The organism is Streptomyces antnestii, assembly GCF_004005495.1.
GTDB lineage: Bacteria > Actinomycetota > Actinomycetes > Streptomycetales > Streptomycetaceae > Streptomyces > Streptomyces antnestii.
In genome coordinates this window covers 399,139-455,221 of sequence record NZ_RZYA01000004.1, presented here as the reverse complement: position 1 = coordinate 455,221, position 56,083 = coordinate 399,139, and the positions used below count along the sequence as shown (strand labels likewise).

Below are 56,083 nucleotides of genomic sequence, written 5' to 3'. Positions count from 1 at the left end.
TGGTGTGGGGGGAGGGGCGCGGTCATGAGTGGAGGCGCTCGGCTGGCGGTGTGTGCGACGACGGCCACGTTCATGGCGGCATGCGCTCTGCTGCCGCTGGTGGACCTGGCGACCTGGATCTTCCAGGCCGCGTTCCTGCTGGTCGTCCAGGCCGGGGTGGGGGCACTGGCCCGGCGGGTGCCGCTCGCGCGGCCGCTCACCGTGGCCGTACAGGCGGTCGTGACGATGCTGCTGCTGACCCTGCTGTTCGCGAATCAGCAGGCGATCGGCGGCATGCTGCCGGGGCCGGACGCGATCCGTCACCTCGGGGACCTGCTCCGGGCGGGCGCCGACGACGTGAGCCGCTTCGCGATCCCGGCGCCGCTGACCGACGGGATCCGGCTGATGCTGGTGGGCGGCGTCGTGGTGATCGGCCTCGCCGTGGACGCGCTCGCGGTGACGTTCCGCAGCGCGGCCCCCGCGGGACTGCCCCTGCTCGCCCTGTACTCGGTCGCCGCGGGCCTGTCCCAGGGAGCCACGGACTGGCTGTGGTTCCTGCTCGCCGCCGGCGGCTATCTGCTGCTCCTGCTCGCGGAGGGCCGGGACCGGCTCTCGCAGTGGGGTCGTGTCTTCGGCGGTACGGCCCGCTCGCCGGGCGGCGCACCCGGTGCGACACAGAGCACGGCCGGTGCCGTCGCCCCGGTCCGCACGGGCCGCCGCATCGGCGCGCTGTCGCTTGGCATCGCCCTGTTCGTGCCGCTCGCCCTGCCGACGCTCGACGGCGGCCTGCTCGGCCCGACGGGCGTGGGGGCGGGCGTGGGCTCTGGGGGCGGCGGCACCATCTCCGCGGTGAACCCGCTGGTCTCCCTACAGAACAGCCTGAACCAGCCCGAGGACCGTGAGGTGATGTCGTACCGCACGAACTCGAAGGACACCCAGGACCTGTATCTGCGGATCGTCTCCCTCGACGAGTTCGACGGGACGACGTGGCGGCCCGCCAAACGCAGCATCATCGACGTCCCCTCCCCGTTCCCGAACCCGCGCGGCCTCGGCGCGGACGTCCGCAGGACCGAGATCCGCACGAACATCGCAGCGGCCGGCTGGTACGCCCAGGACTGGCTGCCGCTCCCCTACCCGGCGACGAAGGTCGACATCTCGGGGCGCTGGCGGTACGAGCCGGTGGGCCGGACCCTCGTCGGCGACCACAACCAGAACACGAGCGGCAAGAAGTACGGCGTCGAGAGCCTGATCGTGCAGCCGACGGCGGAGCAGCTGGCCAACGCGCCGGCCGCGCCGTCCGATCTGCGGCAGGAGTTCACGAGGGTGCCGCCGTCGCTCCCGGCGGTCGTGAGGAAGACCGCGCTGAAGGTCACCGAGGGCGCGACGAACGACTACCAGCGGGCCGTGAAGCTCCAGGACTACTTCGCGGTGAGCGGCGGCTTCACGTACAACACCGAGGTCCGGGCCGGCAGCGGCTCCGCCGCGATCGCCCGTTTCCTGAAGGACAAGGAAGGGTTCTGCGTCCACTTCTCCTTCTCGATGGCCGCGATGGCCAGGACGCTGGGGATTCCGGCCCGGGTGGCGGTCGGCTTCACACCGGGCTCGCCGCAGTCGGACGGCCGTATGTCGGTCGGCCTGCGGGACGCGCACGCGTGGCCGGAGCTGTACTTCGAGGGCGTGGGCTGGACCCGTTTCGAGCCGACGCCGAACCGCGGCACGGCGCCCGACTACACCCGTGACAGCACCCCGGCGGGCAATCCGACCAACCCGGCGGCGCCCAGCGAGGACGCCTCGTCGCAGCCGTCGGCGGGGCAGCCGTCCGCGTCGGACAACTGTCCGGCGGCCGAGCGGAAGCTGGGCGGCTGCGCGAACACGGCGCCCGCGGTCATCGGCGCGGCCGGCGACGGCGGCCCGCCCTTCGGGGCGATCGCGCTCGTGGTGCTGGGCGCCGCACTGGTGGTGCTGGTGCCGCTCCTGCCGATGCTGTGGCGGCGCCGGGTACGGGCCCTGCGGCTCGGGTCGGCCGGCCGCACGGACGAGGACGCGGCGGCACGCACCCTCGCGGCGTGGCTGGAAGTGACCGACACGGCGTGGGACCACGGCCTCGCGCCGGACGAGTCGCTGACGCCCCGCAAGGCGGCGGCGCGGATCGTGCGCGCAGGACGGCTCGAACAGCCCGCGGCGGATTCCGTCCATCGGGTGGCGGCCGCGGTGGAGCAGGTCCTCTACGCGCCGAGGCCGCAACCGACGGCGGGCCTCGGGGACGACGTGCGCCGGCTTCGGCAGGGTCTGCGCGCCGGGGCGAGCCGCTCCGCCCGGCTCCGGGCGGAGTTCGCACCGCGCTCGACCGTTCGAGTGGCGTGGAGCTTCTCGCAGTGGTGGGCGACGCTCGGCTCCCGCTGGACGGCCCGGAAGTCAGCACTCCTGCGACGGGCCTCCGGCCAACAGAGCTGAGAGTCCCCTCCGGGGGGGGCCGCTGTCCGGGAGCCCGGTGGCCGGGATCCGGTGGCCGGGATCCGGAAGCCGGAAGCTGGCGGCAGGGAGTCGGGGGCCAGGATCGGGTGGCCCGGGCCGGGAGCCGGGAGCAGGGATCGGGTGGCCGGTGGCAGGGAGCCGGGGCCGGAAGGCCGTGCCGGGTCCGGTGGCAGGAAGCCGAGGCCCCCGGGGCCGACGTCCGGACATGCCTGAGGGGTGACCACGTGTGGGTGGTCACCCCTCAGTTACGTATGTTCCGGTGTGGGGCGGAGCCTCAGCGCCCGCCCTGTTCGTCCCGGCGTCGCTGCCAGCGCTGCTCGATCCGGTCCATCATCGACCGGCGCTGCTTGCCCTGACGCCGGCCGTGGGGCGCTCCGGGCGCCGCGCCTGCCGCGGGCTGTTCACCGGGCTTGGGCGCTTTGCGCCATCCGGTCACGGCGAGGGCCGCACAGGCCAGCATGATGAGGAAACCCACCACGCTGACCCAGATCTGCGTGAGGACCATTCCGGTCATGAGGAGCGCGATACCCACCAGGAAGCCCGCGACTGCCTGGTAGACCCGACGTCGGGTGTACGTACGCAGCCCGCTTCCCTCAAGCGCTGTCGCGAACTTGGGATCTTCGGCGTACAGCGCTCGCTCCATCTGCTCGAGCATTCGCTGCTCGTGCTCCGAGAGCGGCACGGAGTCCTCCTCATCGTGCAGTCGCCTGGGCGACCGGGGGTCCCCTTCAGGATAGGCAGGGAATCGCCCCCGTGAAACCCGCCCCTCTGCGCCAACTTCGCCAACCAGGACGACCACGCCGCTCCGGTTCGCTGAAGCGTTCATGCCCCAACGACCGTCCCGTCATGCCGGGCCGTCTCCCTCGATCATACGGCGCCCGGCGCCGGAGCGGGGGGCCTGTGGCGTACTCCATCCGCCGCTGCGCCGCTGATCAGGGGGGCGTCACCGGGGCGATCAGGCCGCCGGGTCCGCGGACGGCGCCCGCTTCTCGCCGAGGACGTGCAGCTGTGTGGCGACGGAATGGAAGGCGGGCAGCTCCGCCGCGGCGGCCTCCAGCTTGAGGAGCTCCTGGAGGGCGCCGGGCTCGGTGTCCACGAGAACACCCGGCACCAGGTCGGCGAACACCCGTACGCCGTGCACGGCGCCGACCTCGACGCCCGCGGCCGCGACAAGGTCGGTGAGCTGCTCGGCGCTGAAGCGGCGCGGCACCGGGTCGCCGTCGCCCCAGCGGCCGGCCGGGTCGTCGAGGGCCTGCCGGGCCTCCTTGAAGTGCCCGGCGAGGGCGCGGGCGAGCACGGCGCCGCCGACGCCCGCGGCGAGCAGGCTGAGAACGCCGGAGGAGCGCAGGGCGCCCACCGCGTTGCGCACGCCCTCGGCCGGGTCATCGACGTACTCCAGGACGCCGTGGCACAGGACCGCGTCGTAGCCGTCGCGCTCGACGACGTCGAAGAGGCCTGAGACATCGCCCTGCACGCCGCGCACGCGGTCGGCCACGCCGGCCTCGGCCGCGCGGCGCTCGAGCGCGAAGAGCGCGTTCGGGCTGGGGTCGACGACGGTGACGCGGTGGCCGAGGCCGGCCACGGGCACGGCGAAGTTGCCGCTGCCGCCTCCGGTGTCGAGCACGTCGAGCGACTCGCGCCCCGTGGCCTTGACGCGGCGGTCGAGGGCGTCCTTCAGAACGTCCCAGACCACGGCGGTACGGAGAGAAGCGCGGGGGCGCATCGGGTCCGACACGACAGGTGACTCCTCGGCGCGGCTCCGGCTCTTGGCTGCGGAGCGATGGGGGTCCCTCCCGCCCCGGCACGGAGACGGGTGGAGGGTTCGGGCGCCTCCACCCTATTGCCTCGTGAGAGCTGCCCGGTCACCGCGCGGCCGGGGCGTCCCGGCCGGTCACCCCGCGTCCGGGGCCCCTTCCTCCGTCCTCGGCTGGGGCAGTGCGGGCTGGAGCACCAGCATCCGCTCGACGAGGCGCAGGAACATCGCGACGTCGCGGAGCAGGTCGTCCGCGTCGCGGATGCTCGCCGCGCCCCGGATGCCCGCTTCGGCGCGCGCCCTGCGCGTGGCGCCGGAGGCGAACAGGGCGCTCCACTCGGTCAGTTCGGGCGCTATCTCGGGGAGGACTTCCCAGGCGCTCCGTATCCGCGCGCGGCGCCGGGGTGTGGGTTCGGGGCGGCCGCGGGCGGCGAGCACGGCGGCCGCGGTGCGCAGGGCGGCGAGATGGGCCGTGGCGTACCGCTCGTTGGGGGTGTCGAGAAGGGCCGCCTCGTCGAGTCCCGTGCGCGCCTGGGCGAGCAGGTCGAGTGCGGCGGGCGGGGCGCTCGCGCGGCGGAGCACGGGGTGGACGTCGCTCGCGGGGCCTTTGAGTGAGGGGGCGGGGCCAGTGGCGCGGGGGCGGCGGGCGGCTGCTGCCGATGACGCCGGGTGTCCAGCCATGACGAACCTCCTGTCGTCTGCGTGACGGCACTGTGGCCGTATGTGTCCATCGTGGAGGACGCCACTGACAATCGACCCTGACCTGCACCTTTGCTTCGAGCGGGAGTTCGGGCTAGTTTTTGCACTGACCAGTCAGTTCAAAAAAATGCGGGCGAGAGATCTAGGGGGGGCCTGACCATGGACGGTCCGGGCGGGGTGGCCGTAGGAGCCGAGGGGTTCGGGCTCGAGGGGCCGCGCGGCTGGGCGTTCCGCGGGGTGGACATCGACGCAGGCCCCGGGGAACTCGTCGCGATCGAGGGGCCGTCCGGATCGGGCCGCACCTGCCTGCTGCTCGCCCTCACCGGACGCATGCGGCCCACGGAGGGCACCGCGTCCGTCGGCCGCCTCCGGCTGCCGAAGCAGCTGTCCGCCGTACGCCGGATCAGCGCGCTCGCGCATGTGCCCGGGGTCACCGACCTCGATCCCGCCCTGACGGTCGGGGAACACCTGCGCGAACGGGCGCTGCTGCAGCGGCGGTTCGACGGCTCCGTACGCGCGCTGCTGCGACCGAGGGCCGAGCGGACGGCCGCGTCGCGGCTGCGCATCGACAGCGCGCTGGCTGCCGCGGGCCTCGACCTCGAAGCACTGCCGAAGGGCTCCCGCACGGCCGTACGCGACCTGGAGCGGACCGAGGCGCTCCGCCTGTCCGTGGCCCTCGCCCTGATCGGCGGGCCCCGGCTGCTCGGCGTGGACGACACCGACCTGAAGCTCTCGGACGCCGAACGGGCCGAGGTCTGGGACCTGTTGAGGTCCGTCGCCGCGTCCGGCACGACGGTCGTGGCGGTGTGCAGCGAGGCGCCGGAGGGAGCCGTCGTCGTATCGACAGCCTCCAAGCCCACGGCCACCGCCGACGACGCCGGCCGGAACAAAGACGCCGACGGGAACAGCGGAAACAACGGGAACAACGGGAACAACGACAAGAAGGAGACGGCGGATGCGCTCGCCGAAGCTGGCCGCGCTTGAGCTCAGGCGCTTCGGCAGGGGGAAGCTGCCGCGCGCCGCGCTCGCCGCCCTCCTGCTGCTGCCCCTGCTGTACGGCGCCCTGTACCTGTGGTCGTTCTGGGACCCGTACGGGCGTCTCGACAAGATTCCCGTGGCGCTCGTCAACGACGACAAGGGGGCGCGGGCCGCCGGCAAGAAGGTCGCGGCGGGCGACGACATCACCGAGGGGCTGCGGGACAGCAAGACCTTCGAGTGGCACGAGGTGAGCGCGGCGCAGGCCCGCGCGGGGGTCGAGGACGGGACGTACTACCTGTCCCTGACGATGCCCGCGGACTTCAGTGAGCGCGTCGTGTCCAGCGCCGGTGACACCCCGGAGACCGGCGCCCTCCAGGTGCGGACGAACGACGCCAACAACTACATCGTCGGGCAGATCTCGCGGACGGTGTTCTCCGAGGTGCGCTCGGCCGCGTCCACCAACGCGTCGCGCTCGTTCCTCGACCGGATCTTCATCTCGTTCTCCGACATCCACGACGCCACGAAGAAGGCCGCCAAAGGGGCCGACCGGCTCAAGGGCGGTATAGGCAAGGCCGAGAAGGGGTCCAAGGACCTGGCGAACGGCCTGAAGGACGCCAAGAAGGGCAGTTCCGAACTGGCCGGCGGGATCAAGAGGCTCGACAAGGGCGCGGGCGATCTGGAGGACGGCTCGAAGCAGGTCTCCGAAGGCACGCAGTTGCTCGCCGACAAGGTCAACGGCGTCGACCGGCAGGTGCGCCCCTTCCTGAAGGACAACAAGAAGGCGATCGGTGACACGGCCCGCCTCGTCGCCGACTCCGCGAAGGGCATCCGCCACAACCTCGACGTCCTGGTGAAGACCGCTCCGACCGCGGCCAAGGGCGCACACGCCGGAGCCGACGCCCTGGACGGGGTCTACACCGCGCGCTGCGAGACGCTGCCCCTGCCGGACACGGCCTGCCCCGACCTGAAGAAGGCCAAGGTGGCGGCGGACGACGTGGCGAAGATCGCCGACGACCTGAACGTCCTGATCGCCGACGACCACGGCGACCTCGACACCCTCGACCGTCATCTGGCCACGCTCCAGCGGCAGTCCGAGGCTCTGGCCGAGCGCGCCCCGACGCTCGACCAGGACGTCGCCACCGCCGTCTCGAAGATCAACGCGCTCAACAAGGGCGCTGGCCGGGTGGCCAAGGGCGCCAGGCAGCTGCACACCGGGCTCGGCACGGCGAAGACCGGCTCCGCGGACCTCGACACGGGCGTCGGCAAGCTGAAGACGGGCGCGGGCGAACTGAGCGGCGGCATGTTCAAGCTGGCCGACGGCTCCGGGGAGCTGGCCGGCGGGCTGCACGACGGCGTGAAGCAGATCCCCGACTACGACAAGAAGGACCGTGACCAGCGGACGGACGTCATGTCCGACCCGGTCCAGCTCGCCTCGCAGTCCCTGCACAAGGCGCCCAACTACGGCACCGGGTTCGCCCCGTACTTCATCCCGCTGTCCCTGTGGGTCGGCGCGATGGTGGCCTACATGCTGATCCAGCCGCTCAACCGGCGCGCGCTCGCCGCGGGCGCCTCCGCCTGGCGGATCGCGCTGGCCGGCTGGCTTCCCGTGGCCGCGATCGGGGTGCTCCAGGTGGCCGCCCTGATGTCCGTGCTGCACTGGGCACTTGGCCTCCAGATGGTGCGGGCGGCCGGCACGGTCGGCTTCCTGTTCCTCGTCACGGCGTGCTTCGCCGCGATCGTGCAGTGGCTGAACGCGCGCTTCGGAGCGGCGGGCCGGATCCTCGTACTCGCCGTCCTGATGCTCCAGTTGACGTCGGCGGGCGGCACGTACCCCGTGCAGACGAGCCCGGGATTCTTCAACGCGATCCACCCCTTCCTGCCGATGACCTACGTCGTCGAGGCACTCCGGAGACTGATCTCCGGCGGCGGCCTCGGGCCCGTGTGGCAGGCGTGCGCCGTCCTGGCGGCGTTCACGGCCGGCGCGCTCGCTCTGACCGCGCTGAGCGCCCGCGGCAAGCAGGTGTGGACGCTCGACCGGCTGCACCCGGAGCTCAGCCTGTGAGCGCGCCCGCCGCGCAGCCTGTGAGAATCAGGGGCATGGAAAGCAGCACACGGCGCCAGGCCACCCGGCAGAAGCTGTACGAGGCCGCTGTCACGCTCATCGCGGAGCAGGGGTTCTCGGCCACCACGGTCGACGAGATCGCCGAGCGCGCCGGGGTCGCGAAAGGCACGGTCTACTACAACTTCGCCAGCAAATCGGTCCTCTTCGAAGAGCTGCTCCGGCACGGCGTCGGGCTGCTCACCGCCTCACTGCGGGAGGCGTCGGAGAAGACGGCTGCGAGCGGCGGCAGCAAGGTGGACGCCCTGGACGCGATGATCCGGGCCGGCCTCGTCTTCATCGACCGCTACCCGGCCTTCACCCAGCTGTACGTGGCCGAGCTGTGGCGCACGAACCGCGCCTGGCAGTCCACCCTCGCGGTGGTCCGGCAGGAGGCCGTCGCCGTCGTGGAGGACGTGCTGCGCGGCGCGGTCGAGGACGGTGAGCTGAGCGAGGAGATCGACATCCCGCTGACGGCGGCCGCGCTGGTCGGCATGGTCCTGGTGGCCGCCCTCGACTGGCAGGCCTTCCAGCCCGAGCGCTCCCTGGACGACGTCCACTCGGCGCTGTCGCGGCTGCTCCAGGGGCGCGTGAGCGGCGGGCGCTGACCCCACCGGGAGACACGCATCACCCGGAAGACATGCATGCACCCGGGAGACATGCCGGGAGACATGCATGACAGAACGCCGGTCCGGCGCGGCCTGAAATCTCTCAGGCCTCACCGGACCGGCGCGTCCCCCGTCGTACCCCCGTGTCCCCCCCGTGTCCCCCGTCCAAGGGGGCGCTGCGCTGTTCCGCCGCCCCGTGTCGGCGGTACCGGCGCCGCGCCCCCTTCCGTGACTCCACTCTCCCTTCCGCGCAGGTCGGGCCCCATCCGCGCGCCTACTCATCTCGCGTACTAGGTACGGGTACTCAGACATGGGTGCTCAGGCCCAGGACGGGGGCTGATCAGGCCCCCGGCCGGGTTGTCGGTGGCGGCGGATACAGTCCCTGACATGGCACGGATTGCGGTGATCGGCGCCGGGATGGGCGCGATGGCGACCGCTGCCCGGCTGGCCGTGGCAGGCCACCGGGTGGCGGTGTACGAGCGCGCGTCGACGTACGGCGGCGCGCTCGGCGGCTTCGCACGGGACGGCTTCTCGTTCGACACGGGCCCGGGGCTGCTCCAGCTGCCTGCGGTCTACCGGGACTTGTTCGTCAAGACGGGCAAGGAGCCGCTGGAGGACGCGGTCGAGCTGACCCAGGTGGAGCCCGCCGTGCGGCACGTCTTCGCGGACGGCGTGACCGTGGACCTGCCGAACGCGCGGCGCGCGGGCATCGCCGACGCCCTGGACGCGGCACTCGGCGAGGGGTCGGGGGCGCTCTGGTCGGCGTTCATGAACCGCGCGCGTGAGGCCTGGGACCGCACCCGCCGCCCCCTCCTCGAAGAGCCCCTGTGGCCGAACTGGCGGATCCTCGCGGACCGCGAGCCCTACCCCGCGGTGGTCCGCCGCCGGATGCTGCGCAAGGACCTGACGGCGACGACGCTCTCCGAGGTGGGAGCGTTCGAGCTGGGCGGGGACCCGCGCCTCGTGGCGCTCCTGGAGCAGTACGCCCTCGCGTCCGGCCTCGATCCGCGGACGGCGCCCGCGAGCGCGGCCGTGCTGCCGTACATGGAGCAGACGTTCGGCACGTGGGCGGTGCGCGGCGGGATGCGGGAGCTGGCGCGGGCCGTGTACGAGCGGTGCGTGCGACGGAAGGTCGAGTTCACGTTCGACGCCCCGGTCGCGCGGATCGTGGAGAAGGACGGCCGGGCGGCGGGCCTGGAGCTGGCCGACGGCAGCGTCGTGGAGGCCGACTTCGTGGTCGCCGGTGTGGCGCCCGGTGTGCTGGACGCGCTGCTCCCCGGTGGACCGCTGAGAGGCGAGGACGAGGTGCCGCCGCGGTCGGCGCTGCCGAGCCGTCTGACGGTGTTCCTCGCGCTGCGCGGGGCTCGCCCCGACGGCACGCCGCACCGGACGGTCGTCCACGCGGCGGACCGGGAGGCGGAGCTGGCCTCGCTGTTCGGCGGGGGCACGGCGTTGGCGGAGCGGCCGACGGTCACGGTCCTTCGTCCCGACGACGCGTCCGTGGTGCCCGACAGCGGTCATGAGGCGGTCACCCTGGTGGCCACGGTGGCGCACGGCGCGGACGTGACGGACGCGGACGTGGAGCGGGTGATCGAGGCCGCCGGGCGCGCGGTGCCCGAGCTGCGGGAGCGCCTGCTGTGGCACGAGGTCCGTACGCCGTCCGATGTCGCCGAGGCGACGGGGGCGGAGGGCGGTTCGGTGCCCGCGCCGGCGCTGGCCGCCGCGTCGGGCGCTTTCCTGCACCCGTCGAACGGCACGCGCGTGCCGGGCCTGTTCGCCGTCGGGGGCTGGTCGCATCCGGGCGGCGGGCTGCCGCACGCGGGCATGTCGGGCGCGCTGGCGGCCGGGCTGATCGTGGAGGGCCCGGACTTCCGCGGCTCCCAGTGACGCCCCGCACCCACCGGCTCCAGTAGCGGTACGGCTCCCGCACCCGCCGGGCTCAGTAGCAGTACGGGCTGCTGGCGCCCGCCGGGCTCAGTAGCGGTACTGCTGCTGCTCGTTGTAGCCGGCCCCGCCGTCATACCCGTGCTGGCCTTGCTGTCCGTGCTGGCCCGGCTGCCCGTGCTGGCCGTTCTGCTCGTACGGGTACGGCTGCTCCGGGGGCAGTTCGCCGCCGTAGCCCTGGTGCTGGTCGTCGCCGGTGCGCTGCTGGGGCACCCAGACCCCGCCGGGCGGCGTCTCCGTGCCGTAGCCGCCGGCGGCGTACGGGTCGCCGTACTGCTGGCCGGTGCCGTACGCGTCGTCGTACTGCGGCTGGGCGGGATAGGTCTGCGTGCCGATGTACGGATCGGAGTAGGCCGCGTACTGCTGCTGGCCGCCGTCGTAGCCGTAGGTCTGCTGGTCGTAGCCCGCGTACGTGTCATAGCCGTAGTCCGGCGAGGGGTCCGCGTGGGCGGCCGCCGGGGTGTAGACGCCGTACTGGCCGGTTTCGTCGGGCAGCGGCTCCGGGGCGTACACCGCGGTCGCCTCGGCCTGCGGCTCGGGGGCCAGCGGCTCGCGGGCCTGCGGCTGCGGCTCGTACTCCAGGTCGGAGACTTCGAGGGTCGGGTCCTGGCGGACCGGCTCCTTCTTGCGGCGCTTGCTCGCCCCGGGGTTCCCGCCGAGCGCCCAGCCCGTGGAGAAGCCCCTGCGGAACGAGAGCGTCACATACGTCTGTCCGACCGCGAACGTGATGGCGCCGATCCCGATGACGATCACCGACGGGATCAGCACACCGAGGACGACGCCCACGAAGCCGACGAAGGCGAGCAGCCGGAAGCGCAGCCGCGCCTTGTACTGGAGCAGTACTTCACCGAGCAGCCACAACGCGACGATTCCGAACGCGATGTAGAGGACCGTCCAGCCCATGTACGCCCCTCTCGTACGGCCGCCGCCCCTCGTGGAACACGGCCGGATCAGGCCCGCTGGTCGTGCAGGCCCAGATTCTCGTAGATCTCCAGTGTCGCCGTGGAGTTGTTGAGCGTGATGAAGTGCAGACCCGGAACGCCCTCGTCCAGCAGCTTCGCGCAGAACTCCGTCGCGAACTCGATGCCAATGGAGCGTACAGCCGCCGGATCGTCTTTGGCTGTGAGGATGCGCTCTTTCAGGGCGGGCGGGAACGAGGCGTTGCTGAGCTTGGGCAGTCGTTCGAGCATGCGCACGCTCGTGACCGGCATGATCTCGGGGATGACCGGGGTGTCGCAACCCGCGGCGGCGACCTTGTCACGCAGGCGCAGATACTCCTCCGGATAGAAGAACATCTGAGTGATGGCGTAATCGGCGCCCGCGCGGCACTTGTCCACGAAGTGCCGCACGTCCGAGTCCCAGTCCGCGGAGCGCGGGTGCATCGCCGGGAAGGCCGCGACGCCCACGCAGAAGTCGCCCGACTCCTTGATGAGCTGCACCAGTTCGGCCGCGTACGTGAGGCCCTCGGGGTGCGCGATCCACTCGGCCATCGGGTCGCCCGGCGGGTCTCCGCGCACGGCGAGCATGTTCCTGATGCCCGCGTCCGCGTACTGGCCGATGATGTTGCGCAGCTCGGCGACGGAGTGGTCGACGGCCGTGAGGTGGGCGACCGGGGTCAGGGTGGTGTCGGAGACGATCTGCTCCGTCTCGCGCACCGTGCCGGCCCGGGTGGAGCCGCCGGCGCCGTACGTCACGGAGACGAAGTCGGGCGCGACGGCCTCGACCCGGCGCAGCGCGTTCCAGAGGTTGCGCTCGCCCTTCGGGGTCTTCGGCGCCGAGAACTCGAACGAGAACGTCGTCTTGCCGGTGGCGAGCATGTCGCGCACGGTCCGTGCGCGATCAGTCCTGGTGGAAGGGGTCCCTAGGGCCATACCGGCAGGTTAGCCACGGGAGGGCGGTCTCCCTAATCACCGTCCACCCTGCGGACACTTCTCGGACAGGCCTCCGGACAAGCGATCGGACAGGCGACCGGACGGGAGCTCGCCGGGTGGACCGCGTGTCAGGCCGTGCGCAGCCGCTTCGCCAGGTCCGCCGCCGCGGCCCCCGGGTCCTCGGCCTCGGTGATCGCGCGTACGACGACGACGCGGCGGGCGCCCGCTTCGAGCACCTCGTCGAGGTTCCCCGCGTCGATGCCGCCGATCGCGAACCAGGGGCGGTCCGTGCCGAGCGAGGCCGTGTACCGCACCAGGTCGAGGCCGGGTGCGTGCCGGCCGGGCTTGGTGGGGGTCGGCCAGCAGGGACCGGTGCAGAAGTAGTCCACGCCGTCCTGGACGGCGGCCGCGGCGGCCTCCGTGTCGGCGTGGGTGGAGCGGCCGATGAGGACGTCCTCGCCGAGGACGGCGCGGGCGGCCGGTACGGGCAGGTCTCCCTGGCCCAGGTGCAGGACGTCGGCGCCGGCGGCGTGGGCGACGTCCGCCCGGTCGTTGACCGCGAACAGCTTGCCGTGGCGGGCGGCGGCGTCCGCGAAGACGGCCAGGTGCTCCAGCTCCTCGCCCGCCTCCATGCCCTTGTCGCGCAGCTGGACGATGTCCACGCCGTTCGCCAGGACGGCGTCGAGGAATGCGGGGAGGTCGCCCTGGCGCCTGCGGGCGTCCGTGCACAGGTACAGCCGGGCGTCGGCGAGCTGGGCGCGCTGGGTGGCGGCACTGGCCATGGGTGATCCCCCCTGGTCGGTGGCGTGCGGGCCGCGGTGAGCGCGGCCCGCACGCCGGACGGTTGTCAGGTCAGACGGCGAGCGCCTGGGCGCGGCGCTTCACCTCCGTGCCGCGATTCTCGCTCAGCGCCTGTGCGGGGGTACCCGGCAGGGTCGGGTCGGGGGTGAAGAGCCACTCCAGCATCTCTTCGTCGTTGAAGCCGTCGTCCCTCAGCAGCGTCAGGGTCCCGGTGAGGCCCTTGACGACCTTGTCGCCGTCGATGAAGGCGGCGGGCACGTGCAGCGCTCGGTTCTCACCGCGGCGTACGGCGATCACCTGGCCTTCCTTCACCAGCTGCCGCACGCGCGTCACCTCCACGCCGAACTGCTCGGCGATGTCGGGGAGGGTGAGCCACTCGGGGACGAGAGCATCGATCTTTGCGTCAATCTCGGTCACAGGACAAGCGTGCCATCCCGGACTGACAGTGGGAAACGCGGTCGCGCGAAAGGGCCTATGCGACGGCTGCCTTCAGGGGGCGGGCCGGGTCGGCGACGATCTCCGGGTCGAGCACGGCACCCGACTCGATGAGCTTGCGTCCCTGGGCCAGGTCGCGCGGGCGGCCCACGGCGAGGACGGCGACGAGACGGCTCTCGCGCAGCCAGCACACCGACCAGGACGCGCCCTGCGGGTCGCCGCGCCACACGGTGGTGTCGGCGGCGGCGTGATGCCCGGCGTACTGCACGAAGCGGCCGAACTGCTCCGACCAGAAGTACGGCACGGGGTCGTACGTGGCCGGGGTCTCGCCGATGATGTTGGCGGCGACGGTGCGGGGGCCATGGAGCGCGTTGTCCCAGTGGTGGACCATCAGGCGCTCGCCGTACCGGCCCGAGGGGAAGGACGAGCAGTCGCCGACCGCGTACACGTCGGGCTCGGACGTGCGCAGGTGATGGTCGGCCAGGACCTCGCGGTGCGTGCCGAGCGCGATGCCCGAGCCGGTGAGCCAGCCGGTGGCGGGGCGGGCACCGATGCCGACGACGACGGCGCCGGCGGGCACGCGGGTGCCGTCGTCGAGGACCACGGCCCCGGGTTCGATGTGCTCCACGCGCGCGTTGGTGCGCAGCTGTGCCCCGGCGTCCGCGTACCAGGCGGCCATGGGGGCGGCGACCTCGGCGGGCAGTGCCCCGGCGAGCGGGCGCCCGGCCGCCTCGACGACGGTGACCGCGCACCCTGCCTCGCGGGCGGCGGTGGCGAACTCGGCGCCGATCCAGCCCGCGCCCACGACGACGATGTCGTGCTGCGCGGCGAGGACGGGGCGCAGCCGCTCCGCGTCGTCGAGCGTGCGCAGCAGATGGACGCCGGGGACGCCCTCGGTGCGGGGCAGCGTGACGGGTTCGGCGCCGGTCGCGAGGACGAGGACGTCGTAGGGGGCGGGTCCGGTGGCGGTGTCGAGGGTGTGCTCGGCGGGACGTACGCCGGTGACCTCGCGGCCGAGTTCGAGGGTGATGCCTAGCGCTTCGAAGTCCACGTCGAAGGCGGACCCCTCGGCCTTGCCGAGCAGCACCGCCTTGGACAGCGGGGGCCTGTCGTAGGGCTGGTGGGGTTCCGCGCCGATCAGCGTGACGGCGCCGGTGAAGCCCTGTTCGCGCAGGGCCACGGCGGTCTGCACCCCCGCCATCCCGGCGCCGACGATGACGACGTGCCGCCCTGCCGGGCGCACCGGGGCCTGGTTCTGGGTCTGCTCGCTCACCGGATCACCTTAAGCACCTGACGTTCAGTCAGTCAGCGGGCCGGGGCACAACTCTCCCGTGACGTCTTCCACACGGAGGCACCGGTTTGGCCGCGGGGCCGCCCGGTCAGGGGGCGGGGAGTTCTTCGGCTCAGGGGACGGGGAGTTCTTCGACGACGCTCGTCCCGCTGCCGTCCTGCGACTCCCACTCCCATGTCTCGTCGAGGCGCACGCGCCCGTCGGGGAGGTCCACGACGAGCGAGACGCAGTGCCCGGAGGACGTCGTCCGGTCCGTCTTCAGCTGGACGTACCGGAAGTCGATCCGGTCGCCCTCGCGCGTGCCCACGAGATGGCCGCGCACGACGTCGCCGCCCGCGTACTCGGCCCAGATCCGGCCGTCCTCCTCGTGGTACGTGAAGCGTGTCCGCGTGCCCACCTGGCCGGGGGCCTGGTCGGCGACCGGGGAGAGGACGAGTCCGTCGAGCGAGCGGGCCATGCGGGCGGGCTCCCTTACTGAGGGTCGGGGTCACGGTTTAGGGTGGCCACCGTAAAGCACTCGCGGGAGCCCGGGCGTACCGGGCTGAGAGGGAGGCTGGGCGGCCTCCGACCGTACGAACCTGATCCGGGTCATGCCGGCGAAGGGAGGGGCTGGACGCCCATGTCGCGTACTTCAGAAGGCTCAGAGACTTCAGAAGGCTCAGCAGGCTCAGCAAGCTCACACGGCGCAGCACGAGCAGCAGGCTCAGCAGGCTCCGACGTCCTGGTTCTGGGCGGCGGGATCATCGGGCTCGTCACCGCGTGGCGCTCCGCGCAGCGCGGGCTGCGCACCGCGGTGGTGGACCCGGCGCCGGGCGGCGGGGCCGCGCGGGTGGCGGCCGGGATGCTCGCCGCGGTCACCGAGCTCCACTACGGCGAGCAGACCCTGCTCGGCCTCAACGTCGAGTCCGCGCGCCGCTATCCGGCGTTCGCGGCCGAGCTGTCCGAGGCCACCGGGCTCGATCTCGGCTACCGCGCCTGCGGCACGCTGGCCGTCGCGCTCGACGCGGACGACCGCGCGCATCTGCGGGAGCTGCACGACCTCCAGCTGCGCTCCGGCCTGGAGTCGGAGTGGCTGTCGGGCCGCGAGTGCAGGCGCCTCGAACCGATGCTGGCCCCGTCCGTGCGGGGCGGTCTGCGCGTCGACGGCGACCACCAGATCGACCCGAGGCGCCTCGCGAAGGCCCTTGTCGCGGCCTGCGAGCGGGCCGGGGTGGCATTCCACCGACAGTGGGCCGAGCGGCTGACTGTCGTCCGTGAGCGCGCCCGCGGCGTGGTCCTCGCCGACGGCACCGAGCTCGCCGCGGACCAGGTCGTCCTCGCCGCCGGCAGCCTCAGCGGCCGGCTCGCCGGGGTCCCGGACGACGTACTGCCACCTGTACGGCCGGTGAAGGGGCAGGTCCTGCGCCTGACCGTGCCGAGGACGTACGCGCCGTTCCTGAGCCGTACCGTGCGCGCCATCGTGCGCGGCGGCCACCTCTATCTGGTGCCCCGGGTCGACGGCGAGCTGGTCGTCGGCGCCACCAGCGAGGAGCTCGGCTGGGACACCACGGTGACCGCGGGCGGCGTCTACGAGCTGCTGCGCGACGCCCACGAGCTGGTGCCGGGCATCACGGAGCTGCCGCTGACGGAGACCATCGCGGGTCTGCGCCCCGGCTCCCCCGACAACGCGCCGATGCTCGGGCCGACCGCCCTGCCGGGCCTGCTGGTCGCCACCGGCCATTTCCGCAACGGCGTGCTGCTCACCCCGGTCACCGGCGACTGCATGGCCCATGTGCTCGCCACCGGTGAACTCCCCGAAGAGGCGCGCCCCTTCACCCCGCGGCGCTTCGACGCCGTTCCCGCACCCGTCTCCGTGGAGCAGTCCGTATGAACGTCTCTGTCAACGGTGAGGGCCGCGAGGTCACCTCGGGCACCACGCTCGACGCCCTCGTCTCGGCGCTGACCACCGCACCGTCCGGTGTCGCCGCCGCCCTCAACGAAACCGTCGTCCCGCGCGCGCAGTGGGCCGTCACCGCACTCACCGACGGGGACCGCGTCGAGGTCCTCACCGCCGTCCAGGGAGGCTGAACCCATGGCTGACGACTCTCTGGTCATCGGCGGCACGACCTTCTCGTCCCGCCTGATCATGGGCACGGGCGGTGCGCCGAGCCTCGACGTCCTGGAGCGCTCCCTCGTGGCGTCCGGCACGGAGCTGACGACCGTCGCGATGCGGCGGGTGGACGCGAGCGTGCAGGGCTCCGTGCTGTCCGTCCTGGAGAAGCTGGGCATCCAGGTGCTGCCCAACACGGCGGGGTGCTTCACCGCCGGCGAGGCCGTCCTGACCGCCCGCCTCGCGCGCGAGGCGCTCGGTACCGACCTGGTGAAGCTGGAGGTCATCGCGGACGAGCGCACCCTGCTGCCCGACCCGATCGAGCTCCTGGACGCGGCGGAGACCCTCGTCGACGACGGCTTCACGGTGCTGCCGTACACGAACGACGACCCGGTGCTCGCGCGGAAGCTGGAGGACGTGGGCTGCGCGGCGGTCATGCCGCTCGGCTCGCCCATCGGCTCCGGGCTCGGCATCCGCAACCCGCACAACTTCCAGCTGATCACCGAGCACGCGCGCGTGCCGGTGATCCTGGACGCGGGCGCGGGCACGGCGTCCGACGCGGCGCTCGCCATGGAGCTGGGGTGCGCGGGTGTGATGCTCGCCTCGGCGGTGACCCGGGCGCAGGAGCCGGTCCTCATGGCGGAGGGCATGCGGCACGCGGTGGAGGCGGGGCGGCTCGCGTTCCGGGCGGGCCGGATCCCCCGCAGGCACTTCGCCGAGGCCTCGTCGCCGGTGTCCGGGACGGCCAGGCTCGACCCGGAGCGCCCCGCCTTCTGACGGCCGTACGGCACGGTCACAGCTCTGCTGCAGTAAAGCTGCGCGCGGGCGACGGCGGGCCCGGTGTCGGCGGCGGCTCGTACACTCACCTGCGTGGACACGACCCTTCAGGACCCTCTCGTCGGGCAGGTGCTCGACGGCCGGTACCGCGTCGACGCGCGCATCGCGGTCGGCGGGATGGCCACGGTCTACCGGGCCGTGGACACCCGCCTCGACCGCGTGCTCGCGCTCAAGGTGATGCACCCGGCGCTCGCCGCCGACGTCTCGTTCGTCGAGCGCTTCATCCGCGAGGCCAAGTCCGTCGCCCGGCTCTCCCATCCGAACGTGGTGGGGGTCTTCGACCAGGGCGCGGACGGCCAGTACGTCTATCTGGCGATGGAGTACGTGGCGGGCTGCACCCTGCGGGACGTCCTGAGGGACCGCGGGGCGCTGCGGCCGCGCGCCGCGCTCGACATCCTGGAGCCGGTCCTCGCCGCGCTCGGCGCCGCCCACCGCGCGGGCTTCGTGCACCGCGACATGAAGCCGGAGAACGTCCTGATAGGGGACGACGGCCGGGTGAAGGTGGCGGACTTCGGTCTCGTACGGGCCGTGGACACGGTCACGAACACGACGGGCGCCGTCCTCGGCACCGTCTCCTATCTCGCCCCCGAGCAGATCGAGTCGGGCACCGCCGACCCGCGCGTCGACGTGTACGCGTGCGGGGTGGTGCTCTACGAGATGCTCACGGGCGCCAAGCCGCACTCGGGCGACTCCCCCGCACAGGTGCTGTACCAGCATCTGAACGAGGACGTGCCGCCGCCGTCCGCTTCGGTGCCGGGGCTCCCGGTGGAGCTGGACGAGGTCGTCGCGTCCGCGACCGCCCGCCACCCCGACGTGCGGCCGTACGACGCGGTGGCGCTGCTCGGCCAGGTCAGGGCCGCCAGGGCCGCCCTGACGGACGCGCAGCTGGACGCGGTGCCGCCGGGCGCGCGCCCCGAGGACGCCGGCGACCGTGACATCTCGGACGACCGTACGAGCGTGATCCCGCGCGCGCTGCGGACCCGGGGCGTGCAGCTCCCGCTGCCGGCCGACGACCGGGACCCGCAGGCCGAGCTGCACCGCACGAGCCGCTTCGAGACGCCGCCGCCCCCGCCCGCGCGCTCCCGTGGGCGCCGCCCGCGCCGCGGGATGCTCGCCGTCGCCGCCGCCGTGCTGCTCGTCCTCGGCCTCGGGGCGGGCGTCTGGTACATCAACTCGGGCCAGTTCACCAAGGTCCCGCCGCTGCTCGCCAAGACGCAGGCCCAGGCGAAGGAGCGGCTGAGCCGGGCCGGTCTCGACCTCGGCCACGTCAAGCGCGCGTACAGCGACACCGCGAAGCGGGGCACCGTCATCGACAGCGACCCCCGGTCGGGCGCCCGCATCCGGGACAACGGGAGCGTGGACCTGACGGTGTCCCTCGGCCCGGAGACCGTGCGGGTCCCCGCCGTGGAGGGCATGCCGCGCGCCAAGGCGGAGCGGACGCTGAAGGACGCGGGCCTGGAGCCGGGCATGGTCAGCCAGGACTTCAGCGACGACGTCCCCAGGGGCTCGGTGATCAGCACCGACCCGGAGTCCGGCACCACCCGCAGGTCGGGCTCGGCGATCGCGCTCACGGTCAGCAGGGGCAGCGCGGTGGACGTCCCGGACGTGACGGGCGAGACCGAGGAGCAGGCCATCGCCGACCTCCAGGACGCGGGCCTGAAGGCCGAGATCGCCACGGAGCAGGTGTTCTCGGACCAGGACAAGGGCAGCGTCGCCCAGCAGTCCCCCGTCGGGGGCAAGACCCTCGCCGAGGGCGACACGGTCGAGCTGACGATCTCCAAGGGCCCGGTCATGGTCGACGTCCCCGACGTCGTCGGCCTGAGCGTCGCCGACGCCCACCGGAAGCTGGAGGCGAAGGGCTTCCAGGTGGAGGACGACCGCGGCCTGCTCGGCCTCTTCGGCGACACCGTGAAGAAGCAGTCGGTCTCGGCCGGTGACCAGGCCCCGAAGGGGTCGACGATCACCATCCAGATCCGCTGACAATCCGCTGACAATCCGCTGACGGGAGGCACGCCCGCGCGTGCCACCCTGGACAGGTGAGCACCATCGACACCACCTGCCGCAATCCGGTCGGCGGCCATGTTCCGGTCGCCGGCGGCCTGGCCTCCGTAGGACTTCCGTACGCGCGCGAGCTCGGCGCCGAGACCGTCCAGGTCTTCGTCGCCAACCCGCGCGGCTGGGCGACGCCTCCCGGCAACCCGAAACAGGACGAGGCGTTCCGTGCGGCCTGCGCGGCCGAGGGGATCCCGGCGTACGTCCACGCGCCGTATCTGATCAATTTCGGCTCGCACACCGAGGCGACCGTGGAGAAGTCCGTCGAGTCGCTGCGGCACTCGCTGCGCCGGGCCCGGGAGATCGGCGCGCTGGGCGTCGTCGTGCACACGGGTTCGGCGACCGGCGGCCGTGAGCGGGCCGTGGCGCTCGCGCAGGTGCGGGAGCACATGCTGCCGCTTCTCGACGAGCTGACCCATGACGACGACCCGTACCTCCTCCTGGAGTCGACGGCCGGCCAGGGTTCCTCGCTGTGCTCGCGGACCTGGGACTTCGGGCCGTACTTCGACGCACTGGACGCGCACCCGATGCTGGGGGTCTGCCTGGACACGTGCCACATATTCGCGGCGGGGCACGACCTGGCGGGGCCCTCCGGCATGGACCGGACCCTGGACCTGCTCGTGGACACCGTGGGCGAGGGCCGCCTCAAGCTGATCCACGCGAACGACTCCAAGGACGTCGCCGGGGCGCACAAGGACCGCCACGAGAACATCGGCTCCGGTCACATCGGGGCGGAGCCGTTCCGGGCAATGATGGCCCACCCGGCGACGGCGGGCGTGCCACTGATCATCGAGACGCCCGGCGGCAAGGAGGGGCACGCGATGGACGTGGCCCGCCTGAAGGAGCTGCGCAAGGCGTAGCGGGTAGCGGACAGCGGGTAGCGGACAGCGGAGATCGCTTGAGGAATACCCCCAGGGGGTATACGGTTCTTGTCAGCGACAGGAACCGTTACTGACGTTGGGGGAACCATGCGGCACGACACGCACGCGGAGCACGCCGGGCACGAGGGCCACACCGGACACGGCAGCCACGAAGGGCACACCGGAGACGGCGGTCACGAGGGGCACACCCACACCGGTCACCACCCCGGCCTCGGCAAGGTCAGCTGGTCCATGGCCGCGCAGGCGACCCTCCACTGCCTCACCGGGTGCGCCATCGGCGAGATCCTCGGCATGGTGGTCGGCACGGCCCTCGGCTGGGGAAACATGCCGACGATGATCCTGGCGATCGTGCTCGCGTTCGCCTTCGGCTACTCGCTCACGCTGCGCGGCGTCCTGAAGGCGGGCGTCGACTTCAGGACCGCGTTCCGGGTCGCGCTCGCCGCGGACACCCTGTCGATCGCCGTGATGGAGCTGATCGACAACGGCGTGATCGTCCTCTGGCCGGCCGCAATGGACGCCCAGCTGGCGGACGCCCTGTTCTGGGGCACGCTGGCCGCCTCCCTGGCGATCGCCTTCGTGGTGACGACCCCGGTCAACAAGTGGATGATCGGCCGCGGCAAGGGCCACGCGGTGGTGCACCAGTACCACCACTGACCAGTACCACACTGACGTACCACCACCGACCGTTCGTGAGAACGGACGCCAGGACTCAGAGCTCGGGGCCGTCCCCGGGCTCTTCCTGGTACGAGTAGCGCTGCTCCCGCCAGGGGTCGCCGACGTTGTGATAGCCGCGCTCCTCCCAGAAGCCGCGGCGGTCGGCGGTCATGTACTCGATGCCACGGACCCACTTCGGGCCCTTCCACGCGTACAGGTGCGGCACGACGAGGCGGAGCGGGAACCCGTGTTCGGCGGTGAGGAGTTCACCGTCCTTGTGCGTGGCGAAGATCGTGCGCTCGGCGGCGAAGTCCTCGAGGCGCAGATTGGCGCTGAAGCCGTACTCGGCCCAGACCATCACGTGGGTGACGGCGGGCGCGGGCGGCGCCAGTTCGAGGATCGTGCGGGCCAGTACGCCGCCCCACTCGGCGCCGAGCATGCTGAACTTCGTGACGCAGTGCAGGTCGCCCACGACCGTGCCGTACGGCAGCGCCGAGAACTCATCGTGCGTCCAGCAGCGCTTCTCCCCGTCGGCGGTGGCGCCGAAGACCCTGAACTCCCAGCGCTCGGGGCGGAACTTGGGCACAGGCCCGTAGTGCGTGACCGGCCAGCCGCGCTGCAGACGCTGCCCCGGTGGAAGCTCCGGCTGCACTGCTCCCCCAGACTCGCGACCCACCGGATGACCCATGCCTCCATCCTGACAGACCCCGGGCAGTGGACGTGACCAGCAGGACCCTGACCAGGACCGAATCGGGCAACTCCTACTAAGCATGCACTTACTGGACGACTTTCGGCGCCGGTGCGAGGATGCGCGAAACCTGCCGAGTCCACCACGTGGAAGGAGCCTCTGCGATGCAGGGCGACCCCGAGGTCATCGAATTCCTCAACGAGCAGCTCACGGGCGAGTTGACGGCCATCAACCAGTACTGGCTCCACTACCGGATCCAGGACAACAACGGCTGGACCAAGCTCGCGAAATACACCCGTGCCGAGTCCATCGACGAGATGAAGCACGCGGACACGCTGACGGAACGGATTCTCTTCCTCGACGCCCTGCCGAACTACCAGCGACTCTTCCACGTACGGGTCGGACAGACCGTCACGGAGATGTTCGAGGCCGACCGGCAGGTCGAGGTGGAGGCGATCGACCGCCTCAAGCGCGGCATCGATGTCATGCGGGCGAAGGGCGACGTCACGTCGGCGCGGATCTTCGAGGACATCCTGGAGGACGAGGAGCACCACATCGACTACCTCGACACCCAGCTGGAACTGATCGAGAAGCTCGGCGAGCCGCTGTATCTGGCGCAGCAGATCGAGCAGCCCGACAGCTAGCGGAAGCGAAGCCGGCGAGGTCTGCGAAGGCGGCGAAGGCCGCACACGCTCAGGCGGCGTCCGACAGCCGTACGACGGCGTTCGGATCGGCCGTGAGGGCCCGACTGCCCTGCTCGACCAGGTCGCGGCGGGGGCAGGCCCCACGGCCGAGCAGCGCCTGGATGCGGCGCACGCACGAACCGCAGTCCGTGCCCGCCTTGCAGGCCGACGCTATCTGGCGGGGAGTGCACGCACCGTCGTCCGCGTGCTTCTTGACCTGGTCCTCGGTCACACCGAAGCAGTTGCAGACGTACACGCGGTTCACCTCCCAGCGATCAGGACCGACAAAAGCTAGCGCCCGCCCCGACTACTCGGTGAGGCTAACCTAACCTTACCCGCCGGGCCGGAAGCACAAAAGTGCCGTGGGGCGCGGATCGATGTGATCCGCGCCCCACGGCACTTTGCTGATCTTTGCTGTCTTTACCGCAAGATCACTGGTCGCGGTACATCTCGGCGACCAGGAACGCCAGGTCGAGGGACTGGCTGCGGTTCAGGCGGGGGTCGCAGGCCGTCTCGTAGCGCTGGTGCAGGTCGTCGACGAAGATCTCGTCGCCGCCGCCCACGCACTCGGTGACGTCGTCACCGGTGAGCTCGACGTGGATGCCGCCCGGGTGCGTGCCGAGCTCCTTGTGGACCTCGAAGAAGCCCTTGACCTCGTCGAGCACGTCGTCGAAGCGGCGGGTCTTGTGGCCCGAGGCCGCCTCGTAGGTGTTGCCGTGCATCGGGTCGGTGATCCAGGCGACGGTCGCGCCGGACGCGGTGACCTTCTCGACCAGCTCCGGGAGCTTGTCGCGGACCTTGTCGGCGCCCATGCGGACGATGAAGGTCAGACGGCCGGGCTCGCGGTCCGGGTCGAGACGCTCGATGTACTGCAGCGCCTCCTCGGCCGTCGTCGACGGGCCGAGCTTGATGCCGATCGGGTTGCGGATCTTCGAGGCGAACTCGATGTGCGCGTGGTCGAGCTGACGCGTGCGCTCACCGATCCACACCATGTGGCCGGACACGTCGTACAGGTTGCCCGTACGCGAGTCCACCCGGGTCAGCGCCGACTCGTAGTCGAGGAGCAGCGCTTCGTGGGAGGCGTAGAACTCGACCGTCTGGAACTCGGCCGGGTCGGTGCCGCAGGCGCGCATGAAGTTCAGCGCGTTGTCGATCTCGCGGGCGAGCTGCTCGTAGCGCTGGCCGGACGGGGACGACTTCACGAAGTCCTGGTTCCAGGCGTGCACCTGGCGCAGGTCGGCGTAGCCGCCGGTGGTGAAGGCGCGCACCAGGTTGAGCGTGGAGGCGGACGCGTTGTACATCCGCTTCAGGCGCTCGGGGTCCGGGATGCGGTCCGCTTCGGTGAAGGCGAAGCCGTTGACGGAGTCGCCCCGGTAGGTCGGGAGCGTCACCCCGTCACGGGTCTCGGTCGGCTTGGAGCGCGGCTTGGAGTACTGGCCGGCGATGCGGCCGACCTTCACGACCGGCACCGAGGCGGCGTAGGTGAGGACGGCGCCCATCTGGAGCAGCGTCTTGAGCTTGTTGCGGATGTGGTCGGCCGACACGCCGTCGAAGGCTTCGGCGCAGTCGCCGCCCTGGAGGAGGAACGCCTCTCCCTTGGCGACGGCCGCCAGTCGGGCGCGCAGCTGGTCACACTCGCCCGCGAAGACGAGCGGCGGATACGACTCGAGGTCCGCGATCACTGCGCGCAGAGCCTCGGTGTCGGGGTACTCGGGCTGCTGCGCCGCGGGCAGGTCTCGCCAGGTGTTGCCAGCGCTCGCGCTGGTCTTAGCGTTCACGGTCACATCGCCAACATTACGGGGTCGTGTCGGCGTCCCAGCCGACCGCTCACCCTTTGAGACACGTCGTCCACAGATGAGTGGGCCTTCGGGTAGGGTGCGGCACATGTTCGCGCACACGACCCGTAACTGGTGGTGGACCGCTCCCCCGGCGGCCCACTGACTGCGCGTACAGCGAAGCGAAGGCCGCCCCGAGGGCGGCCTTCAGTGTTTTCCGGGACCTGGCCGTTCCTCTCCGCACCGGAGTCTGGAATGAGGATCACCCGCCATGGACCTGTCCGAACTGCTGCAAGACGACCGCCCCTTCGCCCTGCTGCGCCGCCGCGCGCCCGGCCGCGACCACGACACCGTGGAACTCCTCGTCGGCCCCGTGAGCACCTACGAGCGTCTCGCCGACATCCCGGAGGGCCTGGCCCTCGTGCCGTTCCGGCAGATCAGGGAGCGCGGCTTCGACGTCCGTGACGACGGCACCCCGCTCGCGGTCCTCACCCCCGAGGAGACGTACGAGCTGCCGCTGGCCGAGGTCCTGGCGCAGCTGCCCGCCCATGACGTGCGCGTGGCGGACGGCGGCTTCGACGTGGACGACGACGCGTACGGGGACATCGTGGGCCGGGTCCTGCGGGACGAGATCGGGCGGGGCGAGGGCGCGAACTTCGTGATCCGGCGGACGTACGAGGGGGAGATCGCGGGCTTCGGGCGGGCCGACGCGCTGGCGCTGTTCCGGCGGCTGCTCGCCGGGGAGCGGGGCGCGTACTGGACGTTCGTGGTGCACACCGGTGAGAGGACGCTGGTCGGGGCGAGTCCCGAGGTGCATGTGCGGATGAGCGGCGGCACCGTCGTCATGAACCCGATCAGCGGGACCTACCGCTACCCGGCCGCCGGGCCGACCCCCGAGGACCTGCTCGGCTTCCTGTCCGACGGGAAGGAGATCGAGGAGCTGTCGATGGTCGTCGACGAGGAGCTCAAGATGATGTGCACCGTCGGCGACATGGGCGGGGTGGTCGTCGGTCCGCGGCTGAAGGAGATGGCCCATCTCGCGCACACGGAGTACGAGTTGCGGGGGAAGTCGACTCTGGATGTGCGCGAGGTGCTGAAGGAGACCATGTTCGCGGCGACCGTCACGGGGTCGCCGGTGCAGAACGCGTGCCGGGTCATCGAGCGCCATGAGGTGGGTGGACGCGGGTACTACGCGGGGGCGCTCGCGCTGATCGGCCGGGACGCGGGCGGGGCGCAGACCCTGGACTCGCCGATCCTGATCCGGACGGCCGACATCGACGCGGCCGGGAAGCTGCGGGTGCCGGTCGGGGCGACGCTCGTGCGCGGCTCCGACCCGGCGAGCGAGGTGCAGGAGACGCACGCGAAGGCGGCCGGGGTCCTCGCGGCGCTCGGGGTGCGTCCCGGGCGGCCGCGCGGCGAGGGCGTGCGGCCCGCGCTCGCCGACGATCCGCGCGTGCAGGCGGCGCTCGACGGGCGGCGCTCGGCGCTCGCGCCGTTCTGGCTGCGGATGCAGGAGCGGGCGGCGGCCCTCGAGGGGCACGCCCTCGTGGTGGACGCCGAGGACACGTTCACGGCGATGCTGGCGCACCTGCTGCGGTCGTCGGGCCTGACGGTGACCGTGCGGCGCTACGACGAGCCGGGACTGCGGGACGCCGTGCTCGCGCATGAGGGGCCCGTCGTGCTCGGCCCGGGCCCCGGCGACCCCTCGGACGCGGACGACCCGAAGATGCGCTTCCTGCGCGCGCTGACCGCCGAGGTGCTGCGCGGTCACCGGCACGGCGTGCTCGGCGTGTGCCTCGGCCATGAGCTGATCGCGGCCGAGCTGGGCCTCGACATCGTGCGCAAGGACGTCCCGTACCAGGGCGCGCAGACGGACATCGACCTGTTCGGGCGGACCGAGACCGTCGGCTTCTACAACAGCTTCGTGGCCCGCTGCGACGACGACGCGGCGGCGGAGCTGGCCGCGCACGAGGTCGAGGTGAGCCGGGACGCGGTGAACGGCGAGGTGCACGCGCTGCGCGGGCCCGGCTTCGCGGGGGTGCAGTTCCACCCGGAGTCCGTGCTGTCGCTGCGCGGGGCCGAGGTCGTGCGGGAGCTGGTGGCTCAGGTCCTGGGCAGGGCGGGCACCAGCACGTTCTCGGAGCGCCGGCCCGCCTGATAGTCGAGGACGTTGCGCACCGTGGTCTCGATGATCTGGCTCACCGCGTCCACGGTGTAGTACGCCTGGTGGGACGTGACCAGGACGTTCGGGAAGGTGACGAGGCGGGCCAGGATGTCGTCCTCGACGGCGTCGAGCGACCGGTCGACGAAGAAGAGCCCGGCCTCGGCCTCGTACACGTCGAGGCCGACGCCGGTGAAACGGCCCTCGCGCAGCTCGGAGACCAGCGCCTTGGTGTCGATGAGCCCGCCCCGGCTGGAGTTCACCAGGATCGCGTCGTCCTTCATGGTGCGCAGGGCGGTGCTGTCGACGAGGTGCTCGGTTTCGGGGAGCAGGGGTACGTGCAGGCTGATCAGGTCGGCCTCGGCGAAGAGGCGCTCCTTTTCGACGTACTTCATGCCGAGGGCGGCGCAGGCCGGGTTCTCGGCGATGTCCCAGCCGAGGAGGTTCATACCGAAGCCGTGGGCGATCCGGGTGAACGCCTCGCCGATCTTGCCGGTTCCGAGGACGCCGGCGGTGCGGCCGCGCAGGTCGCGGCCCATGAGGCCGTCGAGCCTGAAGTCGAAGTCGCGGGTGCGGGTGGAGGCCCGGACGATGCGGCGGTTGACGGCCATCGCGAGGGTCCAGGCGAACTCGGCGACGGAGTACGGCGAGTAGGACGCGACGCGGGCGACGGTGAGGCCGAGGCGCTCGGCGACCTCCAGGTCGATGTTGTTGAAGCCGGTGGAGCGCTGGGCGATCATCTGCGTGCCGCCGGCGGCGAGGGTCTGCAGGACGCGGTTGTCCAGGGAGGCGTTGACGCTGCTGGAGACGATCTCGTAGCCGGCGGCGATGGGGGCCGTGTCCTCGTTGAGGAAGACGTCCAGGCAGCGCACCTCGTGATGCCCCTCGAAGGCCTTCTCCATGAGGGGCTTCTCGTCGGACTGCACGCCGAAGGCGAGGATCTCCATGGCTGGATTTTAAGTACGGCCCCCGCGCCACGGCACTCCGAAGCCGCCCCGCGGGGGGGCCGTGTCCCACCCGTGCCCCGTGACCTGCGCCGTCAGCCGAAGAAGACCCCGACCTCCTCGTAGAGCGCCGGGTCGACCGTCTTCAGGCGGGCGGTCGCCTCGGCGATCGGCACGCGCACGATGTCCGTGCCGCGCAGCGCGACCATCTTCCCGAAGTCACGGTCGCGGACCGCGTCGATGGCGTGAAGGCCGAAGCGGGTGGCGAGCCAGCGGTCGAAGGCGCTGGGGGTGCCGCCGCGCTGGACGTGGCCGAGGACGGTGGTCCTGGCCTCCTTGCCGGTCCGCCGCTCGATCTCCTTGGCCAGCCACTCCCCGACGCCGGACAGCCTGACGTGCCCGAAGGAGTCGAGGGACTCGTCCTTGACCACCATCTGCCCGTCCTTCGGCATGGCGCCCTCGGCGACGACGACGATGGGGGCGTACGAGGCGCGGAAGCGGGAGGTCACCCAGGCGCAGACCTGCTCGATGTCGAAGCGCTGCTCGGGGATGAGGATGACGTTGGCGCCGCCCGCGAGCCCGGAGTGCAGGGCGATCCAGCCCGCGTGCCGGCCCATGACCTCGACGACGAGGACCCTCATGTGGGACTCGGCGGTGGTGTGCAGCCGGTCGATGGCCTCGGTGGCGATACCGACGGCGGTGTCGAAGCCGAAGGTGTAGTCGGTGGCGGACAGGTCGTTGTCGATGGTCTTCGGTACGCCGACGACGGGCACCCCGTACTCGTCGCTGAGGCGGGCGGCGACGCCGAGGGTGTCCTCGCCGCCGATCGCGATCAGGGCCCCGACCTCCTCCTTGGCGAGGGTCTCCTTGATGCGGCGGATACCGTTCTCGATCTTGAGGGGGTTGGTGCGGGAGGAGCCGAGGATGGTGCCGCCGCGGGGCAGGATGCCGCGGACGGCCGGGATGTCGAGCCGCACGGCGCGGTTTTCGAGCGGCCCGCGCCAGCCGTCCCGGAAGCCGGTGAATTCGTAGCCGTACTCCTGCACGCCCTTGCGGACGATGCCCCGGATGACGGCGTTGAGCCCGGGGCAGTCGCCGCCTCCGGTCAGTACTCCGACCCGCATGGAAATATCCCTTCGCCGCGGTGCTGTGAGCTGACCAGGGCCACGCTAGTAGTGACCCACGTCACTTTGGCGTGAGGGGAAGGGTGAATTACGCGTCGTCGAGGCCGCGTTCGATGGCGTACCGGACGAGCTCCACGCGGTTGTGCAGCTGGAGCTTGCCCAGGGTGTTCTGTACGTGGTTCTGCACGGTGCGGTGCGAGATGACGAGGCGCTCGGCGATCTGCTTGTAGCTCAGGCCCTTGGCGACCAGGCGCAGGACCTCGGTCTCGCGCTCAGTGAGCTGCGGGGCCTTGGGCTCGCCGCCGCCGGTCGGGGGCGCCGGCTCGGAGGCGAGGCGCCGGTACTCGCCGAGGACGAGGCCCGCGAGCCCCGGGGTGAAGACGGGGTCGCCGGCCGCCGTACGGCGTACCGCGTCCGTCAGCTCCTCGGTGGACGCCGACTTGAGCAGATAGCCGGTGGCGCCGGACTTCACGGCCTCCAGGACGTCGGCGTGCTCCCCGCTCGCGGACAGGACGAGGACGCGCAGGGCAGGGTCGGCGCCGACGAGTTCCTTGCAGACCTGGACGCCCGGCTTCTCCGGCAGGTTCAGGTCGAGTACGAGGACGTCGGGTGCGGCGGCGCCGGCCCGGCGCACCGCCTGCTCGCCGTCGCCCGCGGTGGCGACCACGTCGAAGCCGGCCTCGGTGAGATCCCTGGCGACGGCGTCGCGCCACATCGGGTGGTCGTCGACCACCATGACCCTGATCGCGCCCGCGCCGTCCCGCTCCTGCTGCCCGGTCATCTTCCCGATCCCGCCTTCCCCCGTGAAACCTTCGGAACTGTCAGTTCGACCTCGGTGCCCTGTCCCGGCACCGACACCAGCTCGGCCGTGCCGCCGATGTCGCGCAGCCGGCCCCGGATCGACAGGGCGACACCGAGCCGCCCCTCCCCCTCGGCCTGCGCCAGCCGCCCCTCGGGGATGCCGGGACCGTCGTCCCGCACCGTCACGATCACCGCGTCCGGCTCGTCCTCGACGAGGATCCAGGCCCGCGCGTCCTCCCCGGCGTGCCGGCGCACATTGTCCAGGGCGGCGCTCACGGCGGCGGCCAGTTCCTTCGCCGCGACCGGGGCGAGGAGGACGGGGGCGCCCGGTTCGGCGAGGCTCACCCGCGCCCCGGCGTGCGACGCGAGCAGCGACCGCAGATCGCAGGGCGCCGCCGTGCCGCGCGTCTCGCCCTGGTCCTCGTCCGGCACCTCCACGGCCCGTACAAGGGCGCCCTGCGAGGCGTCCTCGGAGGCGCGTGACGTGGGCACGAGCCCGCCGGCGACCAGGGTCCGAAGGGCGACCTCCTGCTCGCCGGCGAGGCGGCCGAGCTCGGCGGCCTCGCCGCCCACGGCGGTGCCGCGGCGCTGCACCATGGCCAGGACCTGGAGCACACCGTCGTGGATGTCGCGGGCGAGGCGTTCGCGCTCGCGGGTGGCGGCCTCGATCTCCAGGGCCCGGGCGAGGGTCCGCTCGGACGCGCGGGCCACCTCGACGACGTAGCCGATGGCGATCGACGCGATGCAGACGAGGAGGACGTTGTGGAGGGTGTCGCGGCTGAAGGCGCCGCGCTGCACCACGTTCGCGACGCCGACGAGCAGCGAGGCGAACGCCGCCCAGCGCCAGCCGCCCTTGATCGCGTACGCGAGGACGGCGCCCGCCGTCCATATCGACGGCAGCGTCGGGCCGCCCTCGATGATCCGGCTGTGCGAGACGGCGACCGGGGTGAGCAGGATCCCGGCGAGCGCGACGGTCAGGTCGGCGGTGAGGAAGCGCTTGGTACAGCTCGCGGCGTTCGCGACCCTCGGCAGGGTGGCCAGCGTCCACACGACGAGCACCGCGAAGTAGCCGTTCGCCAACCAGGGACGCACGAACTCCTCGTACGCGGAGACGTAGAGGCCGATCGCGTACAGCATCGTCAGCAGGCGGTATGCCGTCAGCGCGCGCCACAGCGGCTGCTCGACGGACATCCTCATCACGCGCTCGCGCCTGGCCATGCCCCCCACCCCCCTACGGACCGCCGCTACTCCTTGGCGCCCTTGGCCTTGGCCTCGGCCTTCGCCGCGTCCGCGATCTGCCGCTTGGCGGCGGTCGCGTACATGTCGACGTACTCCTGGCCGGAGAGCTTCATGATTTCGTACATGACCTCGTCCGTCACGGCCCGCAGCACGAAACGGTCGTGCTCCATGCCCTGGTAGCGGGTGAAGTCGAGGGGCTTGCCGATGCGGATGCCGGGGCGCATCAGCTTGGGCAGGACCTTGCCGGGCGGCTGGATCTTCTCCGTGTCGATCATCGCGACGGGGATGACGGGGGCGCCGGTGGCGAGCGCCACGCGCGCGAGGCCGCCGGGCTTGCCGCGGTACAGGCGGCCGTCGGGCGAGCGGGTGCCCTCGGGGTAGATGCCGAAGAGCTCGCCGCGCTCGACGACGTCGATGCCGCTCTTGACGGCGGCCTCACCGGCGCCGCGCGAACCGGAGCGGTCCACCGGGAGCTGGCCGACGCCCTTGAAGAAGGCGGCCGTGAGCTTGCCCTTCACTCCGGGTGTCGTGAAGTACTCGGCCTTCGCGATGAAGGTGACCTTGCGGTCGAGCACCGCCGGCAGGAAGAACGAGTCGGAGAAGGACAGATGGTTGCTGGCCAGGATGGCGGGGCCCTCGGCGGGAATGTTCTCGAGGCCCTCCACCCAGGGCCTGAAGCCGAGCTTCAGCGGCCCTCCGATGGCCACCTTCATTGCGCCGTAGATCAACCCACTGCCTTCCCTTGTCTGTGGATCAGACCTTAACCCGCGCCGCAGCTCCGAGGCCCGACGACCCTGGTCGGTGTCAGCGCGGTCGCGTACGGTGAAGTACGCCTCGCAGTCCCGGGCAGTCCCCCTCTCACGAACAGGAGACCGAAGGTGCCGGTCATTCCTGGAGCCGAGCCGTACCGCCATGAGGGCGGAGAGGTCGGCGTCCTCCTCTGTCACGGTTTCACCGGTTCCCCGCAGTCGATGCGCCCCTGGGCGGAGTATCTCGCCGAGCGCGGCCTGACCGTCTCGCTCCCCCTGCTCCCCGGCCACGGCACGCGCTGGGAGGACATGCAGGTCACGGGCTGGCAGGACTGGTACGCGGAGGTGGACCGCGCCCTGCGCGAGCTGCTCGAACGGTGCGCGCAGGTCTTCGTGTTCGGTCTGTCGATGGGCGCCGCCCTCGCACTGCGGCTCGCCGCCAGGCACGGGGACGACGTGGCGGGCCTGGTCCTGGTGAACCCGGGGAACAAGGTGCACGGCCTCGCCGCGCGCGCCCTGCCCGTGGCCCGGCACCTCGTCCCCTCCACGAAGGGGATCGCCAGCGACATCGCGAAGGAGGGCTCGTCGGAGATCGGGTACGACCGGGTGCCGCTGCACGCCGCGCACTCCCTGCGGAACTTCTTCCGCATGGTCGACGGTGAACTGCCGCAGGTGACCCAGCCGTTGGTGGTCCTGCACAGCACGCAGGACCATGTGGTGCCGCCCGCCGACTCGGCGCGCGTCCTGTCCCGCGTCTCGTCCACGGACGTCACGGAGATCCTGCTGGAACAGAGCTACCACGTCGCGACGTTGGACCATGACGCGGACCGGATCTTCGACGAGAGCTACGCGTTCATCGGCCGGCTCGCCCCCAGTGTCGGTAAGGAAGGGACGGCCACCGGTGGCTGAGCAGGACCGACGTGAGCCGGGCAGCGACGAGAGCCGCGACCCGGAGGACACGTCCGCCGAGACGGCCGCGTCGGGCACGGCGCTGCCCGGCGCCGCGCCGCCCGGCGAGGAACCGCCCGCCGCGGACGCCGAGGCCGGCGGCCCGCCCGTGGACGAGGACGCCGCCTGGGCCGCCATCGTCGCGGGATACGGCGAGGAGCCCCCGGACCCGCCGGGCGCCAGGCCGTTCCGGTCGATCGAGGACCTGGCCCTGCCCGAACCGGAGAGCGACGAGACCGAAGAGGACCTTGGCCGGACCGACAGGTCCGCGTCGGCCCTGGGCTCCTCCGTCTCCTTCGCGCCCGGCGTCGGCGGCCCCCGCGACTACAGCCCGGCCGAGCCGTCCGACGAGGACGGCGATGCCGACGACGACGGGGACGACGAGGACCACTTCGTGCCCCCGGAGCCGCCGCCGCTGCCCGAGGCGGACGTCACCGCGAAGTTCGCCTGGCTCGGCGTGCTCGGCGGCCCGGTCCTGATGCTGCTCGCGGTGCTGCTCGGCTGGCAGATGACGTGGTGGCTCACGACGGTCTGCGTCGGCGGCTTCCTCGGCGGCTTCGGCACGCTCGTGGGGCGCATGAAGGGCGACGAGGACGACGACGACCCGGGGCGCGGCGCGGTCGTCTGACCCCTGCCGCCACCCCCGGGGACACGGGCCCGTCCGGAGAGATCCGGGCGGGCCCGTACGAGTAGGGAACCCGATCCGGCCGTCCGGCGAAGTGCAGGGAACTCGATCCGGCCGTCGGGCGAAGCAAGGGTGCCGGGGCTGCCGGGGGGACTCCTCCACCGGGGCTTCGGCAGCGAACCAGCCCAGGCCTTCGAGGCGTTCGGACGAACGAAAGGAGCCGCGATGACCGTCGTACCCGGCGTCCCCCTCATCGCGGAGATGCGGGAAGGCAGCGACAAGGCGAAGCAGCGCCTCTAGGGCCTCTCGTTCGCCGGGATTCTGAGGGCGGCCAGGACCGGCAGGTGGTCCGTGGCCGCCCTCAGGTCGTCCTCGCTCACGCCGGGCAGGTCCACCGGGACGCCGCAGCCGAGTACCTCGATGCCCGGGGTGGCGAGGATCGCGTCGATGCGCTGACGGGGGTCGGCCGGTGTCGAGGTGTGCTCGCCGCCCCACGGCTTAGTCGCCCAGGCGTCCTGAAGGGCGGTGGCGAGGAGCTTGAACGTGCGGCCACCGGGGCGTTCGTTGAGGTCGCCGCCCGCGATGGCGTGCGGGGCGCCGAGCGCGGCGAGCCGGTCGAGGAGCATCCCGCCCTGCGCGTACCGCTCGTCCTTCTGCAGGCTCAGATGGCAGCTCAGTACGCCGACCCTGGCGCCGCCGAAGCGGACGACGGCGGTCGAGAAGCCGCGCCGGTGCAGCCCGGGCGTGAGCGGCAGCAGGACGTCCTCGGTGCGCTCGACGGTGGCGCGCAGGGAGCACAGCAGGGCGGGGCCGGCCGCGGTGCCGCCGCCCGAGAGGATCACCAGGTCCGAGGCGGCCGCGAGCCGGGCGAGCTTCTTGCGCCAGCGGAAGAAGCGGGGCGCCTCCTGGACCAGGACGAGGTCGGGGGCGCAGGCGGCGATGACGCGGGCGAGCGCGCCGGTGTCGTCGCGCATCGAGCGGATGTTGTAGCTGAGTACCCGGACGACGGCCGAACCGTCGGATTCGGTGCGGGAGTTGGGGAGTGATCCGGTGACCATGACGATCAAGATACGCCGGACGCCCGCCGTTTCTCCGGGGAAACGGCGGGCGTCCGGCGCGTGCGTCACGCGGTGCGTCACATGACGCCTCACGTGGTGCGTCACATGATCGGGTCGGGCTCCCGGGCCAGGTCCGCGGCGCCGACCAGGCCCGCCTTGTTGCCGAGCTGGGCGACGATCACGTCGGCCACGGGGCGCCAGTTCCCGCCGACGAGCCAGCGCTTGTAGGACTTGCGGATCGGGTCTAGGACGAGCTCGCCCTCGTCCGAGAGGCCGCCGCCGACGATGAACGCGGACGGGTCGAACAGCGAGGCCAGGTCGGCGAGCCCGGCGCCGGCCCAGCGGGCCAGCTCGCGGTACGAGTCGACGGCCACGGGGTCACCCTGGCGGGCGGCCATGGAGATGTGCTTGCCCTCGATGCCGTCCGGGGTGCCGTCGCCCAGGGAGAGCAGGAACTCGGCGTTCTCCGGGGTCGCGTTGGCGCGCTGCTTGGCGTAGCGGACGAGGGCGCGGCCGGAGGCGTACTGCTCCCAGCAGCCCTGGCTGCCGCAGCCGCACAGGAGGCCGTCCGGGACCATGCGGATGTGGCCGAACTCGGCGGCCACGCCGAAGTGGCCGCGGCGCAGCTTGTTGCCGATGATGATGCCGCCGCCGAGGCCGGTGCCGAGCGTGATGCAGATGACGTTGCGGTGGCCCTTGCCCGCGCCGAACTTGTACTCGCCCCAGGCGGCCGCGTTCGCGTCGTTCTCCACGACGACGGGGAGGCCGACGCGCTTCTCGACCTCGTCCTTCAGCGGTTCCTGGCGCCAGTCGATGTTGGGGGCGAAGTAGACCGTGGAGCGCTGGCGGTTGACGTATCCGGCGGCGCCGATGCCCACGCCGACGATCTCGTGTCCTGCCCGTGCGCCCTCGACGGCCGAGGCGATCGCGTCCACGATGGCCTCGGGCGTGGTGGGAGTCGGCACCTTGAACGTCGAGAGGATGTTGCCTTCCTCGTCGACCACGCCGGCCGCGATCTTGGTGCCGCCGATGTCGACGCCGATGGTGAGTCCCATGAATCCCTCAGTTCGGTCGAGCCCCGCTAAGGCCCACCGTACCCGAGCGGGCCCTCAGTCGAGGTCGATGTGTTCACCTTTTGAAGGGTCGTCCGGGCCCTCGTCGCGGGGGTCGCGGCCGTCCTGCGCGGGCCGGGTGTCCTTGGCGTCCCGGGTGTCCTGGCCACCGCTCTGGCCACCGCTGCCGCCGCCGCTCGAACGCTGGGTCCAGCGCTGTTCCTGGCGCTCGACCGCGGAGCGGTAGGCGGCGAGCAGTTCGGTGCCCGCGGCCGCGAGGTGGTCGAAGACCTCGGGGTTGCGCTCGACGACCGGCTCGACGGCTGCCTTCGCCTGTTTGACGACCTGGCTGACGACCTGCTGGGCGGTGCCCTGGGCTACCGCGCCGAACAGGGGCGACTGCAGGCCGGAGAGCTTGTCGGCGACGGCGTCGACGAGCTTGCGCAGCTCCTCGGCGGCCGAGCCGGGCGGTGGCCCGTACTGCGTGCGGCGGCGGGCCTTCTCCTTTGCGAGGTCCTCGGCACACGCCTGCTCCCAGGCGTCGGCGTCGGCCTCGGGTGCGGGGTGCTCGGTGGCGTCGCTCATGGCGGCTGACTCCTGCGAGGGGGTGCTTCCGGTGGGGTGTGCTTCCGGTGGGGGTGTGCTCACCTTCGACGTTACCCGAACGGCGGTGGCCCGTTCACCGTTCCCGCGGCCACAGATCGGGGTCGGGCGTGAACCTGACGCGCAGCACGCCGCCGCTGAGTCCGGCGCCGGCGACGGTGCAGCGGCGCAGCGCGGACGGCAGGGCGACGATCCGGCGCAGCGGCCCGGCGGTGACGACGAGTTCGTCGCCGCGCCGGACGAGTCCGAGGTCCTCGCGGACGGCGCCGGGCAGCGGCAGCTGCCACACGAGGACGCCGTCGTCCGCGATGCGGTCCTCGACGGGCCAGTCGGCGGCGGGCGGCGTCTCGACGTGCGGCGGCGTGCCGAGGGCCATGAGGTCGTCGGCGCCGCGCGGGTCCCGGCCCAGATGCGGCAGTTCACACACGTCGTACATGCCCTGCCAGGCGGCCACGACCTTGCGCTGACGGGCGGCGGCTTCGGTCAGCCAGGGGTCGGTGGAGCCGTCGGGGAGCATGCGGGAGACGAGCAGCGCGTCGGCGCGCAGGCCGTGCAGGGCGAAGCCGGTGGCGGTGACGCGCAGGGTGTCGGCGGCGGCCGGGGTGGGCTCGGCGACGAGGCGTACGGTCGTGTGCTCGTCCTCGATGACGGCCTGGACGGCGGCGAGTTCGGCGTCCCAGCGGGCCGCGGTCTCGTACAGCCACTCGGCGGGCATGGGGACGCCTGCGAGGCGGCCGAGGAGGGGGCGCAGGGCGCGGGCGGCCTGCCGTTCCGGGGGCAGCAGGCGGCGCAGGTAGCGGCGCAGCTGTTCCGGGAGCGCGAGCAGGGCGAGGGCCTGCGGGGCCGGCGGCAGGTCGACGACGACGAGGTCGTACGGGCCGTGCGCGCTGTCGCGCAGGGCGCGGAGCAGGGCGAGTTCGTGGCTGCCGGGCAGCGGGGTGAGCTCCTCGGCGTCGAGGCGGGTGGCGCCGAGCAGGTCGAGGGCGGACGCGGCCCTGTCCTGGAGATCGGCGAGGTCCTCGCGGAAGCGGTCGGCCGGGTCGAGACGTATCGCGGTGAGACCGGGTTCGACGGTCGTCGGCGCCGCGCTCGTAGGGGTGGCGAGGGCGGCGCCGAGGGTGTCCGTGGGGTCCGCCGAGAGCACCAGGGTGCGGGCTCCGCGGCGGGCGGCGGTGAGGGCCGTGGCCGCAGCGACGGTGGTCCGGCCGGAGCCGCCGGGTCCGGTGACGAGGACGGTACGCATGGGGTGTGAGGCTACCGGGGGCCGGGGGCGCCCCCGGACCGGGCGTCGGACCCCCGCCCGGCGTCCGAGCGGAGGCCTGGCGGCGGAAGGGGTCCGCGCCGGACGGGCCCCGGGCCGAGGCCTGACCGCTGAACGGGACCCGAGCCGAACGAGAACCCGAGCCGGACGGGCCCGGGCCGGACGAGCGCCGAGCCAGTGGCCGGTGGTCGGTGGCGGCCTGAGGAGGCCCGGCGCCGGACCGGCCAAGCACCAACCGCCCGGCGCGGCCCACCGCAGAACGAGAACCTGAGCCGAGCACCAGCCCCCGAACCAAGGCCGCCCGCCGGACGAGCCCGAGCCAACGGCCGGTGGTCGTCCGAGGAGGCCCAGCGCCGGACCGGCCAAGCACCAACCGCCCGACGCGGCCCACCGCAGAACGAGAACCTGAGCCGAGCACCAGCCAGCCGCCGAACCCAGCCGCCCGCCGGACGGGCCCCGGGCCGGACGAGCCTCGAGCCCGCGGCCAGTGGCCGTTGGCCGCACGATGAGGCACGGCGCCGGGCCGGGCGGGCGTCGGAAGGCCCGGTGCCGGACCGGCGCCGGCCAAAGCTCCGCGTTCCGGGCCGGCCAGAACTCCGGGCTCCGGGCGGAGCCCCGACCCGACCTACTTCGTCTCGACGCGCTTCTTCAGGCCGGCCAGGGCGCGGTCGATGATGACCTTCTCGGCCTTGCGCTTGATCATGCCGAGCATGGGGATCTTGACGTCGACCGTGAGCCGGTAGGTGACCTCCGTGCCCGTGCCGGACGGCTTCAGGAGGTACGTGCCGTCGAGGGAGCGCAGCATCTGGGACTTGACCAGGGTCCAGGAGACCTCGTCGTCCCCGGTCCAGGTGTAGGCCAGGGTCTGGTCGTCCTTGATCGCTCCGGCGTCCATGACGAGGCGCACCTGCTCGGCGCGGCCCTCGGCGTCCGTGGCGAGGACCTCGGCCTCCTTCACCTCTCCCGTCCAGTCCGGGTAGCGGGCGAAGTCGGCGATCACCCCCATGACATCGGCCGGTGCCGCCTCGATCGTGATGCTCGAGCTGGTGTGTTCCGCCATCGCGGTGGCTCCTCCAGATGCGGTCCGTTGAGGGGTGGTGTGTATCGCGTGAAGGCTACCGCGCACAGATGTCGCCCCTGTCACCACACCGGCCCGAGGACACACCACACCGGCCCGAGGGCACACCACACCGGGCCGAGGGCACACCGCTCCGGGCCCGAGAGCTCACCACTCCAGCGCCCAGGGCCTGCCCGAGCCCGCGAAGTGGCCGACGTTGACGCACTCCGTCGCCCCGATCCGCATGCGCCGGGCGAGCGGCTGGTGGACGTGGCCGAAGAGGGAGTAGCGGGGCCGGGTGCGGCGGATGGCGGCGAGGAGCGCGCGGCTGCCGCGTTCGAAGCGGCGCGCGACGGTGTCGTAGACGAGTTCGGGGACGTCCGGCGGGATGTGGGTGCACAGCACGTCGACCTCGCCGACGGCCTCGATCTTGGCGGCGTACTCCTCGTCGCTGATCTCGTACGGGGTGCGCATCGCGGTGCGCAGTCCGCCGCCGACGAAGCCGAAGACGAGCCCGCCGATCTCGGCGCGCTCGCCGTCGAGGACGGTCGTACCGGACGCGGCGTACTCGGACCACAGGTGCGGGATGTCGACGTTGCCGTAGGTGGCGTACGTCGGGGTGGGGAACGCGGCGAAGAGCTCGGCGTACTGCTTGCGCACGGCTTTCTCGATCGCGGGGCCGCGGTCGAGGCCCGCCCACAGGCCGGCGCCGAACGCGCGCGCCTCCTCGAAGCGGCGCGCGGTGCGCAGCTCGACGATGCGGTGCGCGTTCTCCACGCCGAACAGATCGGGGAAGATGCCCCGCGAGTGGTCCGCGTAGTCGAGGAACAACACCAGGTCACCGAGGCAGACGACGGCGTCCGCCCCGTCGCCGGCCCGGGCGAGGTCTGTGGAGTTTCCGTGCACATCGCTGACCACATGTACGCGCATGCGATCACCCTAGAACTGTGCGGGAATCATGGGTAGTGGGCGCTGGACCTGCGGATACTTCGTATTCGCGGATCGAGTGGACTAGGGTCGACGAAGCAATTCCACGGCGTGTGACGCAGCGAACATCTGGCCTGGACCCCCTACCGGAACAGCAGTACCGGTGGGTAACGTCCGGGCAGTCCAGTCGTGCTCAGCATTTCAACCACTGAACCACCCCTGATTCAGCGGCTGAGCACCTGCCCGATCTTGGACCGCACCGTCGCAGCACACCGCCGTGGCGCCGGTGCCCTATGAGGAGCAGCAGTCTTGCGCGAGTTCAGCCTTCCGGCCCTGTACGAGGTCCCCGCGGACGGCAACCTGACCGACATCGTCCGCAGAAACGCCGCGCAGCACCCCGACGTCGCCGTCATCGCCCGCAAGGTGGACGGCACCTGGCAGGACGTCACCGCCACCACCTTCCTCGCCGAGGTGCGCGCCGCCGCGAAGGGCCTGATCGCCTCCGGCGTGCAGGCGGGCGACCGCGTCGGCCTGATGTCCCGTACGCGCTACGAGTGGACGCTGCTCGACTTCGCGATCTGGAGCGCGGGCGCGATAACGGTGCCGGTGTACGAGACCAGCTCGGCCGAGCAGATCCAGTGGATCCTCGGCGACTCCGGTGCCGTGGCCTGCCTCGTCGAGAGCGGTGCGCACGCGGCCACCGTCGAGTCCGTGCGCGACCGCCTGCCCGGCCTCGCCCACGTCTGGCAGATCGACGCCGGCGGCGTCGAGGAGCTGCGCCGCGCGGGCGCCGGGGTGTCCGACGAGGCCGTCGAGGAGCGCAGCGCCGTCGCCAAGGCCGACGACCCGGCGACGATCGTGTACACGTCCGGCACCACGGGCCGCCCCAAGGGCTGTGTCCTCACCCACCGCAGCTTCTTCGCCGAGTGCGGCAACGTGGTCGAGCGCCTCAAGCCCCTCTTCCGTACCGGCGAGTGCTCGGTGCTGCTGTTCCTCCCGGTGGCGCACGTCTTCGGCCGCCTGGTCGAGGTGGCGTCCCTGATGGCCCCGATCAAGCTGGGCCACGCCCCCGACATCAAGCACCTCACCGATGAACTCGCCGCGTTCCGGCCGACGTTGATCCTGGGTGTGCCGCGCGTCTTCGAGAAGGTCTACAACTCGGCGCGCGCCAAGGCGCAGGCCGACGGCAAGGGCAAGATCTTCGACAAGGCGGCCGACACGGCGATCGAGTACAGCCGCGCGCTCGACACCCCCAAGGGCCCCTCCCTCGCCCTGAAGCTGAAGTACAAGACGTTCGACAAGATCGTCTACAGCAAGCTGCGCGCCGTCCTCGGCGGCCGCGGCGAGTACGCGATCTCCGGCGGCGCCCCGCTCGGCGAGCGCCTCGGCCACTTCTTCCGCGGCATCGGCTTCACGGTCCTGGAGGGCTACGGCCTCACCGAGTCCTGCGCGGCCACCGCCTTCAACCCGTGGGACCGGCAGAAGATCGGCACGGTCGGCCAGCCGCTGCCGGGCTCGGTGGTCCGGATCGCCGACGACGGTGAGGTGCTGCTGCATGGCGAGCACCTGTTCACCGGCTACTGGAACAACGAGGGCGCGACGGCGGAGGCCCTGGCGGACGGCTGGTTCCACACGGGCGACATCGGCACGCTCGACGAGGACGGCTACCTGCGGATCACCGGGCGCAAGAAGGAGATCATCGTGACGGCGGGCGGCAAGAACGTCGCCCCGGCCGTCATCGAGGACCGCATCCGCGCGCACGCGCTGGTCGCCGAGTGCATGGTCGTCGGCGACGGCCGCCCGTTCGTCGGCGCGCTCGTCACGGTCGACGAGGAGTTCCTCGGCAAGTGGGCCGCCGACCACGGCAAGCCCGCGGACTCCACCACGGTGTCCCTGCGGGACGACGCGGACCTCCTCGCGGCGATCCAGTCGGCCGTGGACGACGGGAACGCGGCGGTCTCCAAGGCGGAGTCGGTCCGCAAGTTCCGCATCCTGCCGACCCAGTTCACGGAGGAGTCGGGCCACCTGACGCCTTCGCTGAAGCTGAAGCGGAATGTGGTGGCGAAGGATTACGCGGACGAGATCGAGGCGATCTACCGGGGCTGAGCCCCGTGTCCGTACGCGAGTTAGTGCGGGTCCGTGGCTGGTTGCTCGCGCAGTTCCCCGCGCCCCTGAGGGGCGCGGGGAACTGCGCGCTCAGCCCACGACAACCCGCAGCTCGACGCCTACAGCAGCCCCCGCACCCCCGCGTCCCTTGTCCTCAAACGCCGGACGGGCTGGTTTTCCAGCCCGTGGGGGTCCCCCGGACGGAGTCTGGGGGAGTTTGAGGACCGGGGTCGGGGGCGGAGCCCAGTTCGGGAAGGGGCGGGCTCGGGGAAAAGATCCTCCCTACAGCAGCCCCCGCAGCTTCTCCGCCAGCAAGTCCCAGCGCCACTTCTCCTCGACCCACTCGCGCCCCCGTTCCCCCATCCTGCGGCGCAGCTCCGCGTCGCCGAGGAGCGTCACGATGCGGTCCGCGGAGTCGTCCGGGTCGGAGCCCCTGACGACCCAGCCCGTCTCGCCGTCGAGGACCGCGTCGGGCGCGCCGCCGGAGTCCCCGGCCACCACCGGCAGGCCCGTGGCGGACGCCTCCAGGTACACGATGCCGAGGCCCTCGACGTCGAGCCCGCCCCGCCGGGTCCGGCACGGCATGGCGAACACGTCGCCCGCCCCGTAGTGCGCGGGCAGCTCCGACCACGGCACGGCCCCGGTGAACCGCACCGAACCGGCGACGCCCGTCTCCGCGGCGAGCCGCCGCAGGTCCTTCTCGTAGGGGCCGCCGCCCACCACCAGCAGGACCGCGTCAGGGACCGCCGCGAGGATGCGCGGCATCGCCCGGATCAGCGTGTCCTGCCCCTTGCGCGGCACGAGCCGCGAGACGCACACGACGACGGGCCGGTCGGTGAGACCGAGCCGCTCCCGCACAAGATCGCCCCCTGACCCGGGGTGGAACGTCTTCTCGTCCACGCCCGGCGGCAGCTGCACCATGCGCCCCGCCGCCTCGGGCGTCAGCGCGGCGGCTATCCGCGACCGCGTGTACTCGCCGAGATACGTGATCGTGTCCGTGGACTCGCCGATGCGGCGCAACAGCGTGCGGGCGGCGGGCAGTTGGGCCCAGCCCGCCTCGTGCCCGTGTGTGGTGGCCACGATCCGCCGGGCGCCGGCCCTGCGCAGCGCCGGTGCCATCAGGCCGAGCGGGGCGGCGGCGCCGAACCACACCGACGTACAGCCGTGCTCCTGGAGCAGGCCCGCCGCGCGCCGGGTGACGCGGGGCGTGGGCAGCAGCATCGTCGTGCGGTCGCGGACCACGGTGAAGGGCTGCTCGGCGTCGAACGCCGCCGTCGCCTCGACACCCTCGCGGGTGCGCTTCCAGGTGGACGCGTAGACGACGAGCTGCTCGGGGTCCAGACGGAGCGCCATGTTGTGCAGGAACGCCTGGATGCCGCCGGGCCTGGGCGGGAAGTCGTTGGTCACGAGCAACGTCTTGTTTGTCTTGTGCATCGCCGCCGACAGTACCGAACGCGCCGGTGGGGCGTGCTTCACGGCCCCTCCACAGCTCCGCCCGGCATCATGGCCCGAATGATGCCGAGAATCCCGGGCCGTGCCGTGCTGGTGTGGACCGCGACCAGGACGCTGCTCCTCCTGAGTGTCCTGAAGGTGATCACGGTCCCGGGTCCCGACGTGACGAGCGACGTCTCGGTGATCTACCGCGGCTGGTACGAGGTGCTGCGCACGGGCACGTTCCCGCTGGACGACGTCACCTGGCAGTACCCGCCGGCCGCCGCGGGCGCGATCCTCTCCCCCGCCCTCCTGCCGTTCCTCCCGTACGCCACGGCCTTCTTCGTGCTGGCCCTGCTCGCCGACGCGCTCACGTTCGGGCTGCTCGTGCACGCGGGCGGGCGGCCCGGCAGGTCGCTCCGCGGGGCGTGGGTGTGGGTGGCGGGCCTGCCGCTGCTCGGCCCGACCTCGTACGCCCGCTACGACGTCATGGTCACGGCGGTCGCGGTGGCCGCGCTGCTTGCCGGGACCCGGCATCCGCGCGTCATGGGGGCGCTGGCGGGGCTGGGCGCGCTGCTGAAGGTGTGGCCCGCGCTTCTGCTGCTCGGGACGCGCCGCGGTCGCGTCACGCGGGTCTCCTGGGGCAGTGCGGCCCTCACCGCGGGCGGTCTCGTCCTCGTGTTCGCGGCGGCGATGCCGGGTGCGCTCGCCTTCCTGACCTTCCAGCGCGACCGGGGCACGGAGGTCGAGTCGCTGGGGGCACTGGTGTTCCATGTGGCGCGGCAGTTCGGCTGGCGGGGTTCCGTCGGCCTGCACTACGGCTCGATGGAATTTCTCGGCGCCGGGGTGGACGTCGTGAGCGGGGCGGCGCAGGTGCTGACGCTGCTCGCGGCGGGCTGGCTCCTTGTGTGGCGGCTGCGGGCGCGGGCCTGGGCGCCCGGCACGCTCGCGGACGCGGCGTTCGTCGCGGTGCTCCTGTTCACGACGACGAGCCGGGTGATCAGCCCCCAGTACCTGGTGTGGCTGATCGGTCTGGCCGCCGTGTCGACGGTGTTCGCCGGCAGCCGGATGGCGCTGCCCGCCCATCTGGTCCTGGCGGCCTCCCTCGTGACGTTCCTGGAGTTCCCGCTCGGCTTCGTGCACGTCGTGACCAGCGACGCCCTGGGCCTCACGCTGCTCCTCGTACGCAACGGGCTGCTGGTCGCGGCGGCGCTCATCGCCGCTCGGTCCCTGTGGCGGCAGACGGTGACCGAGCCGCGCCATGGGTCCAGGCTGCCCTCTCAGGCGGCCCGGGACCAGAGCCTGCTCGCGTCCTGACGGCGGCCGGTCAGCCCAGCTGGGCCCGCAGGTAATCCCGCCAGTCCGCCGTGAACTTCTCCTCGGTCGTCCCGAGGACGCTCTGCAGCGCCTTCGCGACGGCCCCGGCCCGCTCCTTGTGCTTTCCGACGGCGCGATAGAAGGCGTTGAGCTTCGCCTCGCCCCAGCGGTCGGCGATCATCCGGCAGGCCAGCCACCCGCCCTCGTACGCCTGCGCGAGGCGGCCCGCGTCGCCGGAGAAGCCGAAGTCCGCGTCGGCGGGGAGTGCGGCGGGCAGCCGGCCGAGCCGCACCGCGCGCTCCAGTTCCGGCGCGGCCTGTACGGCGGAGCGGCCGGTGCCCCGGTAGCCGGCCCAGTCCGCGTACCCCTCGGACAGCCACAGCGGGGTCGCCTGCGAGGTCGCGGAGCGGGTGGCGACGTGGGTGGTCTCGTGCGTGAGGACGACCTGCTTGCCGAAGGAGCCGAGCGCGCCGTACGCGTCCGGGTTCACGATGATCCGGTCGGCCGGTGTCCGGCCCCCGGAGCCCGCCTCACCGGTCGTCACCGCGGCGATCCCCCGGTACCCGGCGGCGGGGGCCCCGAGCAGGCCGCCCATGCCGTCCAGGGACTTCGGGACGAGGACGACGACGCGCCGGGCCCAGCCGGACCCCCAGGCGTCCTGTACGGCGGGTACGGCCTTGTCGGCGAGGTCCGCGTACTGGCGCAGCGCGCTGCGCGGTCTCCCCACGCCGAGCACCAGGCTGTGCGCGCCCCGCTCGACGACGACCCTGCCCTGCTCCCAGAGCTGCTGGCCGGCCTTCGGGGCGGGCCGGTCGGAGGTGACGTACCAGTGCGCGCCGCGCAGTTCGAGTTTCAGGGTGCGGGAGGAGACGACCGGGGCGCTGTCGTAGCCGCTGATCCGGTAGTCGAGGTCCGCGTCGGCCGTGGCGCGGCCGCCCGAGCGGTCGAGGCGGGTGAGCCGGTACGTCCAGGACGCCAGCGGGACGTCCGCGAGGTCGGCCGGGACCGCGGCCTGAGCGCTCCCGGTGTCCCGGTACGCGGCCGCGTCCCCGGCGAGTACGGCGTGGGCCCTGCGGTCGAGGGTGCGCTGCACGTCGGCCCGCGCGGTGTCCTGGGCGGTTCCGCCGCCGCAGCCGACGAGCCCGGCGAGCAGACCGCTCAGGCACAGCAGGGCAGCACAGGACCGCGCCCCACCCGCACCACGCCGACGACCAGCCATCCTCCCGATCGTACGGGGCCCCGCGCGCCGTCCGCCCGTCGCACCAGGGCCGCTCAGACCCGGGTCACGGACGAGACCGGCATCATGCCCACCGGGTCGTAGCGCACGGGCGCGCCCGGATAGGGGGCGTGGATGACCTGGCCGTTGCCCACGTACATGCCGATGTGGCTGGCGTCCGAGCGGTAGGCGACGAGGTCGCCGGGCCGCGCCTCGGAGAGGGGGATCCGGCGGCCCGCGTACCGCTGCTCCTGCGAGGTCCGCGGCAGCCCCACGCCGGCCCGCGCGTACGACCACTGCATGAGGCCCGAACAGTCGAACCCGGAGGGTCCGTTGGCGCCCCAGACGTACGGCTTGCCGAGCGCCGACATGGCGGCGGCCACCGCGGCGGCGGCCCGTCCGGACGAGGCCTCACCGACGCCCGACAGGTCGGGGATGCCGTCGCGCCCGCCGCCGCGCGAGGCACGGTCGTAGGCCGCGCGCTGCCCGGGAGGCAGGGCGTCGAGCAGGCGGCGGGCCCTGGCGAGCTTGTCCTCGACGGTCCGCTTGTGCCGGGCGACGGCCTTGCGGGTCCGCTCCAGGTCGACGAGCTTGCGGGCGGCCTCGGCACGTTCCTGGGACAGGTCGCGCTGCGCCCGCTGCAACGCCGTGAGTTCGCCGGCCTGGCGGGTGGTGAGGCGGTCGAGGACGGACGCCTTGTCGAGGTAGTTGTCCGGGTCGGACGACAGGAGCAGGGCGAGGGAGGGGTCGATGCCGCCGGAGCGGTACTGGGCGCCGGCGAGCGAACCGAGGGCGCCGCGCATGGTGTTGATGCGCTCCTGCCCCCGCGCCACGCTGTCCTGGAGGTCGGCCAGGTCGTCGCGCAGCTTGTCGGCGTGCTCCCCGGCCTGGTTGAACGCCTCGGTGGCCTTCTCGGCCTGCTCGAAGAGGCGGTCGACCTCGGCCCTGGTGCCGGACGGACGGTCCTGTGGCGCGGCGCCCGCGGGGGCCGCGGCGAGTCCGGCGGCGGTGGTGGCCGTCAGGGCCGACAGGATGTAGACGGTGGAGCCGCGCGCGCTCCGGTCGAGGCCGGACTGTGCGGGACGGCGATGGGACCCCACGGGTAGCGGCTCTCCTTTCCCGTCCCCCCGCCCCCACCGCCCGGACGGGCGGCAGGGCTCCGGAATGCGGGGCGACATTGACGTCCGCCCCGGCCCGAGGGCGGGGATCCGGTCTGCGAGCCCACGTCGCGGGCCGCTTCCGGCGGGTTCCTGCTTCACGGGCCCCTGCCCGATTCCGGGTCTTACACGGGCCTCCACAGGCGTCACTTCCCGCCCGTCCGGCGGTAGGTACGGCAGCTCTCGCTGACGGACAGCGCGGAAGCTATCACGCAGCGCAGCGGACGGCGGTGCACGGGAAATGGCTGCGCCCCGGCATCGACGCAGGTCAATGCCGGGGCACGAAGTCAGCGGGACTGTCGGAATTCGCCCGAACGGGCGCGTTTTCGCGCGCCGCTGTCAGCCGGCGATGCGGACGCCGAACATGAACGAACCGACGGTGCTCATCGACTCGTAGCGCACGACGGCGCCGGGGTGCGGGGCGTGCAGCACCTGGCCGTTGCCGGCGTACAGGCCCACGTGCGCGAGGTTGTTGAAGAAGACCAGGTCGCCGGGCTTGAGCTGGCTCATGCCGATCTTCGTTCCGTCGTTCTGCTGCGTGTACGTGGTCCGGGTTATGCCCACACCGGCCTGTCCGTAGGCGAACTGGGTCAGCCCGGAGCAGTCGTAGGAGTTGGGGCCGGTGCCGCCGGAGACGTACGGCTTGCCGAGCTGGGTGGCGGCCGCGTTCAGGGCGGCGGCGCCGCGCTGGGAGGCCGGGACCTCGTTGCCCAGGTCGACGCGGGCGCTGGCGGAGCGGCTGGCGCGGGCGTCGTCGGCGGCCATCTTCCGGCGCTCGGCGGCGGTCAGGGAGTTGAGGAGCTTCTGCGCGGCGCTGAGCTTGCTCTGGACCTGCTGCTTCTTCTTGCCGAGTTCCGTGCGGGTGTCGGCGAGGTCCTTGAGCTTGTCGGCGGCCTCCTGGCGCTCCTGCGCAAGGACGCGCTGCTTCTCCTGGATCTTCTTCAGGGCCTCGACCTGCTGACCGCTGAGCTGGTCGAGCGTGGAGGCCTTGTCCAGGAAGTTGTCCGGGTCGGCGGAGAGGAAGAGCTGGACGGAGGGGTCGATGCCGCCGGAGCGGTACTGCGCGCTGGCCATCGAACCGATGCCGGTGCGCAGGGTGTTGAGCTCCTCCTGGCCGCGGGCGACCTTGTCCTGGAGGTCGCCGATCTCCTTCTCGAGCTTCTTCTGCTTCTCCTTGGCCCCGTTGTAGTGATCGGTGGCCAGGCCCGCCTCTTCGTAGAGCTTGTCGACCTTGGCCTTGACCTCGCTCTTGCTCGGCTTCGGCGCGGCCTGCGCGGCCTGCGACGTGAGGGCCACGGCTGCGGCGGCGGTTGCGGTGAGCACGGTCACGCGGGTGCGGCTCGGCTGCTTGGGTCGACGGTGGGACGCCACGGGGGCGAGCTCCTTCTTCCTCCAGCCGCCTACCGACACGCCGGTGGGCGGTGACCCTCTGCCGTCACTCCCGATGAGTGATCACCCGAGCGGAGGTTCGAGGCGACCTTAGTGACCTTCTTGTGATCAGTTCAAATCCTGACGAGAAAAAACTCGGTCACCGAGCGCATTCTTTGCACTCAACTCACGTGCAGTAATGCCCGTTTGACACTACGTTGCGTAAACGATCCACCAATTCGGGCATCGAAACCAGAAGTTACGTATGGGACCTACGTTGCCAATGTGACGAAGGTGCAGAACCCGCGGACCGGAACGCCGGCTGAACGTCAGCCGACCGTCAACTGTGCGAGAGGCGCTTGAGGAGCATCACGGACGCGACGGGGCGCGCGCCCGCCTTGGCGACCCCGTCGGCCACCTCGCGGTCCGTGGAGACGACCACCACGGGCCGGCCGGGCGGTTCGGCACGCACCAGCTGACGGATCAGCTCGTCGGCCGTGACGCCCGCCTTGGAGAACAGCACGCGCACCCCGCGCGGCGGCGCGAGCAGGACGGGCGCGGCCAGTTCGGCCCCGTCGAAGACACAGGTCACCTCGGCGCCGGTCTGCGCGGCGAGCTGGGAGAGCGACCCGAGCAGCCGCAGCCGCTGCTTCTCCAGCGGCATCGTGGGATAGCCGGTCTTGGTGACGTTGTAGCCGTCGACCACGAGGTGGGCCTGCGGCAGGGCGAGGAGCTGGTCCAGGATGGCGGGGTCGTGCTCGGACAGGGCACGGGCCGCGATGTCCTTGGGTGACATCCGCCCGGGCTCGACGGCGTCCACCGTCTCGGCGGGGCGCACCGACACGGGCGGCAGCGCCAGCTCACGGCGCAGCCCCTGCGCGGCCTCGAGGACGGTGTCGAGCAGCAGCCGTACGCGCATGTCCTCGACGCTGCGGCCCTCGCGCGCCGCCTTGCGGGACGCCTCGAGGGCGGCTTCCGTCTCGCCGAGCCGGGCCTTGAGCCGCCGCGCCTCGCTGTCGGCGGCGGACAGCTGCGTGTGGGTCTCGGCGCGCACGGCCTCGGTCTCGCCGCGGGCCTTGCGCAGGGCCGCCTCGCCGCGCTTGACATCGCTCAGCGCGCTGCGCAGCTTGCGGTGCAGGGACTCGGCCTCCTTCTTCGCCGACTCCAGCTCCACGCGCAGCCGTTCCTTCTCGGCCCTGGTCTGGTCGTGGGCGGCCTCGACCTCGGCGCGCAGCCGCTCCAGCTCGGCCCGCGCCTCCTCGTCGGCGCGCTCGGCGTCGGCCCGCACGGCCTCCTCGCCGGCGGCCGCCACGAGCTTCACCCAGCCCGCGGGCCGCAGCACATAGGCCGCGGCGGCCACGTCGAGCGGGTCGGCGGCGGGCGGCGGCGCCCCGGAGTCCAGGGCGCCGGCGAGCTCCGGCTGGGCCTCTCTGAGGCGTTCGGCGATGCGCTGACGGAACAGCGTGTCGCCCTCGACGGCGGCCGCCATCGCGTTGCCGGCGAACTTGGCGCGCCGCGTCGGGGTGAAGCGCGCGTACTGCCTCAGCTGGGACGGCAGTTCGGCGACCGTGAGCCCGCCGAAGCCGTCCGAGACGATCTGCACGACCCGGCGCCGCACGCCTTCGGGCAACGGCCGGTCGAGCACCTCAGCGGCGCCGTCCCCGGCCTCCCCGCCTGCGCTCTCCACCATCCGTCACCCCAATGTCCGTATTCCTGGGGGTCCGGCTCCGCTCAGGAGCCGGCACCCGGCCTGTCCACGAGTTCGACCTGGTCCACCGCGTTGCACCAGCGGCAGCGCACCGACTCGATGGTCTCACTGACCACCTCGCGTTCCTCGACCTTCGGGTCACCGGCCAGGTCGAGGTGGACGTATTCGACGACCTTCGACGAGCGGGTCACGTCGAATCGCGTGAGGTTGCCGCAGAGAGTGCAGCGCCAACGGGTCTCGGCGGTCGGCAGGGGAACCGTCATCGGGGCTGTCGCCTTCTTTCAGGGTCGTACGTTTTCCGTGGTGCGTGGTGCCCGTAACCCTACGGCCTGCCGGGGACCCCCCGCTCGGGCGTCCACAGTGGGGAACAACGGCAGGCCGTCTGTGCAGGTGTGCCCCGTTACGTCATGCTCTGTCGCATGATCGACAATTGGGGTGCGGCGCTGGGCAGAACGGTCAGGTCGGCCGTCAGGGACCAGCCGGCACCGGTGACGTACGGACTGATCGTGCTGTGCTGCGCGGCCTTCGTACTCTCCCCCGGGTCCGGACTCAACCCCGTCTACGGCACGGGCGACCGGCTGCTCGCCGCGCAGAGCGACTACTTCGAGCACTGGGGCGTGATCCCGGCCCAGCTCCTCACCGGCTCCCCGCGCGCGGCCCTCACCACCGTCACGGCCCTGTTCGTCCACGGCAGCTGGCTCCACCTGCTGGGCAACATGCTGTTCCTGTACGTCTTCGGCGCGATGGTCGAGGAACGGATGGGCCACGTCCAGTTCGCGTTGTTCTACGTGCTCTCCGGCTGCGTGGCGCTCCTCGGCTACGCGATCGCGCACGCCGGCTCCGAGCAGACCCTGGTGGGCGCGTCAGGGGCGATCTCGGCGGTGCTCGGGGCGTTCCTGTACCTCTTCCCGGGGGCGCGCGTGACGAGCCTGTTCCCGTTCCTGTTCTTCCTGCCGCTGCGGTTTCCCGCCTGGGTGGTGCTGCCGTTCTGGGTGGCGCTCCAGTGGGCGGCGGCGGGGCAGGGCAGCCGGGGGCCGGGGGTGGCGTATCTGGCACACCTGGTCGGGTTCTCCGTCGGGTTCCTCTACGCGTGGGTGCGCTACAGAGGGCGGGCTACAGTGAAACAAGTCCCAGCCACGGCCACCGAGGGAGACAGCCAGCCGTGATCACCGCGATCGTGCTCATCAAGACCAGCGTGGACCGGATCCCCGAGATCGCCGAGTCGATCGCCGCCCTGGACAGCGTCAGCGAGGTCTTCTCCGTGACCGGCACGTACGACCTGATCGCCATGGTGCGCGTCGCGCGCCACGACGACCTCGCGGACGTCATCCCCGGGAAGATCAGCAAGATCGCGGGCGTGGAGGCCACGGACACGCACGTCGCGTTCCGCACGTACTCCCAGCACGACCTGGAGGCGGCGTTCGCGATCGGGCTCGACAACTAGCGGCCCCGTGACGACCGAAGGCCGCCCCGAGGGGCGGCCTTCGTCATGTCCGGCGAGGCGGGCGGATCACACCGCGGGGACGCAACGCCCGCCCTCGGTGCGGTAGTTCCAGCGCGCGCCCTGTCGGACCAGCTCGGTGACGGCGCGCACGAAGCGCTCCACGTGCTCGTCCGGCGTACCCGCACCAAAGCTCACGCGGATCGCGTTCAGCGACTTCTCGCCGGGCGCCGCCTCGGGCGCCCCGCACTCACCCTGCGTCTGCGGGTCGCTGCCAAGCAGGGTGCGGACGAGGGGGTGGGCGCAGAAGAGCCCGTCGCGCACGCCGATGCCGTACTCGGCGGAGAGCGCGGCGGCGAAGTGGGAGCTGTTCCAGCCCTCGACGACGAAGGAGAGGACACCGACACGCGGGGCGTCGTCGCCGAACAGCGAGAGCACCTTCACCTCGGGCACGGCCGCGAGACCCTCGCGGACCTTGCCGATCAGGTACTCCTCACGGGCGACGAGCGAGTCGAAGCCGGCCTCGGTGAGCGCCTTGCAGGCGGAGGCGATGGAGTAGACGCCGATGACGTTCGGCGAACCGGCCTCGTGGCGGGCCGCGCTGTCGTGCCACTCGACGTCCACCCCGCCGTCGGCGCGGCGGGCGACCTTGCGGGAGGCGCCGCCGCCCGCGAGGTAGGGCTCGGCACCCTGGAGCCAGTCGGCACGCCCCGCGAGGACACCGGAGCCGAAGGGCGCGTACAGCTTGTGCCCGGAGAAGGCGACCCAGTCGACGTCGAGGTCCTGGATGTCCACCGGGTGGTGCGGGGCGAGCTGCGCGGCGTCGAGGACGATACGGGCGCCGTGCGCGTGGGCCGCGGCGGCCAGCTCACGGACCGGCCACAGCTCGCCGGTGACGTTCGAGGCGCCGGTGACACACACCAGGGCGGGCCCGTGGGGGTCGCGGTCGGCGAGGGCGCGCTCCAGGGTCTGGACGGCCTCTTCGTGGGTGCGGGGCGCGTTCAGGTAGGTCACCCGGGCGTCGCGCCACGGCAGGAGCGAGGCGTGGTGCTCGGTCTCGAAGACGAAGACCTGACAGTCGGCGGGGAGTACGGCGGCGAGCAGGTTGAGCGAGTCGGTGGTGGACCGGGTGAAGATCACCTGGTCGTCCTCGCGGCAGCCGAGGAACTCGGCGACGGTCACCCGGGAGTTCTCGAAGAGGTCGGTCGACAGCTGCGAGAGGTAGCCGGCCCCGCGGTGGACGCTGCCGTAGTACGGCGCGTAGGCCGCCACGTCGTCCCAGACCCGCTGGAGCGCCGGGGCGCTGGCCGCGTAGTCGAGGGCGGCGTAGGTGACCTCGCCACCGGTGACGAGCGGAACGGTGACATCCCGGCCGAGAACGGGCAGGGGGGTGCAAAGCGACTGGTCGGCGGCAGCGGTGGAGACAGACATGGCGAACTCCCGTGAGAGGTAAGCGAAGTGACCGTGCGGAGCGGACAGCTCAACGGCACGGCTGAAGAGAAAAAGGGGGTGCGGAGGCGGGGCCCATACGCCCTATCGCATTCGCTTGCTCACGAGACTGCTCCCTTGAGGACCAGGACCCCAGGGTATGCAGGGGTCCGCGCTTGCAGTGCACCTTGCTGTGCACTGCCTGGTCTTCACCCAGGGCACCCCGCCACGGACGGAGGGTTGCCGGACAGCGGGCTGGGGCCTCGATCGCTGTCACTCATGACCTTGGAGAGCATCCTGCCACACGACGCGGGAACGGCGAGGGCGCGGTCCAGGCTGTGAGACGACAGCCCGGCCGCGCCCTCGGCGTCACGCGTTGGAGGCCGCCACCCAGCGCTCCAGGGCCCGCTTCGCCGCACCCGAGTCGATCGACTGAGCGGCGCGGTCCATGGCGGCCCTGATCTGGCCCGCCAGAGGCCCCTCACCGGGCGTCAGAGCGACGAGCGCGGCCGCCGAGTTCAGGAGTACCGCGTCCCGCACCGGACCGGTCTCCCCGTCCAGGAGCCGCCGCGCGACCTCCGCGTTGTAGGACGCGTCGGCGCCCCGCAGCGCGGACACCGGCACCAGGTCGATGCCGACGTCCCGCGGGTCGAAGGCCTCCTCGCGCACGGCGCCGTCGCGCACCACCCAGATCCGGGAGGTCGCCGTCGTCGTCAGCTCGTCCAGGCCGTCGTCGCCGCGGAAGACCAGGGACGAGTGGCCGCGCTCGGCGAAGACGCCGGCCACGATGGGCGCCATCCGCGCGTCGGCGACGCCGACGGCCTGGGCGCGCACCCTGGCCGGGTTGGTCAGGGGGCCGAGGAAGTTGAACGTCGTCCGGATCCCCAGCTGGCTGCGGGCGGCCGCCACGTACCGCAGCGCCGGGTGGAACTTCACGGCGAAGCAGAAGGTGATCCCCGCTTCCTCCGCGACCTCGGCGACGCGGGCCGGCGTGAGCTCCAGATTGACGCCGAGCTTCTCCAGGACGTCCGAGGCGCCGGACGCCGACGACGCGGCACGGTTGCCGTGCTTGACGACCTTGGCGCCCGCGCCGGCGATGACGATCGCGGACATCGTGGAGATGTTGACCGTCTTGGCGCCGTCGCCGCCCGTACCGACGATGTCGACGGTGTCGCCGGGTACGTCGATCACGTTCGCGTGTTCGTACATGGCCCGTACGAGACCGGAGATCTCCTCCACGGTCTCGCCCTTGGCCCGCAGAGCCACCGCGAACCCGGCGATCTGCGCGTCGGTGGCCTCGCCGCGCATGATCCGGTCCATCGCCCACGCGGTGTCGTCGGCGCTCTGGTCACGTCCGTCGAGCAGGCCGTTCAGTACCTGGGGCCAGGAACGGCCCGCCGCGGTGTTGCCTCCTGCGGGGGTCACAGCACTCATCTGCCGCTCCTGGTTTTCGGTGTCGATGGGAACCCCTCCACCCTATCCAGCCCCGGGACGGCAAAGAGCCCCGTCCAGGCACTGGACGGGGCTCTCGCCGTGGCGACCGCTGGGTCAGTCGGTCAGTTCAGGTGATCAGTGGTGGCCGTGGCCGCTGGTGATCTCCTTGTACTCCTCGACGGTGGGCTTGGGGATCTGGCTGTCCTCGCCGTACATGCCCTCGGACAGCTTCGCCCGCAGCTTCTGCGTACCGGACACCTTGCGCTCCACACCGTTCTCGTCGACCGTCGGGCCGATCTCGAGCGGCGCGTACTGCTCGTGCGCGGTGAGGGTGTGCAGGGCCTCGGAGTCGAGCGGCTCGTGGACCTCGATGAACTCGCCGTGCGGCAGGCGCTTGATGATGCCGGACTCGCGTCCGTGCAGCACCTTGTCCTTGTCCCGGCGCTGGAGGCCGAGGCAGATCCGCTTCGTGGCGACGAACACCAGGACCGGCACGACGAAGAAGCTGATGCGCACGAACCAGGTGATCGCGTTGATCGACAGGTGGAAGTGCGTGGCCCAGAGGTCGTTACCACCACCGACGAGCAGGACGAAGTACCAGCTGATCCAGGCGGCGCCGAACGCGGTCCGGGCCGGACGGTTGCGCGGGCGGTCCAGGATGTGGTGCTCGTTCTTGTCGCCGGTGACCCAGGACTCGATGAACGGGTAGACCGCGATGGCCACCAGGACGAGCGGGAAGATGATCAGTGGGATGAACACACCCAGGACGAGCGTGTGACCCCACAGGTTGATCTCCCAGCCCGGCATGAAGCGGATCAGGCCCTCGGAGAAGCCCATGTACCAGTCGGGCTGGGCGCCGGTGGAGACCTGGTCGATCCGGTACGGGCCGATGGCCCAGATCGGGTTGATCGACGCGATCGCGGCGATGACCGCGATGACACCGAAGACCAGGAAGAAGAAGCCACCCGCCTTGGCCATGTAGACCGGCAGGAGCGGCATGCCGACGACGTTCTTGTTCGTCTTGCCGGGGCCCGCGAACTGCGTGTGCTTGTGGTAGAAGACCAGGATCAGGTGAGCGACCACGAGGCCGAGCATGATGCCCGGCAGCAGCAGGATGTGGACCGAGTAGAACCGCGCGACGAAGTCGCCGCCCGGGAACTCGCCGCCGAAGAGGAAGAACGACAGGTACGTGCCGACGATCGGCACGGACAGGACCGCGCCCTCCATGAAGCGGACACCGGTGCCGGAGAGCAGGTCGTCCGGGAGCGAGTAACCGGTGAAGCCGGTGAACATGCCCAGGACGAACAGCAGGAAGCCGAACAGCCAGTTGACCTCACGGGGCTTGCGGAACGCACCCGTGAAGAACACGCGCATCATGTGCACGAACATGCCGGCGAGGAAGATCAGCGCCGCCCAGTGGTGGATCTGGCGGATCAGCAGACCACCGCGCACATCGAAGGAGATGTGCATGGTCGAGTTGAACGCCTCCGACATCAGCTGCCCCTGGAGCGGGACATAGCTGCCGTGGTACGTCACCTCGTTCATCGACGGGTGGAAGAACAGCGTCAGGTACACACCCGTGAGGATGATGATGATGAAGCTGTAGAGGCAGATCTCACCGAGCATGAAGGACCAGTGGTCCGGGAAGATCTTGCGCATGTTGGCCTTGGCCAGGGAGTAGATCCCGAGCCGGCCGTCCGCCCAGTCGGCTACCCGCTCACCGGCGGGCGCCTTCCCGCGCGAGGGCGCGTCGTTGCTGGTCGTAGTGCTCATCCGCGCTCCCAGAAGGCAGGACCGACGGGCTCCGCGAAGTCGCCGAGCGCCTGCAGGTAGCCCTCAGCGCTCACGCCGATACGCAGCTGCGGCAGCGCGTGGCCGGCGGGACCGAAGATGACGCGGGCGCCGTCGGAGAGGTCGAAGGTGGACTGGTGACAGGGGCAGAGCACGTGGTGCGTCTGCTGCTCGTACAGGGAGATCGGGCAGCCCACGTGGGTGCAGACCTTCGAGTACGCGACGATGCCTTCGTGGCCCCAGGCAAGCTCCTGCTTGTCCTTGATGTCCTCCGGCTGGATCCGGACGAGCATCAGGGCGGCCTTGCCCATGACCTGCTGGAAGTCCTCGTCGTGCTCCTCCACGCCCTCGGGCTTGGCGAAGGTGAGCGAGCCGACCGCGATGTCCGAGGGACGCAGCGGCTCGTTCGTGTTCACGTTGACGAGGAGCTTGCCCGCCTTCCACGCGGTGTGCCGGAGCTTGTCCTCCGGCAGCGGACCGAGGTCGCGGAGGAGGACGATGCCGGAGAGCGGGACCATCGCGACCGCGCCGAACAGCGTGTTGCGG

The 56,083-nt window shown here is 72.0% G+C and carries 54 protein-coding genes and 2 riboswitches (1 of these 56 cut by a window edge); of the genes, 21 read left to right on the top strand and 33 right to left on the bottom strand.

Annotation, left to right across the window (positions count from 1 at the left end; translation table 11 throughout):
* Nucleotides 1–24: 24 nt before the first annotated feature.
* Nucleotides 25–2,433: a transglutaminase TgpA family protein gene (locus EOT10_RS12460; protein WP_127828189.1), complete on the top strand. Its 2,409-nt coding sequence runs from the start codon at nt 25–27 to the stop codon at nt 2,431–2,433.
* 295 nt (nt 2,434–2,728) lie between these two features.
* Here EOT10_RS12460 and EOT10_RS12455 read toward each other — a convergent pair whose 3' ends face one another.
* The 3 genes from EOT10_RS12455 to EOT10_RS12445 all read right to left on the bottom strand — a co-directional run bounded on the left by EOT10_RS12455 (nt 2,729) and on the right by EOT10_RS12445 (nt 4,888).
* A complete protein-coding gene (locus EOT10_RS12455; RefSeq protein WP_127828188.1) occupies nt 2,729–3,136 on the bottom strand; it encodes an SCO2097 family morphological protein in 408 nt (135 codons plus the stop codon).
* Between the two features lie 273 nt (nt 3,137–3,409).
* Entirely contained in the window at nt 3,410–4,189 is a 780-nt protein-coding gene (locus EOT10_RS12450) for a methyltransferase (RefSeq protein ID WP_127828187.1), read from the bottom strand.
* Between the two features lie 156 nt (nt 4,190–4,345).
* Nucleotides 4,346–4,888 carry an SAV_6107 family HEPN domain-containing protein gene (locus tag EOT10_RS12445; protein ID WP_127828186.1) on the bottom strand — a complete coding sequence of 181 codons (543 nt, stop codon included), beginning with the start codon at nt 4,886–4,888 and terminating at the stop codon, nt 4,346–4,348.
* Nucleotides 4,889–5,065: 177 nt separating this feature from the next.
* On the opposite strand from EOT10_RS12445, the gene EOT10_RS12440 reads away from it, so the two are divergent.
* The 4 genes from EOT10_RS12440 (at nt 5,066) to EOT10_RS12425 (ending at nt 10,477) form a co-directional block, all read left to right on the top strand.
* A complete protein-coding gene (locus tag EOT10_RS12440; protein WP_127828185.1) occupies nt 5,066–5,890 on the top strand; it encodes an ATP-binding cassette domain-containing protein in 825 nt (274 codons plus the stop codon).
* Entirely contained in the window at nt 5,862–7,946 is a 2,085-nt protein-coding gene (locus tag EOT10_RS12435; RefSeq protein WP_127828184.1) for a YhgE/Pip family protein, read from the top strand. Before EOT10_RS12440 ends, EOT10_RS12435 begins: the two co-directional genes overlap by 29 nt.
* A gap of 35 nt (nt 7,947–7,981) precedes the next feature.
* The gene (locus EOT10_RS12430) at nt 7,982–8,590 is read left to right on the top strand and encodes a TetR/AcrR family transcriptional regulator (RefSeq protein WP_127828183.1); all 609 of its coding nucleotides are present in this window, start codon (nt 7,982–7,984) and stop codon (nt 8,588–8,590) included.
* 387 nt (nt 8,591–8,977) lie between these two features.
* Complete coding sequence (locus EOT10_RS12425; RefSeq protein WP_127828182.1) at nt 8,978–10,477, top strand: phytoene desaturase family protein; 1,500 nt, start codon at nt 8,978–8,980, stop codon at nt 10,475–10,477.
* Between the two features lie 87 nt (nt 10,478–10,564).
* On the opposite strand, the gene EOT10_RS12420 is transcribed toward EOT10_RS12425, so the two are convergent.
* The 6 genes from EOT10_RS12420 to EOT10_RS12395 all read right to left on the bottom strand — a co-directional run bounded on the left by EOT10_RS12420 (nt 10,565) and on the right by EOT10_RS12395 (nt 15,389).
* Entirely contained in the window at nt 10,565–11,437 is an 873-nt protein-coding gene (locus tag EOT10_RS12420; protein ID WP_127828181.1) for a hypothetical protein, read from the bottom strand.
* 47 nt (nt 11,438–11,484) lie between these two features.
* Entirely contained in the window at nt 11,485–12,405 is a 921-nt protein-coding gene (gene metF / locus EOT10_RS12415) for a methylenetetrahydrofolate reductase [NAD(P)H] (RefSeq protein ID WP_127828180.1), read from the bottom strand.
* A gap of 128 nt (nt 12,406–12,533) precedes the next feature.
* The gene (gene thiE / locus EOT10_RS12410; protein WP_127828179.1) at nt 12,534–13,187 is read right to left on the bottom strand and encodes a thiamine phosphate synthase; all 654 of its coding nucleotides are present in this window, start codon (nt 13,185–13,187) and stop codon (nt 12,534–12,536) included.
* A 70-nt stretch (nt 13,188–13,257) separates the two neighbouring features.
* Nucleotides 13,258–13,623 (bottom strand): Rv2175c family DNA-binding protein, encoded by a 366-nt coding sequence (locus tag EOT10_RS12405; RefSeq protein WP_116502558.1) that lies wholly within the window; start codon nt 13,621–13,623, stop codon nt 13,258–13,260.
* Nucleotides 13,624–13,678: 55 nt separating this feature from the next.
* Entirely contained in the window at nt 13,679–14,914 is a 1,236-nt protein-coding gene (locus tag EOT10_RS12400; RefSeq protein WP_127828178.1) for an NAD(P)/FAD-dependent oxidoreductase, read from the bottom strand.
* Nucleotides 14,915–15,044: 130 nt separating this feature from the next.
* Nucleotides 15,045–15,389, bottom strand: coding sequence for an avidin-fold protein (locus EOT10_RS12395; RefSeq protein WP_127828177.1), 345 nt, complete (start codon nt 15,387–15,389; stop codon nt 15,045–15,047).
* Between the two features lie 52 nt (nt 15,390–15,441).
* A riboswitch (TPP riboswitch) is annotated at nt 15,442–15,554 on the top strand.
* Here EOT10_RS12395 and thiO point away from each other — a divergent pair.
* From thiO to EOT10_RS12365, 6 genes are all read left to right on the top strand, one after another.
* Complete coding sequence (gene thiO, locus EOT10_RS12390; RefSeq protein WP_127828176.1) at nt 15,552–16,802, top strand: glycine oxidase ThiO; 1,251 nt, start codon at nt 15,552–15,554, stop codon at nt 16,800–16,802. It overlaps the preceding riboswitch by 3 nt.
* Entirely contained in the window at nt 16,799–16,999 is a 201-nt protein-coding gene (gene thiS / locus EOT10_RS12385) for a sulfur carrier protein ThiS (RefSeq protein ID WP_127828175.1), read from the top strand. The genes thiO and thiS overlap by 4 nt, the downstream gene beginning before the upstream one ends.
* 4 nt (nt 17,000–17,003) lie before the next feature.
* A complete protein-coding gene (locus tag EOT10_RS12380; protein ID WP_127828174.1) occupies nt 17,004–17,798 on the top strand; it encodes a thiazole synthase in 795 nt (264 codons plus the stop codon).
* Between the two features lie 93 nt (nt 17,799–17,891).
* Nucleotides 17,892–19,838 carry a Stk1 family PASTA domain-containing Ser/Thr kinase gene (gene pknB / locus EOT10_RS12375; RefSeq protein ID WP_127828173.1) on the top strand — a complete coding sequence of 649 codons (1,947 nt, stop codon included), beginning with the start codon at nt 17,892–17,894 and terminating at the stop codon, nt 19,836–19,838.
* Nucleotides 19,839–19,894: 56 nt separating this feature from the next.
* Nucleotides 19,895–20,770 (top strand): deoxyribonuclease IV, encoded by an 876-nt coding sequence (locus EOT10_RS12370; protein WP_127828172.1) that lies wholly within the window; start codon nt 19,895–19,897, stop codon nt 20,768–20,770.
* A 108-nt stretch (nt 20,771–20,878) separates the two neighbouring features.
* Nucleotides 20,879–21,445 (top strand): DUF4396 domain-containing protein, encoded by a 567-nt coding sequence (locus tag EOT10_RS12365; RefSeq protein WP_127828171.1) that lies wholly within the window; start codon nt 20,879–20,881, stop codon nt 21,443–21,445.
* 55 nt (nt 21,446–21,500) lie between these two features.
* Here the strand turns inward: EOT10_RS12365 and EOT10_RS12360 are convergent, their stop codons facing one another.
* Nucleotides 21,501–22,133 (bottom strand): sulfite oxidase-like oxidoreductase, encoded by a 633-nt coding sequence (locus EOT10_RS12360; protein ID WP_127828170.1) that lies wholly within the window; start codon nt 22,131–22,133, stop codon nt 21,501–21,503.
* A gap of 164 nt (nt 22,134–22,297) precedes the next feature.
* Here EOT10_RS12360 and bfr point away from each other — a divergent pair, with 164 nt between their 5' ends.
* Complete coding sequence (gene bfr, locus EOT10_RS12355; RefSeq protein WP_127828169.1) at nt 22,298–22,777, top strand: bacterioferritin; 480 nt, start codon at nt 22,298–22,300, stop codon at nt 22,775–22,777.
* Nucleotides 22,778–22,826: 49 nt separating this feature from the next.
* Here the strand turns inward: bfr and EOT10_RS12350 are convergent, their stop codons facing one another.
* Together EOT10_RS12350 and EOT10_RS12345 are read right to left on the bottom strand one after the other, a co-directional pair.
* Nucleotides 22,827–23,081, bottom strand: coding sequence for a (2Fe-2S)-binding protein (locus tag EOT10_RS12350; RefSeq protein ID WP_127828168.1), 255 nt, complete (start codon nt 23,079–23,081; stop codon nt 22,827–22,829).
* Between the two features lie 166 nt (nt 23,082–23,247).
* Nucleotides 23,248–24,600 carry a class II 3-deoxy-7-phosphoheptulonate synthase gene (locus EOT10_RS12345; protein WP_127828167.1) on the bottom strand — a complete coding sequence of 451 codons (1,353 nt, stop codon included), beginning with the start codon at nt 24,598–24,600 and terminating at the stop codon, nt 23,248–23,250.
* A 70-nt stretch (nt 24,601–24,670) separates the two neighbouring features.
* Between EOT10_RS12345 and EOT10_RS43105 the strand changes: the two genes are divergently transcribed.
* Both EOT10_RS43105 and EOT10_RS12335 read left to right on the top strand, forming a co-directional pair.
* Nucleotides 24,671–24,757: a trp operon leader peptide gene (locus EOT10_RS43105; RefSeq protein ID WP_389858644.1), complete on the top strand. Its 87-nt coding sequence runs from the start codon at nt 24,671–24,673 to the stop codon at nt 24,755–24,757.
* 105 nt (nt 24,758–24,862) lie between these two features.
* Entirely contained in the window at nt 24,863–26,749 is a 1,887-nt protein-coding gene (locus tag EOT10_RS12335; protein WP_127828165.1) for an anthranilate synthase family protein, read from the top strand.
* On the opposite strand, the gene EOT10_RS12330 is transcribed toward EOT10_RS12335, so the two are convergent.
* From EOT10_RS12330 to EOT10_RS12310, 5 genes are all read right to left on the bottom strand, one after another.
* Entirely contained in the window at nt 26,695–27,699 is a 1,005-nt protein-coding gene (locus EOT10_RS12330) for a 2-hydroxyacid dehydrogenase (RefSeq protein WP_127828164.1), read from the bottom strand. The two genes, EOT10_RS12335 and EOT10_RS12330, sit on opposite strands and share 55 nt — an antisense overlap.
* Before the next feature lie 92 nt (nt 27,700–27,791).
* Nucleotides 27,792–28,820, bottom strand: coding sequence for a 6-phosphofructokinase (locus EOT10_RS12325; RefSeq protein WP_127828163.1), 1,029 nt, complete (start codon nt 28,818–28,820; stop codon nt 27,792–27,794).
* Between the two features lie 88 nt (nt 28,821–28,908).
* A complete protein-coding gene (locus tag EOT10_RS12320; RefSeq protein ID WP_127828162.1) occupies nt 28,909–29,601 on the bottom strand; it encodes a response regulator in 693 nt (230 codons plus the stop codon).
* Entirely contained in the window at nt 29,598–30,839 is a 1,242-nt protein-coding gene (gene macS, locus EOT10_RS12315) for a MacS family sensor histidine kinase (protein WP_127828161.1), read from the bottom strand. The genes EOT10_RS12320 and macS overlap by 4 nt, the downstream gene beginning before the upstream one ends.
* A 26-nt stretch (nt 30,840–30,865) precedes the next feature.
* Nucleotides 30,866–31,585: a lysophospholipid acyltransferase family protein gene (locus EOT10_RS12310; RefSeq protein WP_127828234.1), complete on the bottom strand. Its 720-nt coding sequence runs from the start codon at nt 31,583–31,585 to the stop codon at nt 30,866–30,868.
* Between the two features lie 153 nt (nt 31,586–31,738).
* Here EOT10_RS12310 and EOT10_RS12305 point away from each other — a divergent pair, with 153 nt between their 5' ends.
* From EOT10_RS12305 to EOT10_RS41280, 3 genes are all read left to right on the top strand, one after another.
* Complete coding sequence (locus tag EOT10_RS12305; protein WP_127828160.1) at nt 31,739–32,518, top strand: alpha/beta hydrolase; 780 nt, start codon at nt 31,739–31,741, stop codon at nt 32,516–32,518.
* A complete protein-coding gene (locus EOT10_RS12300) occupies nt 32,511–33,185 on the top strand; it encodes a hypothetical protein (RefSeq protein WP_431313280.1) in 675 nt (224 codons plus the stop codon). The genes EOT10_RS12305 and EOT10_RS12300 overlap by 8 nt, the downstream gene beginning before the upstream one ends.
* A 129-nt stretch (nt 33,186–33,314) precedes the next feature.
* Complete coding sequence (locus EOT10_RS41280) at nt 33,315–33,482, top strand: hypothetical protein (RefSeq protein ID WP_189491467.1); 168 nt, start codon at nt 33,315–33,317, stop codon at nt 33,480–33,482.
* Here EOT10_RS41280 and EOT10_RS12295 read toward each other — a convergent pair.
* The 6 genes from EOT10_RS12295 to EOT10_RS12270 all read right to left on the bottom strand — a co-directional run bounded on the left by EOT10_RS12295 (nt 33,479) and on the right by EOT10_RS12270 (nt 39,143).
* Nucleotides 33,479–34,240, bottom strand: a complete 762-nt coding sequence (locus EOT10_RS12295) for an endonuclease/exonuclease/phosphatase family protein (RefSeq protein WP_127828159.1) — start codon at nt 34,238–34,240, stop codon at nt 33,479–33,481. The genes EOT10_RS41280 and EOT10_RS12295 overlap by 4 nt on opposite strands.
* 101 nt (nt 34,241–34,341) lie before the next feature.
* Nucleotides 34,342–35,295: an ROK family glucokinase gene (locus tag EOT10_RS12290; RefSeq protein ID WP_127828158.1), complete on the bottom strand. Its 954-nt coding sequence runs from the start codon at nt 35,293–35,295 to the stop codon at nt 34,342–34,344.
* A gap of 54 nt (nt 35,296–35,349) precedes the next feature.
* Nucleotides 35,350–35,877: a DUF5304 domain-containing protein gene (locus EOT10_RS12285; RefSeq protein ID WP_127828157.1), complete on the bottom strand. Its 528-nt coding sequence runs from the start codon at nt 35,875–35,877 to the stop codon at nt 35,350–35,352.
* 94 nt (nt 35,878–35,971) lie between these two features.
* Nucleotides 35,972–37,138 (bottom strand): ArsA family ATPase, encoded by a 1,167-nt coding sequence (locus EOT10_RS12280; RefSeq protein ID WP_127828156.1) that lies wholly within the window; start codon nt 37,136–37,138, stop codon nt 35,972–35,974.
* Nucleotides 37,139–37,781: 643 nt separating this feature from the next.
* Nucleotides 37,782–38,216: an SRPBCC family protein gene (locus EOT10_RS12275; RefSeq protein ID WP_127828155.1), complete on the bottom strand. Its 435-nt coding sequence runs from the start codon at nt 38,214–38,216 to the stop codon at nt 37,782–37,784.
* Between the two features lie 165 nt (nt 38,217–38,381).
* A complete protein-coding gene (locus EOT10_RS12270) occupies nt 38,382–39,143 on the bottom strand; it encodes a metallophosphoesterase family protein (RefSeq protein WP_127828154.1) in 762 nt (253 codons plus the stop codon).
* Between the two features lie 306 nt (nt 39,144–39,449).
* Between EOT10_RS12270 and EOT10_RS12265 the strand changes: the two genes are divergently transcribed.
* Entirely contained in the window at nt 39,450–41,246 is a 1,797-nt protein-coding gene (locus EOT10_RS12265) for an AMP-dependent synthetase/ligase (RefSeq protein WP_127828153.1), read from the top strand.
* A 282-nt stretch (nt 41,247–41,528) separates the two neighbouring features.
* On the opposite strand, the gene EOT10_RS12260 is transcribed toward EOT10_RS12265, so the two are convergent.
* Nucleotides 41,529–42,680: a glycosyltransferase family 4 protein gene (locus EOT10_RS12260; RefSeq protein ID WP_127828152.1), complete on the bottom strand. Its 1,152-nt coding sequence runs from the start codon at nt 42,678–42,680 to the stop codon at nt 41,529–41,531.
* A gap of 78 nt (nt 42,681–42,758) precedes the next feature.
* On the opposite strand from EOT10_RS12260, the gene EOT10_RS12255 reads away from it, so the two are divergent.
* On the top strand, nt 42,759–43,994 hold the full coding sequence (locus EOT10_RS12255) for a glycosyltransferase 87 family protein (protein WP_223280937.1): 1,236 nt from the start codon (nt 42,759–42,761) through the stop codon (nt 43,992–43,994).
* Nucleotides 43,995–44,004: 10 nt separating this feature from the next.
* Here the strand turns inward: EOT10_RS12255 and EOT10_RS12250 are convergent, their stop codons facing one another.
* The 5 genes from EOT10_RS12250 to EOT10_RS12230 all read right to left on the bottom strand — a co-directional run bounded on the left by EOT10_RS12250 (nt 44,005) and on the right by EOT10_RS12230 (nt 49,706).
* Nucleotides 44,005–45,213 (bottom strand): hypothetical protein, encoded by a 1,209-nt coding sequence (locus tag EOT10_RS12250; protein ID WP_189491464.1) that lies wholly within the window; start codon nt 45,211–45,213, stop codon nt 44,005–44,007.
* Between the two features lie 53 nt (nt 45,214–45,266).
* A complete protein-coding gene (locus tag EOT10_RS12245) occupies nt 45,267–46,310 on the bottom strand; it encodes a C40 family peptidase (protein WP_127828150.1) in 1,044 nt (347 codons plus the stop codon).
* Between the two features lie 396 nt (nt 46,311–46,706).
* Entirely contained in the window at nt 46,707–47,738 is a 1,032-nt protein-coding gene (locus tag EOT10_RS12240) for a C40 family peptidase (RefSeq protein ID WP_127828149.1), read from the bottom strand.
* 337 nt (nt 47,739–48,075) lie between these two features.
* On the bottom strand, nt 48,076–49,425 hold the full coding sequence (locus EOT10_RS12235; protein ID WP_127828148.1) for an NYN domain-containing protein: 1,350 nt from the start codon (nt 49,423–49,425) through the stop codon (nt 48,076–48,078).
* A gap of 41 nt (nt 49,426–49,466) precedes the next feature.
* Nucleotides 49,467–49,706 carry a hypothetical protein gene (locus EOT10_RS12230; RefSeq protein ID WP_100592168.1) on the bottom strand — a complete coding sequence of 80 codons (240 nt, stop codon included), beginning with the start codon at nt 49,704–49,706 and terminating at the stop codon, nt 49,467–49,469.
* A gap of 156 nt (nt 49,707–49,862) precedes the next feature.
* Here EOT10_RS12230 and EOT10_RS12225 point away from each other — a divergent pair, with 156 nt between their 5' ends.
* Nucleotides 49,863–50,609, top strand: coding sequence for a rhomboid family intramembrane serine protease (locus EOT10_RS12225; RefSeq protein WP_127828147.1), 747 nt, complete (start codon nt 49,863–49,865; stop codon nt 50,607–50,609).
* Nucleotides 50,606–50,887: an Lrp/AsnC family transcriptional regulator gene (locus EOT10_RS12220; protein WP_127828146.1), complete on the top strand. Its 282-nt coding sequence runs from the start codon at nt 50,606–50,608 to the stop codon at nt 50,885–50,887. Before EOT10_RS12225 ends, EOT10_RS12220 begins: the two co-directional genes overlap by 4 nt.
* A gap of 66 nt (nt 50,888–50,953) precedes the next feature.
* Here EOT10_RS12220 and EOT10_RS12215 read toward each other — a convergent pair whose 3' ends face one another.
* The 4 genes from EOT10_RS12215 to qcrA all read right to left on the bottom strand — a co-directional run.
* Nucleotides 50,954–52,315 carry an aminotransferase class V-fold PLP-dependent enzyme gene (locus tag EOT10_RS12215; RefSeq protein WP_127828145.1) on the bottom strand — a complete coding sequence of 454 codons (1,362 nt, stop codon included), beginning with the start codon at nt 52,313–52,315 and terminating at the stop codon, nt 50,954–50,956.
* Nucleotides 52,316–52,479: 164 nt separating this feature from the next.
* Nucleotides 52,480–52,597: riboswitch (SAM riboswitch) on the bottom strand.
* 84 nt (nt 52,598–52,681) lie between these two features.
* Nucleotides 52,682–53,746, bottom strand: a complete 1,065-nt coding sequence (gene trpD / locus EOT10_RS12210) for an anthranilate phosphoribosyltransferase (RefSeq protein ID WP_127828144.1) — start codon at nt 53,744–53,746, stop codon at nt 52,682–52,684.
* A 135-nt stretch (nt 53,747–53,881) separates the two neighbouring features.
* A complete protein-coding gene (gene qcrB / locus EOT10_RS12205) occupies nt 53,882–55,519 on the bottom strand; it encodes a cytochrome bc1 complex cytochrome b subunit (RefSeq protein ID WP_127828143.1) in 1,638 nt (545 codons plus the stop codon).
* Nucleotides 55,516–56,083 carry the 3' portion of a cytochrome bc1 complex Rieske iron-sulfur subunit gene (gene qcrA, locus EOT10_RS12200; protein ID WP_127828142.1) on the bottom strand. It continues 491 nt past the right edge of the window, so only the last 568 of its 1,059 coding nucleotides appear in the window; the start codon falls outside the window, past its right edge — the gene reads right to left on this strand; it ends in the stop codon at nt 55,516–55,518. The genes qcrB and qcrA overlap by 4 nt, the downstream gene beginning before the upstream one ends.

Coding starts and splice junctions, on each gene's coding strand:
- qcrB (WP_127828143.1), bottom strand. CDS start 55,519: ATGAGCACTACGACCAGCAACGACGCGCCCTCGCGCGGGAAGGCGCCC.
- EOT10_RS12280 (WP_127828156.1), bottom strand. CDS start 37,138: ATGCGTACCGTCCTCGTCACCGGACCCGGCGGCTCCGGCCGGACCACC.
- EOT10_RS12460 (WP_127828189.1), top strand. CDS start 25: ATGAGTGGAGGCGCTCGGCTGGCGGTGTGTGCGACGACGGCCACGTTC.
- EOT10_RS12420 (WP_127828181.1), bottom strand. CDS start 11,437: ATGGGCTGGACGGTCCTCTACATCGCGTTCGGAATCGTCGCGTTGTGG.
- EOT10_RS12435 (WP_127828184.1), top strand. CDS start 5,862: ATGCGCTCGCCGAAGCTGGCCGCGCTTGAGCTCAGGCGCTTCGGCAGG.
- trpD (WP_127828144.1), bottom strand. CDS start 53,746: ATGAGTGCTGTGACCCCCGCAGGAGGCAACACCGCGGCGGGCCGTTCC.
- EOT10_RS12290 (WP_127828158.1), bottom strand. CDS start 35,295: ATGGGACTCACCATCGGCGTCGACATCGGCGGCACCAAGATCGCGGCC.
- EOT10_RS12255 (WP_223280937.1), top strand. CDS start 42,759: ATGATGCCGAGAATCCCGGGCCGTGCCGTGCTGGTGTGGACCGCGACC.
- EOT10_RS12320 (WP_127828162.1), bottom strand. CDS start 29,601: ATGACCGGGCAGCAGGAGCGGGACGGCGCGGGCGCGATCAGGGTCATG.
- EOT10_RS12335 (WP_127828165.1), top strand. CDS start 24,863: ATGGACCTGTCCGAACTGCTGCAAGACGACCGCCCCTTCGCCCTGCTG.
- EOT10_RS12440 (WP_127828185.1), top strand. CDS start 5,066: ATGGACGGTCCGGGCGGGGTGGCCGTAGGAGCCGAGGGGTTCGGGCTC.
- bfr (WP_127828169.1), top strand. CDS start 22,298: ATGCAGGGCGACCCCGAGGTCATCGAATTCCTCAACGAGCAGCTCACG.
- EOT10_RS12330 (WP_127828164.1), bottom strand. CDS start 27,699: ATGGAGATCCTCGCCTTCGGCGTGCAGTCCGACGAGAAGCCCCTCATG.
- EOT10_RS12215 (WP_127828145.1), bottom strand. CDS start 52,315: ATGTCTGTCTCCACCGCTGCCGCCGACCAGTCGCTTTGCACCCCCCTG.
- EOT10_RS12270 (WP_127828154.1), bottom strand. CDS start 39,143: ATGCGCGTACATGTGGTCAGCGATGTGCACGGAAACTCCACAGACCTC.
- EOT10_RS12425 (WP_127828182.1), top strand. CDS start 8,978: ATGGCACGGATTGCGGTGATCGGCGCCGGGATGGGCGCGATGGCGACC.
- EOT10_RS12360 (WP_127828170.1), bottom strand. CDS start 22,133: ATGGGTCATCCGGTGGGTCGCGAGTCTGGGGGAGCAGTGCAGCCGGAG.
- EOT10_RS12380 (WP_127828174.1), top strand. CDS start 17,004: ATGGCTGACGACTCTCTGGTCATCGGCGGCACGACCTTCTCGTCCCGC.
- EOT10_RS12295 (WP_127828159.1), bottom strand. CDS start 34,240: ATGGTCACCGGATCACTCCCCAACTCCCGCACCGAATCCGACGGTTCG.
- EOT10_RS12395 (WP_127828177.1), bottom strand. CDS start 15,389: ATGGCCCGCTCGCTCGACGGACTCGTCCTCTCCCCGGTCGCCGACCAG.
- EOT10_RS12225 (WP_127828147.1), top strand. CDS start 49,863: ATGATCGACAATTGGGGTGCGGCGCTGGGCAGAACGGTCAGGTCGGCC.
- EOT10_RS12325 (WP_127828163.1), bottom strand. CDS start 28,820: ATGCGGGTCGGAGTACTGACCGGAGGCGGCGACTGCCCCGGGCTCAAC.
- EOT10_RS12275 (WP_127828155.1), bottom strand. CDS start 38,216: ATGGCGGAACACACCAGCTCGAGCATCACGATCGAGGCGGCACCGGCC.
- EOT10_RS12260 (WP_127828152.1), bottom strand. CDS start 42,680: ATGCACAAGACAAACAAGACGTTGCTCGTGACCAACGACTTCCCGCCC.
- metF (WP_127828180.1), bottom strand. CDS start 12,405: ATGGCCCTAGGGACCCCTTCCACCAGGACTGATCGCGCACGGACCGTG.
- EOT10_RS12230 (WP_100592168.1), bottom strand. CDS start 49,706: ATGACGGTTCCCCTGCCGACCGCCGAGACCCGTTGGCGCTGCACTCTC.
- thiE (WP_127828179.1), bottom strand. CDS start 13,187: ATGGCCAGTGCCGCCACCCAGCGCGCCCAGCTCGCCGACGCCCGGCTG.
- EOT10_RS12250 (WP_189491464.1), bottom strand. CDS start 45,213: ATGGCTGGTCGTCGGCGTGGTGCGGGTGGGGCGCGGTCCTGTGCTGCC.
- EOT10_RS12430 (WP_127828183.1), top strand. CDS start 7,982: ATGGAAAGCAGCACACGGCGCCAGGCCACCCGGCAGAAGCTGTACGAG.
- EOT10_RS12285 (WP_127828157.1), bottom strand. CDS start 35,877: ATGAGCGACGCCACCGAGCACCCCGCACCCGAGGCCGACGCCGACGCC.
- thiS (WP_127828175.1), top strand. CDS start 16,799: ATGAACGTCTCTGTCAACGGTGAGGGCCGCGAGGTCACCTCGGGCACC.
- EOT10_RS43105 (WP_389858644.1), top strand. CDS start 24,671: ATGAGTGGGCCTTCGGGTAGGGTGCGGCACATGTTCGCGCACACGACC.
- EOT10_RS12365 (WP_127828171.1), top strand. CDS start 20,879: ATGCGGCACGACACGCACGCGGAGCACGCCGGGCACGAGGGCCACACC.
- macS (WP_127828161.1), bottom strand. CDS start 30,839: ATGGCCAGGCGCGAGCGCGTGATGAGGATGTCCGTCGAGCAGCCGCTG.
- EOT10_RS12445 (WP_127828186.1), bottom strand. CDS start 4,888: ATGGCTGGACACCCGGCGTCATCGGCAGCAGCCGCCCGCCGCCCCCGC.
- thiO (WP_127828176.1), top strand. CDS start 15,552: ATGTCGCGTACTTCAGAAGGCTCAGAGACTTCAGAAGGCTCAGCAGGC.
- EOT10_RS12235 (WP_127828148.1), bottom strand. CDS start 49,425: ATGGTGGAGAGCGCAGGCGGGGAGGCCGGGGACGGCGCCGCTGAGGTG.